At 72.1% G+C, this 55221-nt stretch carries 53 protein-coding genes and 5 tRNA genes (2 of these 58 only partly in view); 22 read left to right on the forward strand and 36 right to left on the reverse strand.

The genetic code is table 11. The features are described from left to right. Nucleotides 1–89, reverse strand: partial view of a DAK2 domain-containing protein gene (locus tag ACFYU9_RS32490; RefSeq protein ID WP_389347201.1) — the 5' portion only. It extends 1498 nt beyond the left edge of the window; 89 of the gene's 1587 nt are visible here — the first part of the coding sequence; it begins with the start codon at nt 87–89; the stop codon falls past the left edge of the window. Between the two features lie 235 nt (nt 90–324). Here ACFYU9_RS32490 and rpmB point away from each other — a divergent pair, with 235 nt between their 5' ends. Beyond that, complete coding sequence (rpmB, locus tag ACFYU9_RS32495; protein ID WP_003957616.1) at nt 325–510, forward strand: 50S ribosomal protein L28; 186 nt, start codon at nt 325–327, stop codon at nt 508–510. A 124-nt stretch (nt 511–634) separates the two neighbouring features. Here the strand turns inward: rpmB and thiD are convergent, their stop codons facing one another. Both thiD and ACFYU9_RS32505 read right to left on the reverse strand, forming a co-directional pair. Then, the gene (thiD, locus tag ACFYU9_RS32500) at nt 635–1444 is read right to left on the reverse strand and encodes a bifunctional hydroxymethylpyrimidine kinase/phosphomethylpyrimidine kinase (protein WP_389347203.1); all 810 of its coding nucleotides are present in this window, start codon (nt 1442–1444) and stop codon (nt 635–637) included. Continuing rightward, on the reverse strand, nt 1441–2403 hold the full coding sequence (locus ACFYU9_RS32505) for a thiamine-phosphate kinase (protein WP_389208922.1): 963 nt from the start codon (nt 2401–2403) through the stop codon (nt 1441–1443). Before ACFYU9_RS32505 ends, thiD begins: the two co-directional genes overlap by 4 nt. Nucleotides 2404–2668: 265 nt before the next feature. Between ACFYU9_RS32505 and ACFYU9_RS32510 the strand changes: the two genes are divergently transcribed. After that, complete coding sequence (locus tag ACFYU9_RS32510; RefSeq protein ID WP_389208920.1) at nt 2669–2902, forward strand: Lrp/AsnC ligand binding domain-containing protein; 234 nt, start codon at nt 2669–2671, stop codon at nt 2900–2902. Between the two features lie 23 nt (nt 2903–2925). Continuing rightward, nucleotides 2926–3408, forward strand: coding sequence for a DUF3515 domain-containing protein (locus ACFYU9_RS32515; RefSeq protein ID WP_389209228.1), 483 nt, complete (start codon nt 2926–2928; stop codon nt 3406–3408). Between the two features lie 41 nt (nt 3409–3449). On the opposite strand, the gene ACFYU9_RS32520 is transcribed toward ACFYU9_RS32515, so the two are convergent. The 3 genes from ACFYU9_RS32520 to ACFYU9_RS32530 all read right to left on the reverse strand — a co-directional run bounded on the left by ACFYU9_RS32520 (nt 3450) and on the right by ACFYU9_RS32530 (nt 6407). Beyond that, entirely contained in the window at nt 3450–4589 is a 1140-nt protein-coding gene (locus ACFYU9_RS32520; protein WP_389208918.1) for a D-alanine--D-alanine ligase family protein, read from the reverse strand. A 67-nt stretch (nt 4590–4656) separates the two neighbouring features. Next, nucleotides 4657–5658 carry an NAD(P)H-dependent glycerol-3-phosphate dehydrogenase gene (locus ACFYU9_RS32525; protein ID WP_389208917.1) on the reverse strand — a complete coding sequence of 334 codons (1002 nt, stop codon included), beginning with the start codon at nt 5656–5658 and terminating at the stop codon, nt 4657–4659. Continuing rightward, on the reverse strand, nt 5655–6407 hold the full coding sequence (locus ACFYU9_RS32530) for a lysophospholipid acyltransferase family protein (RefSeq protein WP_389208915.1): 753 nt from the start codon (nt 6405–6407) through the stop codon (nt 5655–5657). Before ACFYU9_RS32530 ends, ACFYU9_RS32525 begins: the two co-directional genes overlap by 4 nt. Before the next feature lie 172 nt (nt 6408–6579). Here ACFYU9_RS32530 and cofC point away from each other — a divergent pair, with 172 nt between their 5' ends. Both cofC and ACFYU9_RS32540 read left to right on the forward strand, forming a co-directional pair. Then, the gene (cofC, locus tag ACFYU9_RS32535) at nt 6580–7236 is read left to right on the forward strand and encodes a 2-phospho-L-lactate guanylyltransferase (RefSeq protein ID WP_389347205.1); all 657 of its coding nucleotides are present in this window, start codon (nt 6580–6582) and stop codon (nt 7234–7236) included. Between the two features lie 10 nt (nt 7237–7246). After that, nucleotides 7247–7450: a hypothetical protein gene (locus ACFYU9_RS32540; protein WP_389208911.1), complete on the forward strand. Its 204-nt coding sequence runs from the start codon at nt 7247–7249 to the stop codon at nt 7448–7450. A gap of 165 nt (nt 7451–7615) precedes the next feature. On the opposite strand, the gene ACFYU9_RS32545 is transcribed toward ACFYU9_RS32540, so the two are convergent. The 4 genes from ACFYU9_RS32545 to leuC all read right to left on the reverse strand — a co-directional run bounded on the left by ACFYU9_RS32545 (nt 7616) and on the right by leuC (nt 10819). After that, a complete protein-coding gene (locus ACFYU9_RS32545; protein WP_389208909.1) occupies nt 7616–8311 on the reverse strand; it encodes an HU family DNA-binding protein in 696 nt (231 codons plus the stop codon). A gap of 143 nt (nt 8312–8454) precedes the next feature. After that, nucleotides 8455–8691 (reverse strand): hypothetical protein, encoded by a 237-nt coding sequence (locus ACFYU9_RS32550; RefSeq protein ID WP_389208908.1) that lies wholly within the window; start codon nt 8689–8691, stop codon nt 8455–8457. Between the two features lie 104 nt (nt 8692–8795). Beyond that, nucleotides 8796–9389: a 3-isopropylmalate dehydratase small subunit gene (gene leuD, locus ACFYU9_RS32555; RefSeq protein WP_389208906.1), complete on the reverse strand. Its 594-nt coding sequence runs from the start codon at nt 9387–9389 to the stop codon at nt 8796–8798. A 5-nt stretch (nt 9390–9394) separates the two neighbouring features. Continuing rightward, the gene (gene leuC / locus ACFYU9_RS32560; protein WP_389208904.1) at nt 9395–10819 is read right to left on the reverse strand and encodes a 3-isopropylmalate dehydratase large subunit; all 1425 of its coding nucleotides are present in this window, start codon (nt 10817–10819) and stop codon (nt 9395–9397) included. Nucleotides 10820–10958: 139 nt separating this feature from the next. Here leuC and ndgR point away from each other — a divergent pair, with 139 nt between their 5' ends. Then, on the forward strand, nt 10959–11675 hold the full coding sequence (ndgR, locus tag ACFYU9_RS32565; protein ID WP_128977462.1) for an IclR family transcriptional regulator NdgR: 717 nt from the start codon (nt 10959–10961) through the stop codon (nt 11673–11675). Nucleotides 11676–11823: 148 nt separating this feature from the next. Here ndgR and ACFYU9_RS32570 read toward each other — a convergent pair. From ACFYU9_RS32570 to ACFYU9_RS32610, 9 genes are all read right to left on the reverse strand, one after another. After that, nucleotides 11824–11896: transfer RNA gene (locus tag ACFYU9_RS32570), tRNA-Glu, on the reverse strand. A 43-nt stretch (nt 11897–11939) separates the two neighbouring features. Next, nucleotides 11940–12011 (reverse strand) — tRNA-Gln (locus ACFYU9_RS32575). A 20-nt stretch (nt 12012–12031) separates the two neighbouring features. Continuing rightward, a tRNA-Glu gene (locus tag ACFYU9_RS32580) sits at nt 12032–12104 on the reverse strand. A 61-nt stretch (nt 12105–12165) separates the two neighbouring features. Further along, nucleotides 12166–12238 (reverse strand) — tRNA-Glu (locus ACFYU9_RS32585). Between the two features lie 40 nt (nt 12239–12278). Further along, nucleotides 12279–12350 (reverse strand) — tRNA-Gln (locus tag ACFYU9_RS32590). A 95-nt stretch (nt 12351–12445) separates the two neighbouring features. Then, nucleotides 12446–13168, reverse strand: coding sequence for an HAD family hydrolase (locus ACFYU9_RS32595; protein WP_389208902.1), 723 nt, complete (start codon nt 13166–13168; stop codon nt 12446–12448). A 72-nt stretch (nt 13169–13240) separates the two neighbouring features. Then, the gene (gene gltX / locus ACFYU9_RS32600; protein ID WP_389208901.1) at nt 13241–14716 is read right to left on the reverse strand and encodes a glutamate--tRNA ligase; all 1476 of its coding nucleotides are present in this window, start codon (nt 14714–14716) and stop codon (nt 13241–13243) included. Continuing rightward, the gene (locus tag ACFYU9_RS32605) at nt 14709–15503 is read right to left on the reverse strand and encodes a fumarylacetoacetate hydrolase family protein (protein ID WP_389208899.1); all 795 of its coding nucleotides are present in this window, start codon (nt 15501–15503) and stop codon (nt 14709–14711) included. Before ACFYU9_RS32605 ends, gltX begins: the two co-directional genes overlap by 8 nt. 81 nt (nt 15504–15584) lie before the next feature. Continuing rightward, nucleotides 15585–15788 carry a hypothetical protein gene (locus tag ACFYU9_RS32610; protein ID WP_389208897.1) on the reverse strand — a complete coding sequence of 68 codons (204 nt, stop codon included), beginning with the start codon at nt 15786–15788 and terminating at the stop codon, nt 15585–15587. A gap of 587 nt (nt 15789–16375) precedes the next feature. Between ACFYU9_RS32610 and ACFYU9_RS32615 the strand changes: the two genes are divergently transcribed. From ACFYU9_RS32615 to ACFYU9_RS32650, 8 genes are all read left to right on the forward strand, one after another. Continuing rightward, nucleotides 16376–20218 carry a nitrate- and nitrite sensing domain-containing protein gene (locus tag ACFYU9_RS32615; protein WP_389347207.1) on the forward strand — a complete coding sequence of 1281 codons (3843 nt, stop codon included), beginning with the start codon at nt 16376–16378 and terminating at the stop codon, nt 20216–20218. A 9-nt stretch (nt 20219–20227) separates the two neighbouring features. Next, on the forward strand, nt 20228–20641 hold the full coding sequence (locus ACFYU9_RS32620) for a roadblock/LC7 domain-containing protein (RefSeq protein WP_265864815.1): 414 nt from the start codon (nt 20228–20230) through the stop codon (nt 20639–20641). A gap of 161 nt (nt 20642–20802) precedes the next feature. After that, nucleotides 20803–21210, forward strand: coding sequence for a DUF742 domain-containing protein (locus ACFYU9_RS32625; protein ID WP_389208893.1), 408 nt, complete (start codon nt 20803–20805; stop codon nt 21208–21210). Then, nucleotides 21191–21781 (forward strand): ATP/GTP-binding protein, encoded by a 591-nt coding sequence (locus ACFYU9_RS32630; RefSeq protein WP_389208891.1) that lies wholly within the window; start codon nt 21191–21193, stop codon nt 21779–21781. Before ACFYU9_RS32625 ends, ACFYU9_RS32630 begins: the two co-directional genes overlap by 20 nt. Before the next feature lie 352 nt (nt 21782–22133). Beyond that, on the forward strand, nt 22134–25436 hold the full coding sequence (locus tag ACFYU9_RS32635) for a nitrate- and nitrite sensing domain-containing protein (RefSeq protein ID WP_389347209.1): 3303 nt from the start codon (nt 22134–22136) through the stop codon (nt 25434–25436). 10 nt (nt 25437–25446) lie between these two features. Beyond that, nucleotides 25447–25860, forward strand: a complete 414-nt coding sequence (locus ACFYU9_RS32640; protein WP_362534025.1) for a roadblock/LC7 domain-containing protein — start codon at nt 25447–25449, stop codon at nt 25858–25860. 93 nt (nt 25861–25953) lie between these two features. Beyond that, the gene (locus tag ACFYU9_RS32645) at nt 25954–26529 is read left to right on the forward strand and encodes a DUF742 domain-containing protein (protein ID WP_389208887.1); all 576 of its coding nucleotides are present in this window, start codon (nt 25954–25956) and stop codon (nt 26527–26529) included. Further along, on the forward strand, nt 26510–27091 hold the full coding sequence (locus ACFYU9_RS32650; protein WP_050791473.1) for an ATP/GTP-binding protein: 582 nt from the start codon (nt 26510–26512) through the stop codon (nt 27089–27091). Before ACFYU9_RS32645 ends, ACFYU9_RS32650 begins: the two co-directional genes overlap by 20 nt. Before the next feature lie 95 nt (nt 27092–27186). Here the strand turns inward: ACFYU9_RS32650 and ACFYU9_RS32655 are convergent, their stop codons facing one another. Then, on the reverse strand, nt 27187–27750 hold the full coding sequence (locus tag ACFYU9_RS32655) for a helix-turn-helix domain-containing protein (RefSeq protein WP_389208885.1): 564 nt from the start codon (nt 27748–27750) through the stop codon (nt 27187–27189). 165 nt (nt 27751–27915) lie between these two features. On the opposite strand from ACFYU9_RS32655, the gene ACFYU9_RS32660 reads away from it, so the two are divergent. Together ACFYU9_RS32660 and ACFYU9_RS32665 are read left to right on the forward strand one after the other, a co-directional pair. Then, the gene (locus tag ACFYU9_RS32660) at nt 27916–29040 is read left to right on the forward strand and encodes an aryl-sulfate sulfotransferase (RefSeq protein WP_389347211.1); all 1125 of its coding nucleotides are present in this window, start codon (nt 27916–27918) and stop codon (nt 29038–29040) included. Next, nucleotides 29037–30398, forward strand: coding sequence for a uracil-xanthine permease family protein (locus tag ACFYU9_RS32665; RefSeq protein ID WP_389347213.1), 1362 nt, complete (start codon nt 29037–29039; stop codon nt 30396–30398). The genes ACFYU9_RS32660 and ACFYU9_RS32665 overlap by 4 nt, the downstream gene beginning before the upstream one ends. Nucleotides 30399–30435: 37 nt before the next feature. Here the strand turns inward: ACFYU9_RS32665 and ACFYU9_RS32670 are convergent, their stop codons facing one another. The 3 genes from ACFYU9_RS32670 to ACFYU9_RS32680 all read right to left on the reverse strand — a co-directional run bounded on the left by ACFYU9_RS32670 (nt 30436) and on the right by ACFYU9_RS32680 (nt 32974). Beyond that, nucleotides 30436–30642, reverse strand: a complete 207-nt coding sequence (locus ACFYU9_RS32670) for an acyl-CoA carboxylase subunit epsilon (protein WP_389208879.1) — start codon at nt 30640–30642, stop codon at nt 30436–30438. Nucleotides 30643–30667: 25 nt separating this feature from the next. Then, nucleotides 30668–32251, reverse strand: coding sequence for an acyl-CoA carboxylase subunit beta (locus ACFYU9_RS32675; RefSeq protein ID WP_389208876.1), 1584 nt, complete (start codon nt 32249–32251; stop codon nt 30668–30670). A 210-nt stretch (nt 32252–32461) separates the two neighbouring features. Further along, nucleotides 32462–32974 carry a hypothetical protein gene (locus ACFYU9_RS32680; protein ID WP_389208874.1) on the reverse strand — a complete coding sequence of 171 codons (513 nt, stop codon included), beginning with the start codon at nt 32972–32974 and terminating at the stop codon, nt 32462–32464. A 251-nt stretch (nt 32975–33225) separates the two neighbouring features. On the opposite strand from ACFYU9_RS32680, the gene ACFYU9_RS32685 reads away from it, so the two are divergent. Then, the gene (locus tag ACFYU9_RS32685) at nt 33226–33840 is read left to right on the forward strand and encodes a YceI family protein (RefSeq protein ID WP_389208872.1); all 615 of its coding nucleotides are present in this window, start codon (nt 33226–33228) and stop codon (nt 33838–33840) included. Between the two features lie 78 nt (nt 33841–33918). Here the strand turns inward: ACFYU9_RS32685 and ACFYU9_RS32690 are convergent, their stop codons facing one another. After that, nucleotides 33919–35082 carry a serine hydrolase domain-containing protein gene (locus tag ACFYU9_RS32690; protein ID WP_389208870.1) on the reverse strand — a complete coding sequence of 388 codons (1164 nt, stop codon included), beginning with the start codon at nt 35080–35082 and terminating at the stop codon, nt 33919–33921. Between the two features lie 138 nt (nt 35083–35220). On the opposite strand from ACFYU9_RS32690, the gene dnaN reads away from it, so the two are divergent. Beyond that, nucleotides 35221–36330, forward strand: a complete 1110-nt coding sequence (dnaN, locus tag ACFYU9_RS32695; RefSeq protein WP_389208868.1) for a DNA polymerase III subunit beta — start codon at nt 35221–35223, stop codon at nt 36328–36330. An 18-nt stretch (nt 36331–36348) separates the two neighbouring features. Here the strand turns inward: dnaN and ACFYU9_RS32700 are convergent, their stop codons facing one another. The 8 genes from ACFYU9_RS32700 to ureA all read right to left on the reverse strand — a co-directional run bounded on the left by ACFYU9_RS32700 (nt 36349) and on the right by ureA (nt 47640). After that, the gene (locus tag ACFYU9_RS32700; protein WP_389347215.1) at nt 36349–37713 is read right to left on the reverse strand and encodes a hypothetical protein; all 1365 of its coding nucleotides are present in this window, start codon (nt 37711–37713) and stop codon (nt 36349–36351) included. A 58-nt stretch (nt 37714–37771) separates the two neighbouring features. Next, a complete protein-coding gene (locus tag ACFYU9_RS32705) occupies nt 37772–40099 on the reverse strand; it encodes a glycoside hydrolase family 3 protein (RefSeq protein ID WP_389347217.1) in 2328 nt (775 codons plus the stop codon). A 50-nt stretch (nt 40100–40149) separates the two neighbouring features. After that, nucleotides 40150–41766 carry a citramalate synthase gene (cimA, locus tag ACFYU9_RS32710; RefSeq protein ID WP_389347219.1) on the reverse strand — a complete coding sequence of 539 codons (1617 nt, stop codon included), beginning with the start codon at nt 41764–41766 and terminating at the stop codon, nt 40150–40152. A 285-nt stretch (nt 41767–42051) separates the two neighbouring features. Then, a complete protein-coding gene (locus ACFYU9_RS32715) occupies nt 42052–43398 on the reverse strand; it encodes an MFS transporter (RefSeq protein WP_389347221.1) in 1347 nt (448 codons plus the stop codon). Between the two features lie 81 nt (nt 43399–43479). Continuing rightward, a complete protein-coding gene (locus ACFYU9_RS32720) occupies nt 43480–44019 on the reverse strand; it encodes a TetR/AcrR family transcriptional regulator (protein WP_389209226.1) in 540 nt (179 codons plus the stop codon). 176 nt (nt 44020–44195) lie between these two features. After that, entirely contained in the window at nt 44196–45215 is a 1020-nt protein-coding gene (locus ACFYU9_RS32725) for an agmatine/peptidylarginine deiminase (protein ID WP_389208859.1), read from the reverse strand. Nucleotides 45216–45235: 20 nt separating this feature from the next. Then, entirely contained in the window at nt 45236–46918 is a 1683-nt protein-coding gene (locus ACFYU9_RS32730; protein WP_389347223.1) for an urease subunit alpha, read from the reverse strand. After that, entirely contained in the window at nt 46918–47640 is a 723-nt protein-coding gene (gene ureA, locus ACFYU9_RS32735; RefSeq protein ID WP_389347225.1) for an urease subunit gamma, read from the reverse strand. Before ureA ends, ACFYU9_RS32730 begins: the two co-directional genes overlap by 1 nt. Before the next feature lie 162 nt (nt 47641–47802). Between ureA and ACFYU9_RS32740 the strand changes: the two genes are divergently transcribed. Then, complete coding sequence (locus ACFYU9_RS32740; protein WP_389208853.1) at nt 47803–49248, forward strand: cytosine permease; 1446 nt, start codon at nt 47803–47805, stop codon at nt 49246–49248. 9 nt (nt 49249–49257) lie between these two features. On the opposite strand, the gene ACFYU9_RS32745 is transcribed toward ACFYU9_RS32740, so the two are convergent. The 4 genes from ACFYU9_RS32745 to ACFYU9_RS32760 form a co-directional block, all read right to left on the reverse strand. Beyond that, complete coding sequence (locus ACFYU9_RS32745; RefSeq protein ID WP_389347227.1) at nt 49258–50355, reverse strand: branched-chain amino acid aminotransferase; 1098 nt, start codon at nt 50353–50355, stop codon at nt 49258–49260. 276 nt (nt 50356–50631) lie between these two features. Further along, complete coding sequence (locus tag ACFYU9_RS32750) at nt 50632–51672, reverse strand: 3-isopropylmalate dehydrogenase (protein ID WP_389208849.1); 1041 nt, start codon at nt 51670–51672, stop codon at nt 50632–50634. A 115-nt stretch (nt 51673–51787) separates the two neighbouring features. Further along, a complete protein-coding gene (locus ACFYU9_RS32755; RefSeq protein WP_361396577.1) occupies nt 51788–51919 on the reverse strand; it encodes a hypothetical protein in 132 nt (43 codons plus the stop codon). A gap of 203 nt (nt 51920–52122) precedes the next feature. Further along, entirely contained in the window at nt 52123–53073 is a 951-nt protein-coding gene (locus ACFYU9_RS32760; protein ID WP_389347229.1) for a LysR family transcriptional regulator, read from the reverse strand. Between the two features lie 101 nt (nt 53074–53174). On the opposite strand from ACFYU9_RS32760, the gene ACFYU9_RS32765 reads away from it, so the two are divergent. The 3 genes in view from ACFYU9_RS32765 to ACFYU9_RS32775 are tightly spaced (at most 40 nt apart) and all read left to right on the forward strand, a layout consistent with a single transcriptional unit that may run on beyond the window. Then, nucleotides 53175–54194, forward strand: coding sequence for a zinc-binding dehydrogenase (locus ACFYU9_RS32765; RefSeq protein ID WP_389208845.1), 1020 nt, complete (start codon nt 53175–53177; stop codon nt 54192–54194). Nucleotides 54195–54234: 40 nt separating this feature from the next. Then, nucleotides 54235–54573, forward strand: a complete 339-nt coding sequence (locus ACFYU9_RS32770) for a PadR family transcriptional regulator (RefSeq protein WP_389347231.1) — start codon at nt 54235–54237, stop codon at nt 54571–54573. Beyond that, on the forward strand, nt 54570–55221 hold the 5' portion of the coding sequence (locus ACFYU9_RS32775) for a hypothetical protein (RefSeq protein ID WP_389347233.1). 86 nt of this gene lie beyond the right edge of the window; 652 of the gene's 738 nt are visible here — the first part of the coding sequence; the start codon lies at nt 54570–54572; its stop codon lies off the right edge, out of view. The genes ACFYU9_RS32770 and ACFYU9_RS32775 overlap by 4 nt, the downstream gene beginning before the upstream one ends.

Below are 55221 nucleotides of genomic sequence, written 5' to 3' on the forward strand. Positions count from 1 at the left end.
AGGGCCGCCAGCGCCCCCGCGCACCAGGATCGGACGGCTTCGGCGTCGAGGTTCTGCGGGTGCGGGGCTCGCGGCGACGGGTGGGGCAACGCGTGGTCCTCCTGAGCTCTGCGCTGGGTTCACCGCAGCGTAGACCCGGTCCCACCAGGGCTCCGGGGCGGGGGCCGGGCGGAACATGGTAGTTTCGTTCCACCGAAGCGGTCGTTGTATGCTGCTTCGGTTGCCCGGCACTGTCGGGCCATTCCTCCGGCAAGCCACTTCAGATCCTAGATCCGATTCCGGTGCGCCGGATTCACCGTAAATCTGAAGTCTTTGGAGTGACCCGTGGCTGCCAACTGCGACGTCTGCGGCAAGGGGCCGGGCTTCGGCAACAACATTTCGCACTCGCACCGCCGTACGTCTCGTCGCTGGAACCCGAACATCCAGCGTGTGCGTGCCGTGGTCGGTCGGACGCCGAAGCGGCTCAACGTCTGCACCTCGTGCATCAAGGCCGGCAAGGTCTCGCGCTAATTGGTGCTCCCCCGCGTCAAGCGGGGAAAGCCCCGCCGACGTCACGTCGTAGCGCAGCCCCTGCGGTTGCCTTGAAAGGCCGGTTCACCTCGGTGAACCGGCCTTTTGCCATGCCCGGAAACGGTCAGCGCCAGCGCCACGCGTGGTCGACCGGGCCGATGCCCCCGCCCAGCGCGAAGCCGCGCGCGATCGCGCCCGTCACATAGGCCTTCGCCTCGGCCACCGCCGCCGGCACGGCGAGGCCCTTCGCGAGGCCCGATGCCACCGCCGAGGCGAGCGTGCAGCCCGTGCCGTGGGTGTGCCGGTTGTCGTGGCGCGGGGCCCGGAACCAGTGCTCCTCGGTGCCGTCCGTCAGGAAGTCGACGGCCTCCCCGCCCGGGGCTCCGCGGGTGTCGAGGTGCCCGCCCTTGATCAGCGCCCAGCGCGGCCCGTACGCGAGGACCGCGTCGGCCGCCCGCCGCATCCCGTCCTCGTCCTCGACCACGACGCCGGTGAGCTGTGTCACCTCGTCCAGGTTGGGCGTGGCCACGGTGGCGGCCGGCAGCAGCGCGGTACGGACGGAGCCGAGCGCGGAGGCGGCCAGCAGCGGGTCGCCGTGCTTGGAGACGCCGACCGGGTCGACGACCACCGGGGCCGCCACGGAGGCGAGCAGTCCGGCCACCGTCTCGACCAGGGCGGCGGACGCCAGCATGCCGGTCTTGACCGCCTGGACGCCGATGTCGTCGGCGACGGCCCGGAACTGGGCCCGTACGGCCTCCTCGGGCAGCTCCCAGGCGCCCTGGACGCCCCGCGAGTTCTGCGCGGTCACGGCGGTGATCACGCTCATGCCGTGGACGCCGAGCGCCAGCATCGTCTTGAGGTCGGCCTGGATGCCGGCGCCGCCGCCGGAGTCGGATCCGGCGACGGTGAGGACCAGCGGGGGCCGGGAGGTCACTCCGTGCCGCCGAAGTGGTCCCAGCCGCCCTTGCTGTGCCAGGGCGCCCCGTCCACCGTCACCTGCGGCAGCGCGGACGGGTTGAGGACCTCGCCGATGACCTTCCAGCGGGCCGGCAGCTTCACGTCCGGCGGGAAGGTGGCGACGATCGCGTGGTCCTCTCCCCCGGTGAGCACCCACTGGAGCGGGTCGACGCCGACGGCCTGGCCGATGTCGTGCATCTGGGTGGGGATGTCGATGAGGCCGGAGCGCAGGTCGATGCGGACCTTGCTGGCCTCGGCGATGTGCCCGAGGTCGGCGATCAGGCCGTCGCTGACGTCGCACATGGCGGTGGCGCCGAGTCCGGCGGCGGCCGGGCCCGCGTGGTACGGCGGCTCGGGGCGGCGGTGGGCCTCGACGAAGGCGCGCGGGGAGCGGAAGCCGCGGGAGAGCACCGCGTAGCCGGCGGCGGACCAGCCGAGCCAGCCGGTGTAGGCGACGACGTCACCGGGCTGCGCGCCGCCGCGGGTGACCGGGTCGTGGTTGCGCAGATCGCCGAGCGCGGTGATGGAGACCATGATCGTGTCGCCGCGGACGACGTCGCCGCCGACCACCGCGGCGCCCGCGACCTGACATTCGTCGCGCAGTCCGTCCATGAGTTCCGTGGGCCAGGTGACCGGGAGTTCGGCGGGGACGACGAGCCCGAGCAGCAGCGCGGTGGGGACGGCGCCCATGGCGGCGATGTCGGCGAGGTTCTGCGCCGCGGCCTTGCGGCCGACGTCGTACGCCGTCGACCAGTCGCGGCGGAAGTGGCGTCCTTCGAGCAGGATGTCCGTGCTGGCCACCACCCGCCGGTCGGGGGCGGAGACCACGGCGGCGTCGTCGCCGGGCCCGATCCGCACCGCGGGGGTGGAGGTGAGCCGGGAGGTGAGCTCCCTGATGAGCCCGAACTCGCCCAGCTCTCCGACTGTGCCCTTCACCGCGTGTCACCTCGTGTCGTCGTGCCGGCCGCCGCGCCGCTCCGCCGCTCCTCGCCGTGCGGGTCGCGGGCCGTCACCGTGCCGGATACCGTCAAGTTAACCGTCCGAGCGGACGGTCGACTTCTCATCTGACCGTCAACTTCTCATCTGCCTGCGCCACACCACGGGCGCCTCCGGGCGCGGAGGTCTCCCCGCGGCCCGCGGCGACGCGGTACCGTGGCGTCTCTTTCTCCCACAAGATCCTCGTGGCCGCCCTGGAGGTTCCGTGGTACAGGCGTACATCCTTATTCAGACCGAGGTGGGCAAGGCGTCGACCGTCGCCGAGACCATCGCCAAGATCACTGGAGTCATCCAGGCCGAGGACGTGACGGGTCCCTATGACGTGATCGTGCGCGCCGAGGCCGACACCGTGGACGCGCTCGGCCGCATGGTGGTCGCCAAGGTCCAGCAAGTGGAAGGCATCACCCGCACCCTCACCTGCCCGGTCGTGCATATCTAGCCCCCGTCTACCCTTGGCCGGTGATGTCTTCCCACCGGCCCTTCGGCCTGTCCGCCTCCGCCGCCGCGGTCGGCGTCCTGCTGCTCGCCGTCGCGGGCTGTTCCTCCGCGGACGCGAAGCCGTCGGTGGCCGTTCCCGGTCCTCCGGCGGCCGAGGCCGCCTTCTGCCGTGCGCTCGCGAAGGAGTTGCCCGACACCGTGGCCGGTCTGGAGCGGACCGGCACCGAGCCGGAGTCCGAGCTGACCGCCGCGTGGGGGGATGCGGCGATCGTACTGCGCTGCGGGGTCCCCCGGCCCGAAAAGATGAACGATCCGCAGGCACAGGGGATCGACGCGAACGGCGTCAACTGGCTGTTCGAGCCGCGCGAGGGCGACGGACCCCGCTTCACCACGACGTACCGCAAGACCTACGTCGAGGTGACGCTGGACAAGCGGTACGCGCACGACGTCGGCCCGCTCGTGGATCTCGCCGGCCCGGTGAAGAAGGCCGTCCCGCCCAGTCTCTGAGCGGGACGGTGTCGCCCAGGGCCTGTCCGGCGGATCAGGCCCTAGCGCAGGCCGGTGGAACGGTTGAGCGCGGCCTGGATGAGCCGGTCGACCAGCTCCGGGTAGCCGACGCCGCTCTCCTGCCACATGCGCGGGTACATGGAGATGGGCGTGAAGCCGGGCATGGTGTTGATCTCGTTGATGACGAACCCGCCGTCCTCGGTGAGGAAGAAGTCGGCGCGCACCAGGCCCTCGCAGGACACCGACTCGTAGGCGAGCACGGCGAGGCGCTGGACCTCGGCGGTGGCCTCGTCGCCGATCGGCGCGGGCACCAGGCCGGAGGCCGAGTCGATGTACTTGGCCTCGAAGTCGTAGAAGTCGTGGTCGGTGACCGGCGGGATCTCGGCCGGCACGCTGGCGCGCGGGCCGTCCTCGAACTCCAGGACGCCGCACTCGATCTCACGGCCGCGGACCAGCGCCTCGACGATGATCTTCGGGTCGAAGCGGCGGGCCTCCTCGACGGCCTCGTCCAGGCCGGAGAGGTCGTCGACCTTGGTGATGCCGACGGAGGAGCCGCCACGGGCCGGCTTCACGAAGAGCGGCCAGCCGTGGTCGGCGGCGAACTCCACGATCTTCTTGCGGGCGGCGGCCGGGTTCTGCTCCCACTCGCGCGGCCGGATGACCTCGTACGGGCCGACGGGCAGACCGAAGGAGACGAAGACGCGCTTCATGTACTCCTTGTCCTGGCCGACGGCGGAGGCGAGGACGCCCGCGCCGACGTACGGGATGCCGGAGAGCTCCAGGAGGCCCTGGAGGGTGCCGTCCTCGCCGTACGGGCCGTGCAGCATCGGGAAGACCACGTCGACCTCGCCGAGGGCCTGCGGCAGCGCGCCGGGCTCGCTCAGGACGACCTCGCGGCTGGCCGGGTCGACGGGCAGGACCACGCCGCCGGTCTCGGACTCGGCGAGCTGGGCGACGTCCGGCAGGGCACGGTCGGCGATCGCCATCCGCTCGGGGGCGTCGGCGGTCAGCGCCCAGCGCCCCTCCCGGGTGATGCCGATGGGCAGCACGTCGTACTTGTCCCGGTCGATGGCGCTGAGGACGGCGCCGGCGGTGACGACGGAGATGGCGTGCTCGGAGCTGCGTCCGCCGAAGACGACGGCCACGCGCGGCTTGCGGGGGCTCTGGGTGTTCTCGCTCATATCGCGATGAGCGTACCTTGCGGCGTCCGAACTCCTGAGCGCCCCGCTTCCGCTTGGCGCGTCCGGCTCAGCGGCGCTCCGCCTTGGCGCTGCGCGACATCAGCTCCTTGAGCGCGACGACCGGCGGCTTGCCCTCGTGGACGATCGACACGACCGTCTCGGTGATGGGCATGTCGACGCCGTGCCGGCGGGCCAGATCGAGCACGGACTCGCAGGACTTGACGCCCTCGGCGGTCTGCTTGGTGGCCGCGATGGTCTCCTGGAGGGTCATCCCGCGGCCCAGGTTGGTGCCGAAGGTGTTGTTCCGGGAGAGCGGCGAGGAGCAGGTGGCGACGAGGTCGCCGAGGCCCGCGAGGCCGGAGAAGGTGAGCGGGTCGGCGCCCATGGCGAGGCCGAGCCGGGTGGTCTCGGCCAGGCCGCGGGTGATGAGCGTGGCCTTGGAGTTGTCGCCGAGGCCCATGCCGTTCGCGATGCCGACGGCGAGGCCGATGACGTTCTTGACGGCTCCGCCGAGCTCGCAGCCGACGACGTCGGTGTTGGTGTACGGGCGGAAGTACGGGGTCATGCAGGCGGCCTGGAACCGCTGGGCGACGGTCTCGTCGACGCAGGCGACGACGGCGGCGGCGGGCTGCCGGGCCGCGATCTCCAGGGCCAGGTTGGGGCCGGTGAGGACGGCCACGCGCTCGGCGGGCACCTCCGCGACCTCCATGACGACCTCGCTCATCCGCTCGGCGGTGCCGAGTTCGACGCCCTTCATCAGGGAGACGAGGACGGTGTCCGGGGCGAGCAGCGGCTTCCAGGCGGCGAGGTTCTCGCGCAGCGTCTGGGAGGGCACGACGAGGACGGTGAAGTCGGCGTCGCGGGCGGCCTCGGCGGCGTCGGCGGTGGCCGTGATGCCCTTGGGGAGTTCGACCCCGGGCAGGTAGTCGGGGTTGGTCCCGGTGGTGTTGATCGTCTCCGCGAGGGCGGCGCGCCGGCCCCAGAGGCTGACCTCGCAGCCCGCGTCGGCGAGCACCATGGCGAAGGCGGTGCCCCAGGATCCGTTGCCGAAGACGGCTGCCTTGGTCACTTCTTGCCTTCCCCCGCGGCCTTGCGGCGCTGCTCCAGGCGCGCCTTCCTGTGGTCGTACGGCTCGGCCGGGGCCCGCTCTCCGCGGACCTCCTCGAGGATCCGCGTGATGGCCGCCATGATCTCCTCGGTGGCCTCGCGCAGCACCTCGGGCGTGGGCTCGAGGTCGTAGAAGCGGGAGAGGTCGACGGGCGGACCGGCCTGCACGATCAGGGTCTTGCGCGGCCACAGCCGCAGCTTGTTCTCCTTGGCGTACGGCGGCATCGCGAGGTTGGCGCCCCACTGGGCGACCGGGATCACGGGCACCTTGGTGAGCAGCGCGACCCGGGCGGCGCCGGTCTTGCCGGCCATGGGCCACATCTCGGGGTCGCGGGTGAGGGTGCCCTCGGGATAGAAGGCGACGCACTCGCCGTGCTCGATGGCGTCGACGGCGGCCCGGAAGGCGTCCAGGGCGTTGGTGGTCTCGCGGTAGACCGGGATCTGGCCGGTGTTGCGCAGCATCATGCCGACGAACGAGCTCTTGAAGAGGCCGGCCTTCGCCAGGAAGCGGGGCACGCGGCCGGTGTTGTACTGGTAGTGCGCGTAGGACAGCGGGTCCAGGTACGAGTTGTGGTTCACCGCGGTGATGAAGCCGCCGTCGGCCGGGATGTGCTCCGTTCCGCGCCAGTCCCGCTTGAACAGCACCACCAGCGGGGGTTTGGCGATGACCGCCGCCAGGCGGTACCAGAAGCCGATTCTGCGGCGGGACACTCGGACACCTTTCTCCGGACGGGTGCGCAAGGGGTCAATGGTCCCCCCCTGCTCCTGGGCTGTCGAGGACACCGTACGCCCCGGGGCCCGGCCGGTTCGCGCGGACGGGAGGGAACTCCGGGGGCGCGGGCGGGGGGAAGAAGGCCGGGGCGGGCGGGAAGAATGGCGTCCGATGAAGAGCTACGCCGACGAGACCGCGTACGACGACTGGTCGCTGGTCGTGCCCCTGAAGCCGCTGGCGCGGGCCAAGAGCCGCCTCGCCCCGGCGGTGGGCGGTTCGCTGCGGCGTCTGCTGGCGCTCGCGTTCGCCGAGGACACGGTGGCGGCGGTCCTCGCCTGCCCCGCGGTCCGGGATGTGGCGGTCGTCACGGACGATCCGGCCGCGGCGGGGGCGCTGGCGGCGCTCGGGGCGCGGATCGTGCCGGACGCGCCGGCCGCGGGACTCAACGGGGCGCTGGCGCACGGGGCCCGCGCGGTGCGGGCGGGGCGGCCCAGGGCGCGGGTGGCGGCCCTGAACGCGGACCTTCCGGCGCTGCGTCCGGCCGAGCTGGCCCGGGTGCTGTCGGTGGCCGGGCAATTCCCGCGGGCATTTCTCGCGGATGCCGCCGAAATAGGTACGACATTCCTCTCGGCCGGTCCGGGCGCGGAATTGGAACCGGCATTCGGAGGGGCTTCGCGACGCCGGCATTTGTCGTCGGGCGCGGTGGAAATCCGGCTGGCCGGGGTGGATTCCGTACGCCGGGACGTGGACACCGGGGAGGACCTGGCGGCCGCCCTGGCGCTCGGCGTGGGGCCGCGGACGGCGGCCCGCTGGGTGCGGGCCGGATAGGCTGCGGTCCATGCAGGCGACCGCGTACACGTACGACCCCGAGACCCACAGCGGCAGTGTGCTGCTCGACGACGGCACCCCGGTGGAGTTCGGGGCCGAGGCCTTCACCGCGGGCGGGCTGCTGCTGCTGCGGCCGGGGCAGCGGGTGCGGATCGAGACGGAGGGCGAGGGCGCGGCCCGCCGGATCACGCTGGTGACGCTGCAGACGTTCTAGAGCTGCTGACGCCGCAGACGTTCCAGAACCGCGCGTACGGCCGGGTGCACGGCCGCTCGTACAGCGTTTCGCACGGCCTCTCATTCGGCCGGAAATCCCCTTGTGCGCGCCGCGGGCCGGGCTCCCCGACAGGGAGCCCGGCCCGGCGTATGAGCACGCGCCGCCTTACTTCTTCGCGGCGGTGGTCTTCTTCGCGGTGGTCTTGCGCGCCGTCGTCTTCTTGGCGGGCGCCTTCTTCGCGGTGGCCTTCTTCGCCGGCGCGGTCTTCTTGGCGACGGTCTTCTTCGCGGCGGCCGTGGTCTTCTTGGCGGCCGCCGTGGTCTTCTTCGCCGCGGCGGTGGTGGTCTTCTTGGCGGCGGCCGTGGTCTTCTTCGTCGCCGTCGTGGCCTTCTTCGCCGCGGCGGCGGTGGTCTTCTTGGCGGCGGCCGTGGTCTTCTTCGCCGGAGTCGCCTTCTTCGCGGCGGCCTTCTTGGCGGTGGTGGCCTTCTTGGCCGCGGCCTTCTTCACGGTGGCGGAGGCGGCTCCACCCATGAGGCTGCCCTTCGGCGCCTTCTTGACGGAGACCTCGCCGCCCTTGGGGAGCTTCTTCGAGCCGCTGACCAGGTCCTTGAAGCCCTGACCCGCACGGAAGCGCGGAACGGAGGTCTTCTTGACCCGCACGCGCTCGCCCGTCTGCGGGTTACGGGCGTAGCGAGCGGGGCGGTCGACCTTCTCGAACGACCCGAAGCCGGTGACCGAGACCCGGTCGCCGGAGACCACGGCGCGCACGATGGCGTCGAGCACGTGGTCGACGGCTTCGGCGGCCTGCTGGCGGCCGCCCAACTTGTCGGCAATCGCTTCTACGAGCTGCGCCTTGTTCACGTCTTCCCCTTCGGAGACTTTGCCAGAACGAAAGTGTTCAAGCTTTTTCGCACGTTAGGCATGTATATACCGCAAATCAAACACGAAACGGGCTAATCACCCTAGTGCCGCAACGCGAAAGAGCCGTTACGGAGTTCCAGGTGTCAGTCGTCTTCAGGGAATCGACCCTCGTCGAGGTCCTTCAGGTCCTTCATCAACCGGTCCAGACGCGTTGCCACGTCCGTGATGTCGTGCTTCGCCGCGGCCGTGAGGACCAGCAGCTTCCGGGACAGCGCCATCCTTACGCCCTCCGGGACTTGCAGTTCGCGCACCCTTCTGTGCGCTTCCTTCAATCGGGCGGCGACGGCCTCGTAGAGCTCGAGTTGGCTGTCGCGTTCCATGCACCGATTGTGCCATCTAGGGCGAGTTGTCGCCCGACCGGGCCTCAACAAGCGACTGCGCCCCCCACCGGGCGGTGGGGGGCGCAGTACTGGAAACGCGCTGCTCAGACCGTAATTGTACGGGGCTTGAAGGACGGCCGAGCGGCCTCGTAGGCGGCGATGTCCGCTTCGTTCTGAAGGGTGAGGCTGATGTCGTCCAGACCGTTCAGCAGTCGCCAGCGGGCGTTCTCGTCGAGCTCGAAGTCGGCGTCGATCCCGGCCGCGAGGACCTTGCGGGCCTGCAGGTCGACGGTGACCTCGGCGGTCGGGTCGGCCTCGGTGAGCTCCCAGAGGGCGTCCACGGTGGCCTGCGGCAGGACGACGGTGAGCAGGCCGTTCTTCAGCGAGTTGCCGCGGAAGATGTCGGCGAAGCGGCTGGAGATCACGGTCTTGAAGCCGTAGTTCTGCAGCGCCCAGACGGCGTGCTCGCGGGAGGAGCCGGTGCCGAAGTCGGGGCCGGCGACCAGGACCGAGGCGCCCTGGCGCTCGGGGCGGTTGAGGACGAACTCCTCGTCCTTGCGCCAGGCCTCGAAGAGGCCGTCCTCGAAGCCGTCGCGGGTGACCTTCTTCAGCCAGTGCGCCGGGATGATCTGGTCGGTGTCGACGTTGCTGCGGCGCAGCGGAACGGCGCGGCCGGTGTGCGTGGTGAAGGCTTCCATGATTCTCAGACCCCCGCGGTGGTGGCGACGTCGGACAGATCGGCCGGGGAGGCCAGGTGGCCGAGGACGGCGGTGGCGGCGGCGACCTGGGGGGAGACCAGGTGGGTGCGGCCGCCCTTGCCCTGCCGGCCCTCGAAGTTGCGGTTGGAGGTGGACGCGGAACGCTCGCCGGGGGCCAGTTGGTCGGGGTTCATCCCCAGGCACATGGAGCAGCCCGCGTGCCGCCACTCGGCGCCGGCCTCCTTGAAGACCTTGTCCAGGCCCTCCTCGACGGCCTGCAGGGCGACCCGGACGGAGCCGGGGACGACCAGCATGCGGACACCGTCGGCGACCTTGCGGCCGTCCAGCAGGGAGGCGACGCCCCGCAGGTCCTCGATGCGGCCGTTGGTGCAGGAGCCTACGAAGACGGTGTCGACCTTGATGTCGCGCAGCGGCTGGCCGGCGGTCAACCCCATGTACTCCAGGGCCTTTTCGGCGGCGAGGCGCTCCGAAGCGTCTTCGTACGAAGCCGGGTCGGGGACGTTCGCCGAAAGCGGGGCGCCCTGGCCCGGGTTGGTGCCCCAGGTGACGAACGGCGCGAGCGCGGTGGCGTCGATGACGACCTCGGCGTCGAAGACGGCGTCCTCGTCGGTCCTCAGGGTCTTCCAGTACGCGACGGCGGCGTCCCAGTCCTCGCCCTCGGGGGCGTGGGCGCGGCCCTTCAGATAGGCGAAGGTGGTCTCGTCGGGGGCGATCATGCCCGCGCGGGCGCCGGCCTCGATGGACATGTTGCAGATGGTCATCCGGGCCTCCATCGAGAGCTTCTCGATGGCGGAGCCGCGGTACTCCAGGACGTAGCCCTGGCCGCCGCCGGTGCCGATCCGCGCGATGATCGCCAGGATCAGGTCCTTGGCGGTGACGTCCTCGGGCAGCTCGCCGTCGACGGTGATCGCCATGGTCTTCGGGCGGGCCATCGGCAGCGTCTGGGTGGCGAGCACGTGCTCGACCTGGCTGGTGCCGATGCCGAACGCCAGCGCGCCGAAGGCGCCGTGCGTGGAGGTGTGGGAGTCACCGCAGACCACCGTGGTGCCCGGCTGGGTCAGTCCCAGCTGCGGTCCCACCACGTGGACGACGCCCTGCTCGACGTCGCCCAGCGGGTGCAGCCGGACGCCGAACTCGGCGCAGTTCTTGCGCAGGGTCTCCAACTGGGCGCGGGAGACCGGGTCGGCGATCGGCTTGTCGATGTCCAGGGTGGGGGTGTTGTGGTCCTCGGTGGCGATGGTGAGGTCGAGGCGCCGCACCTGCCGGCCGTTCTGACGCAGCCCGTCGAACGCCTGCGGGCTGGTCACCTCGTGCAGCAGGTGCAGATCGATGAAGAGGAGGTCGGGCTCGCCCTCGGCGCGCCGGACGACATGGTCGTCCCAGACCTTCTCCGCGAGTGTCCTACCCATCGCTTTCCCTCCGGCCGGCGGCGTGCGCCGGCACCACTAGAGATCGTTTCGCGGCCGTCGTGCGGCCGCATCACCAGAGTGACGGGTTCCTCGGAAAATTGAACTTGCGTTTCACAGAGTGAGACGCGAATATCGTTGCATGGACAACTCTAGCGGCGTAGGCGTTCTCGACAAGGCAGCCCTTGTCCTGAGCGCCCTGGAGTCCGGTCCGGCCACCCTCGCAGGTCTGGTCGCGGCGACGGGACTCGCACGACCCACGGCACACCGACTGGCCGTGGCACTGGAACACCACCGGATGGTGGCCCGGGACATGCAGGGCCGGTTCATCCTCGGACCGCGGCTGGCGGAGCTCGCCGCCGCGGCCGGCGAGGACCGGCTGCTCGCGACGGCCGGACCGGTGCTGACGCACCTGCGCGACGTGACGGGCGAGAGCGCCCAGCTCTACCGGCGCCAGGGCGACATGCGCATCTGCGTGGCGGCGGCGGAGCGGCTCTCGGGTCTGCGGGACACCGTGCCGGTCGGCTCGACGCTGACCATGAAGGCCGGCTCGTCGGCGCAGATCCTGATGGCCTGGGAGGAGCCCGAGCGGCTGCACCGCGGCCTCCAGGGCGCCCGCTTCACGGCGACGGCCCTGTCGGGCGTACGGCGCCGCGGCTGGGCCCAGTCGATCGGCGAGCGCGAGCCGGGCGTGGCATCCGTCTCGGCGCCCGTGCGCGGGCCGTCGAACCGGGTGGTGGCCGCCGTGTCGGTCTCGGGCCCGATCGAGCGCCTGACCCGCCACCCGGGCCGTATGCACGCCCAGGCGGTCATCGACGCCGCCGCCCGTCTGACCGAGGCCCTGCGCCGCAACGGCTGACCCTGCCGCCGCTTCCTCTCTTCATCTGTTCGTGTCCGGCCCACCGCTCCAACGCCGCAGCGGTGGGCCGGAGTTGTGTCTCATGACACAACCGCCGCGACACATGACGAAGAAGCCCTCCCCCGAAGGGAAGGGCTTCATCCGTGCGTACCCCCGACCGGATTCGAACCGGCGCTACCGCCTTGAGAGGGCGGCGTGCTAGGCCGCTACACAACGGGGGCTCGGATCCTGCGAGCGTTGAATGAACACCGCCGCAGATCCTAGCTGGTCTACCTGGACTCGAACCAAGACTAACTGAACCAGAATCAGTCGTGCTGCCAATTACACCATAGACCAAAGTGGTTTAGACCAACTCGTACCCCCGACCGGATTCGAACCGGCGCTACCGCCTTGAGAGGGCGGCGTGCTAGGCCGCTACACAACGGGGGCCCTAGCGATCCTGCATCAGAGTCACCGGGAGCTACCCAGGTGATCCTGCGGGAAGGATCTGTACCCCCGACCGGATTCGAACCGGCGCTACCGCCTTGAGAGGGCGGCGTGCTAGGCCGCTACACAACGGGGGCTTGTGGATGCCATCCACGGTTTGCAGATGAGCTCTGCGAGCTGGCCTACCTGGACTCGAACCAAGACTAACTGAACCAGAATCAGTCGTGCTGCCAATTACACCATAGGCCACCGGAACTTGATCTCTTCGAGAAGGGATCCTGCTCGGCTTGCGCTTTCGGGGCTTTCCGGCCTTTCGGCCCGTTCCCCTCGGCGCAGGAAGAACATTACCCGAAGGTGGACGGTGCTCCAAAACGCGTATCCCCGAGCAGCACCCCGGGCAGCTGGTGGAGGTCCGTGATGCGGGTCAGCTCGGGCCTCCCGCCGGTGTCCGCGCGGTCCAGCCAGACCCCGAGCAGGCCCGCCTCCACGGCGCCGCGCGCGTCCGTGTCCGGCTGGTCCCCGACGTACGCCACCTGCTCCGGTGGCAACCCGAGGGCCGTGCAGGCCGCGTGGAACGCCTCCGGGGCCGGCTTGGACACCCCGAGCTCGGCGGCGCACAGGACGGCCTCGAAGCGCTCCCGTACGCCCAGCGCGCGGAGCTTGGGGTCCTGGGCGTGGATGCTGGAGTTCGAGAGCACGCCGTGGCGGTAGTCACGGGCCAGCAGGTCGAGCACCGGCACGGCGTCGGGAAAGAGCTCCCAGGCGGCCTCGTAGTGGGCCGCGTAGCGGTCGAACCAGCCGTCGGCCTCGTCCTCGGTCATCCCCGGCCGCTCCAGGAAGTCCCGCACCCGCCACCGCCGCTGTTCCTGCCAGTCGCCGAGCCCGGCCTGGTAGCGCCGCCAGTGGAGCTCCGTGAGCTCCTTCCAGCGCCCGAGGGCCAGGTCGACGGAGCCGAACCCGCCGGCGAGCCCCTCGGCGGCCAGGTGGGCCCGCATGCCGGCGCGGTCGGCGCCCGCGTAGTCGAAGATCGTGTCGTCCACGTCCCAGAGGACCGCGCGGATGGTCATGAAAACGACCGTACCCCCGTCCCGGGACGGGACGGGGGTACTTCGGGCATGTGCCCGGGGCCGGGCCGGGGCTCAGCCGGCGAGCTTCGCCAGGGCCGCGTCGACGCGGGCCAGGGTCTTGTCCTTGCCCAGGATCTGGAGGGACTCGAAGAGCGGCAGGCCGACCGTGCGGCCGGTGACGGCGACGCGGACCGGGGCCTGGGCCTTGCCGAGCTTGAGGCCGTGGGCCTCGCCGGCGGCCAGGACGGCGTTCTTCAGCGACTCCGGGTCGCTCCAGTCGGCGTCCACGAGCTTCTCGCGGGCGGTGGTGAGCAGGGCGGCGGGCTCGCCCTTCATCGCCTTGTCCCAGGACGGCTGGTCGAGGACCGGCTCGGGCAGGAACAGGAAGTCGACGTTGGCCGTGATCTCCGACAGGACGGTCAGCCGGGTCTGGGCGTAGGGCGCGATGGCCTCCCAGGCGGTCCGGTCGAAGTCCTCGGGGGCCCAGTTCGCGTGCGGGGCGTTCAGCCAGGGCTCGCAGGCCGCGGTGAAGTCCTTCACGTCCAGCATGCGGATGTGGTCCGCGTTGATGGACTCGGCCTTCTTGAGGTCGAAGCGGGCCGGGTTGGCGTTGACGTCCGCGATGTCGAACTTCTCGACCATCTCGGGGATGGTGAAGAGGTCCTGGTCGGCGGAGAAGGACCAGCCGAGGAGCGACAGGTAGTTGAGCAGGCCCTCGGGGAGGAAGCCGCGCTCCCGGTAGAGGTTGAGGGACGCCTGCGGGTCGCGCTTGGAGAGCTTCTTGTTGCCCTCGCCCATGACGTACGGCAGGTGGCCGAAGGCGGGGATCTCCTTGGCGACGCCCAGCTCGATCAGCGCCTTGTAGAGCGCGATCTGCCGCGGGGTGGAGGAGAGCAGGTCCTCGCCGCGCAGGACGTGGGTGATCTCCATCAGGGCGTCGTCGACCGGGTTGACCAGGGTGTACAGCGGGGCGCCGTTGGCGCGCACGATGCCGTAGTCCGGGACGTTCTCCGGGGTGAAGGTGAGCTCGCCGCGGACCAGGTCGGTGAAGGTGATCGTCTCGTCCGGCATCCGGAAGCGGACGATGGCCTCGCGGCCCTCGGCCTTGTAGACCTCGACCTGCTCGGCGCTCAGCTCGCGGCAGTGGCCGTCGTAGCCGGACGGCCGGCCGGCGGCGCGGGCGGCCTCGCGGCGCTCGTCCAGCTCGGTCTGGGTGCAGTAGCAGTGGTACGCGTAGCCGCCGGCGAGGAGCTTCCCGGCGACGTCCTTGTAGATGTCCATCCGCTGCGACTGGCGGTACGGCTCGTGCGGGCCGCCGACCTCGGGGCCCTCGTCCCAGTCGAGCCCGAGCCACTTCAGCGAGTCGAGCAGCTGGTTGTACGACTCCTCGGAGTCGCGGGCCGCGTCGGTGTCCTCGATGCGGAAGACCATGGTGCCCTGGTTGTGCCGCGCGAAGGCCCAGTTGAAGAGGGCGGTGCGGACCAGGCCCACATGGGGGTTGCCGGTCGGGGACGGACAGAAACGGACGCGGATGTTCGCGTTAGCCACGCTTGATCACCCTGTTGGTGAGAGTGCCGATGCCTTCGATGGTGACGGCGACCTCGTCGCCGACGGTGAGGGGGCCGACCCCGGCGGGGGTGCCGGTGAGGATGACGTCGCCCGGGAGCAGCGTCATGGCCTCGGTGATGTGGACGACCAGGTCCTCGATGGAGCGGATCATGTCGCTCGTACGGCCGAGCTGTCGCTGTTCGCCGTTGACCGTCGCCTGGATGGTCAGGTCGCTCGCGTCGGCGATGCTCAGGCCGGTCTCGACCCAGGGGCCCAGCGGGCAGGAGGTGTCGAAGCCCTTGGCGCGGGCCCACTGGGACTCGCGCTGCTGGACGTCGCGGGCGGTGACGTCGTTGGCACAGGTGTAGCCGAAGACGACGTCCTTGACGCGCTCGCGCGGAACCTCACGGCACATGCGGCCGATGACCACGGCCAGTTCGGCCTCGTGGTGCAGCTGGCTGGAGAAGGAGGGGTACTCGATGGCGTCGCCGGGGCCGATCACGGAGGTGGTGGGCTTGAAGAAGGCCACCGGTACCTCGGGGACCTCGTTGCCGAGTTCCTTCGCGTGCTCCGCGTAGTTGCGGCCGATGGCCACCACCTTGTTGGGGAGCACGGGCGGCAGGAGCCGGACCTTGCTCAGCGGGACCTTGGTGCCGCTGAGCTCGAAGTCGGTGTACGGGATGCCCTTGATGATGTCGAGGACCAGGCCGCCGGACTCGACGGTTCCCTCGCCCTCGACCGCGCCGAAGGCGACGTTGCCGTCGATGGAGAATCTGGCGATGCGCACGAGTGCTGTCGCCCCTCACTTGCTACTGGCTGGGAGTCTGACCCCGTCAGGCTATCTCGGCCGGTAGCCGCAGCCGCGTGATTACTCCGCGGAGAGGTACGCCGGGACGTACGGCGCGGGCGGGACCATCAGGACCGTGCGGCGCGGGTTGGCGGTCGTCCCGGGGAGGGCGGCGGCGTACTCGGGCTGGAGGGGGCGGCCCAGCTGGGCGGCGTCCTCGAGGTGGGCGAGGGTCGAACGGCGGGGGTTGGCCGTGGTGCGGAGTACGGGCGTCGTCGTCTTCATCGCGGTGTCGGACCCTTTTGTCTGCGGCGGGGCGCGCCCACGCGGGCGCGGGGGACGGGTTTCCCATTCTGCAAAGCGTCAGGCTAAACATGCAATTCCCTGCGATTGCATGGCGGACCCAACGAACTACGTGTGAGTTTGCTCACCAATCGAGGCACAAAGCGGGCATTACGCTCCGCCATCCGAGGTAACCGAAACGGACATTCCTCCACTGAATGCGCCATTCCGCTCCTGATCATGGCGACTGGGACACCCCTCCCCCCTTGCCTCTTCGGGGGGATACGCCCGTTTCCTCCGTGATCATCTTCTACGTGGGGTGACACGTCGTTCACTCGTTGTCATCCCCTTCGCGCCACGCCCCACGGCCCTTGTTGGAGATCCGGCACTGTGCTGGAATTCCACGCACCGCCGCGGGCTTTGAGTGCCGGCGCGCAGGGGGCGCAACGCAGCGCCGGCCGAGTGGCGGGACTAGGGGGATCTGCGCCGGTCACCGACGACCACCACGGGGACGCGCCTGCGTCCCACGACGCCGACACCGTCTTCTCCGCTCACCCGGAGGGACGCCTGGTCCAGAGGTTGCGACGCTAGTGCAGGGACGTTTCAAGAGGGATGGCACGGGCTCTTCCCAGGCCCGCAAGGGCCGAGGGGAAGCTCCGGCGGAGCAGGAGCCGCGTGCCGGGACCCAGCACGGTTCCCCGGCCCCGCAGCCGCAGCACGCCTCCGGCGGCACCGGTAACTCCGGCGGCGACCGGGGCAACAAGACGGGCAAGGCCGGCAAGAGCGGCAAGAGCGGCGGCGGCGCGGGCGACACGGCCGCGGACGCCGCGGCCGAGCACGCCCCGCTGCCCAAGCTCAACTCCGAGGCCCAGGTCGGGCCGCGAATAGCCCTGCGCAACTGGCGCATCTCCACCCGCCTGGTCGCCCTGCTGACCCTCCCCGTGGTCGCGGCGACCAGCCTCGGTGGCATCCGCATCAACGAGTCCCTGTCCAACATGGACCAGCTGGACCAGATGCAGCTGCTCACCAAGCTGACCAAGGAAGCCACCAACTTCGCCGAGCAGCTCCAGCAGGAGCGCGACCTCTCGGCCGGTCCGCTGGCCAACGGCAAGGACCCGAGCGACTACCAGGTCGCCAACCCGCGCAAGAACACCGACCGCGCCTACAACGCGTTCCTCCAGGCCACCAAGGACATCCCGGCCACCGAGAACGACGAGTCGCTGCGCAGCATCCGGCAGAACGTCAACCAGATCGCCTCGCAGGTCAGCCAGCTGCAGAACATCCGCCTCGACGCGTACAAGCAGAACGGCACCGCCCACTCGGTGACGGTCGAGGCGTACAGCCGGCTGATCCGCTCGCTGCTCAGCCTGTCCCAGGACATGGCGCAGGCGACCAGCAACCCGGAGATGATCAAGCGGACCCGCGCGCTCGCCGCGTTCTCGTCCGCCAAGGAGTACGCCTCCATCCAGCAGGCGATCATCGCCTCGGCGCTGCCCCCGAACGACAGCAAGCCGGCCGACCTCCAGCTCGGTGACCGCCTCTACGGCGAGGCCGCGCTCACCAGTGAGGGCGTCGAGTTCAAGACGTTCCAGTCGATCTACGAGTCGACCGGCGGCGACGCCACGGAGCTGACCGCCTCGCTGACCAACGGCAACCCGTCGATCGAGGCGGCCGACAACTACGCCCAGCGGCTGCTCAAGTCCAGCCGCGGCCTGCCGGACGTCAAGCGCGGTCACCTGAACTTCACCGACGAGTACGGCACCAAGATGCGTGCCATGAAGACCATCGAGGCGACGCTGCTCGGCGAGATGGAGACCAAGGCGCGCGAGCTGCGCCAGGAGTCGCAGCGCGACGCCATCATCAACGGTGCGCTGATCCTCCTCGTCCTCGGCGTCTCGCTCGTCGGCGCCTTCGTCGTGGCCCGGTCCATGATCCGCTCGCTGCGCCGGCTCCAGGACACCGCGACCAAGGTCGCCCAGGAACGCCTGCCCGAGCTCGTCAAGCAGCTCTCCGAGGCCGACCCGCAGGACGTCGACACCTCCGTCGAGTCCGTCGGTGTGCACTCCCGCGACGAGATCGGCCAGGTGGCCGCGGCCTTCGACGACGTGCACCGCGAGGCGGTCCGCCTCGCCGCCGAGCAGGCCCTCCTCCGGGGCAACGTCAACGCGATGTTCACCAACCTCTCGCGCCGTTCGCAGGGCCTCATCCAGCGTCAGCTCTCGCTCATCTCCGAGCTGGAGTCCCGCGAGGCCGACCCGGACCAGCTGTCCTCGCTGTTCAAGCTCGACCACCTCGCGACGCGCATGCGCCGTAACGGTGAGAACCTCCTCGTCCTCGCCGGTGAGGAGCCGGGCCGACGCTGGACCCGCCCGGTCCCGCTGGTCGACGTGCTGCGCGCCGCCGCCTCCGAGGTGGAGCAGTACGAGCGCATCGAGCTGGCCTCGGTCCCCGCGACCGAGGTCGCCGGCCGCGTCGTCAACGACCTCGTGCACCTCCTCGCCGAGCTGCTCGAGAACGCCACCTCCTTCTCCTCGCCGCAGACCAAGGTCCGGGTCACCGGTCACGCGCTGCCCGACGGCCGGGTGCTCGTCGAGATCCACGACACCGGCATCGGCCTCTCCCCCGAGGACCTGGCCGCGATCAACGAGCGGCTCGCCTCGCCGCCCACCGTGGACGTCTCGGTCTCCCGCCGCATGGGTCTGTTCGTGGTCGGCCGCCTGTCCCTGCGACACGGCATCCGCATCCAGCTGCGCCCGTCCGACTCGGGCGGCACCACCGCGCTCGTCATGCTGCCGGTCGACGTCGCCCACGGCGGCAAGAAGCCCGCGCCGAAGGCCGGTCAGGCCGGCCAGGGCGCCGTCCCGCAGGGCCAGGGCGCCCCGGGCGGCCGGCTCACCGGCGGTCCCGGCGCGGCCGGCGGCCTCGGCGGCGGACGTCCGGGCGGTGCCCCGTCGGCGCCCGGCGGCCGGCTCGCCGCGGGCCCGGCCCGCGGTGCGCTGCCCGGCCAGGGCGGCCAGCGGCCGAACGGCCAGGCCCCGCAGCAGCCGCAGGGCCCGAACCTCTTCCAGGAGCGCTCGCAGGCTCCGGCCCCGTCCCTGTCCCAGGGTCCGGAGACCGCGCAGCTGCCGCCCGTTCCGTCGGACCCGCAGCAGCCGGGTCCCGGCGCCGGCGCGCCGGGCGGTTTCGTCGGCGGCGCGCAGAGCGCGATCCCGTCCCGTACGGACATCTGGGGCGGCCAGGGCCAGCAGCCGCAGGGCCAGCAGGCCCAGCAGGCCCAGCAGCCGATGGATCCGCAGGGCCAGAACGGCTTCCCGCGGGCCGAGCTGCCCGGCGGCAACCCGCAGCAGCAGCGTCCGCAGGCCACCAGCTGGGGCAACGACCAGGCCCAGCCGGTCCGCCGGCCGCAGCAGGACATGACCCCGCTGGACGCGCCGCGCGGCCACGAGGACCCGGAGACCACCGGCGGCTACCCGCAGCCGGTCCCCGGCTACCCCGAGGGCCCCGGTTCCACGGGCCAGTTCGCCCGCCCGGACTACGGGATGCCGCAGGCCCAGCAGCAGCCGCAGGGCTACCAGGACCCGTCGTCCACCGGCCAGTTCGCGCGGCAGGACTACGGGATGCCGCAGGCCCAGCAGCCGCAGCAGGCCCCGCAGCAGCAGGCGTTCGGCCACCAGCCGTACGTGCCGCAGGCCCAGGCCCCGCAGCAGCACGCCCCGGCCCCCGCGCCGCAGCAGCGTCCGGCGAACCTGCCGGGTCACCACGGTCAGCAGGGCCCGCAGGGCCAGCCGCAGCAGCCCCGGCAGCCGCAGCTCCAGCAGCCGCGTCAGCCCGAGGCGCTGCCGCCGGCGGCGCCCTCCGGTGACGGCCGCACCCCGCTGTTCGACACGCTGGAGACCAACTGGTACCACCAGGACCAGGCGGCCCAGCAGGGTCAGGCTCCGCAGGGTCAGGCCCCGCAGGGTCAGGCTCCGCAGGACCGGCCGCCGGTCGGCCGTCCGCAGGCCCCGGCGCCGCACCAGGCCGCCCCGGCCCCGCGGACGCCGGACGTCGAGCGGACCATGCAGACCCCGGTCGTCCCGCAGCGGCCCGCCCCGGCGGCCCCGCAGCAGCCGGAGGCCGGCCGGCAGAACGGCGCGGCCGCCTGGCGGACCTCGCCCAACGACGAGCTGGTGCGCCAGGCGGAGCGGGCGCGCAAGCCCGCGGCCGGCGGCGTCACCACCTCCGGGCTTCCGCGGCGCGTGCCGCGGGCCAACCTCGTGCCCGGGACCGCCCAGGAGCAGGCCACCGCGGCCGGCCCCCAGGTGTCCCGCGCACCCGACGACGTCCGCGGCCGGCTCACCAATCTGCGCCGCGGTATCCAGCAGGGCCGTCAGGCGGGCAACTCCACCACGGGTTCCTTCCATGTCGGTCCGACCCAGCAGCAGGAGCGTTAGTTGAGCGCGATGAGCCAGGCGGCGCAGAATCTGAACTGGTTGATCACCAACTTCGTGGACAACACCCCAGGGGTGTCGCACACGGTGGTGGTCTCCGCCGACGGACTGCTCCTTGCCATGTCCGAAGGATTCCCCCGCGACCGTGCCGACCAGCTGGCGGCGGTCGCGTCCGGACTGACCTCGCTGACCGCGGGCGCGTCCCGGATCTTCGAGGGCGGTCCCGTGGCCCAGACCGTGGTGGAGATGGAGCGCGGCTTCCTCTTCATCATGTCCGTCTCCGACGGCTCCTCGATGGCCGTGCTCGCACACCCGGAGTGCGACATCGGCCTCGTGGGCTACGAGATGGCGCTGCTCGTCGACCGGGCGGGCAGCGTGCTCACCCCGGACCTGCGGGCCGAGCTCCAGGGCAGCCTGCTCCGCTAGCCCCGCCCCGTACCCGTATCCGAACCCGAACCCGAACCGACGTGCCCGGGCGGTGCGCCCCTCCGTACCGCCCCGGACCGTTCACCGTCCGGCCGCCCCACCCGGCCCCCCACCGGCCCCATCAGACGGCAGAAGGTTCTGCTGTCACGCCCGGAGGATTCATGACCCCGCCCCCCGCCTCTCACGATCCGTACGGCGTCTCGATAGACGATCCGTACGGACCGGAAGGCGACCAGCCGCTGGTCCGTCCGTACGCGATGACCGGCGGCCGGACCCGGCCGCGCTACCAGCTCGCCATCGAGGCACTGGTCAGCACCACGGCCGACCCGGCGCACCTGGCCACCCTGCTCCCCGAGCACCAGCGGATCTGCCACCTGTGCCGTGAGGTGAAGTCGGTGGCCGAGGTCTCGGCGCTGCTGTCGATGCCGCTCGGTGTGGCCCGCATCCTCGTGGCCGACCTGGCCGAGGCCGGCATGGTGGCCATCCACCAGCCGGGCAACGGAGAGGCCGGCGGTACGCCGGACGTGACACTGCTCGAAAGGGTGCTCAGTGGACTTCGCAAGCTCTAACGCCGGTTCCGCCTCGGCGGGCCGGTCGACCACCAGCGCGAAGATCGTGGTGGCCGGCGGCTTCGGCGTGGGCAAGACCACGTTCGTCGGCGCCGTCTCCGAGATCAACCCGCTGCGGACCGAGGCCGTGATGACCTCCGCCTCGGCGGGCATCGACGACCTGACGCACACCGGCGGGAAGACCACCACGACGGTGGCGATGGACTTCGGCCGCATCACCCTGGACCAGGACCTCATCCTGTACCTGTTCGGTACGCCGGGTCAGGACCGCTTCTGGTTCATGTGGGACGACCTGGTCCGCGGTGCCATCGGTGCCGTCGTCCTGGTCGACACCCGGCGTCTCGCCGACTGCTTCCCGGCCGTGGACTACTTCGAGAACTCGGGCCTCCCCTTCGTCATCGCCCTCAACGGTTTCGACGGGCAGCAGCCGTACACGCCGGACGAGGTCCGCGAGGCGCTGCAGATCGGGCCCGACGCTCCGATCATCACGACCGACGCCCGGCACCGGGCGGACGCCAAGAGCGCGCTCATCACCCTCGTCGAGCACGCGCTCATGGCCCGCTTGAAGTAGTACACATCAAGTAGAAGTCGATATACGGCAGTTGTCGTAGAGGTTTTGGGGGTGGTCTGTGTCCTTCGACACGACCACCCCCACGTTGATAACAATCCGACAGAGAATTGGGGCGGGTCGGACACCCGACGCATCCAAGCGGTACCGCTGCGCTCACATGAGCCCCGCCTTTTGGCGGGGCTCGTTCTTTATGCCCGTTTTATCGGTGGTGTGAGCGCCAAAAACCGGCTGCTTCGCACTGTTTGGAGGCGGCCCCCCTCACGTGCTGCAATTCATGAACTCCCGAGTAGTACGGCCCTGAACGAAACACCCGGCACAACGTAGGTGCCGACGCCGAGAGGTTGTTGGTCGAGTGAGGCGAAGCAAGGAAAGCTCCGCGGAACCGCAGGCGCGGGGCAATTTCACGCCGCCGTCCCACGCGGTGCTCGCGCCCGCGGACGAGCCCCCACCCCAGGCCACCGGCCGCAAGGGCAGCTCCAGCAAGCTGGCCCCGCGCAACTGGCGCGTGCCCACGCGTCTGAACGCGATCCTCCTCATACCCGCGCTCGTGGGCCTGGTCATGGGCGGCTTCCAGGTGAAGACGTCCATCGACACCTGGCAGGAGGCGCAGGACGCCGAGAAGACCGCCCTCATCGTGCGCGCCGCCTCGGACTACGGCCAGGCGCTGCTCAACGAGCGCGACCTCACCGCCGCTCCGCTGCTCAAGGCCAAGAGCGCCGAGGACCGCCAGGCCGACGAGGTCGCCCAGGCGTACGAGGCCACCGACGCCGCCAAGGCCAAGTTCGACCAGGCCGTGCAGAACATGCCGGGCGGTCAGGGCCTGGAGCGCCGGCTCGGCCTGTTCCGCAAGGCCGAACCCAAGCTGCAGGAGCTGCGCAAGGTCGCCTACACGCGCGCGCTCGACCCGGTGAACACCCAGCTCGGCTACACCGAGGTCCAGCACTACCTGATGGAGTTCTCCAACGAGCTCGGTCTGGGCACCGGAAACATCACCAGCTACGGCCGTACGGTCTACGCGATCCAGCTCGCGAAGGCCGCCGAGTCGCTCCAGCGCTCGATCGGCACCCAGCTGCTCGTCCGTCCCTCCAAGAAGGAGGACGTGTTCGCGCAGCAGACGGTTGCGTTCAACTCGTACAACTACCTGGAGCAGATCGCCCTCGGCGAGTACAACTCCGGCGGTACGCAGGAGGACGTGGACCGGCTCAAGGAGGTCATGGCGGGCAAGGCCGCCGAGGGCTCCAAGAAGATGGCCGCGCTCGGCATCGAGCTGCCCAAGGGCGGCGGCCAGGACCCGTCCGTCTACGCCGGCGTGGCGCAGGCGATCGGCCGTTCCAAGGACGCCGACGCCATCGCCTCGCTGAAGCAGGACGGCATCACCGCCGACACCTGGATGGCCGTCTCCACGGCCAAGTTCGACGGCTACACCGAGGTCGAGAAGGAGCTCGTCGACAAGGCCGTGAACGAGGCCGCCGACATCTCCGACAGCGCCCAGACCGACGCCTGGGTCAACGGTGGCATCGTCGTCGTCGCCCTGCTGGCCGCCTTCGTCATCGCCGGTCTCATGGCCCGCCAGATGGGCCGCTCGATGCGCGAGCTGCGCTCCGCCGCCTTCGGCATCGCCGAGCAGCGCCTGCCGATGCTCGTCGACCAGCTCTCGCGCACCGAGCCGGGCCGGGTCGACACCCGCGTCCAGCCCATCCCGATCGACACCACCGACGAGATCGGCGAGGTCGCCCGCGCCTTCGACCAGGTGCACCGCGAGGCCGTCCGGCTCGCCGCCGAGCAGGCCCTGCTCCGCGGCAACATCAACGCGATCTTCACCAACCTCTCGCAGCGCAACCAGTCGCTGATCGAGGGCCAGCTGACCCTCATCACCGACCTGGAGAACAACGAGGCCGACCCGGACCAGCTGGAGAACCTCTTCCGCCTGGACCACCTGGCCACCCGTATGCGCCGCAACGGCGAGAACCTCCTGGTCCTCGCCGGCCAGGAGCCGGGCCGCCGCTGGGACCAGCCGGTCCCGCTGGTCGACGTCATGCGCGCCGCCGCCTCCGAGGTGGAGCAGTACGAGCGCATCGACATCGAGGGCGTGCCGGAGGCCGACATCCACGGCCAGGCCGTGACCGACCTCGTGCACCTGCTCGCCGAGCTCCTGGAGAACGCCACCACGTTCTCCTCCCCGCAGACCAAGGTCCGGGTCACCGCGACCCGGCTGCCCGACGGCCGCGTCATGGTCGAGATCCACGACAAGGGCATCGGCCTCACCGCCGAGGACTTCGCGGACATCAACCACAAGCTGGCCAACCCGCCGACCGTGGACGCCGCGATCTCGCAGCGCATGGGTCTGTTCGTGGTCGGCCGGCTCGCCGACCGGCACAACGTCCGCGTCCAGCTGCGCCCCTCGGGCGAGCAGGCCGGCACGACGTCGCTGGTCATGCTGCCGGACGCGATCACCCACGGTGGCGGTGGCGACCAGCCGCTGCAGGACGGCTTCACCGTCTCGCAGATGATGCCGCAGCAGGAGCAGCCGGCCTTCGACCCGCAGGTGCAGCCGATGCGCACCGCGGCCGAGCTCGGCTTCGACGACTCGCGTTACGAGGAGCCGTCCGACGAGCGCCAGCTCGACCCGGTCAACCGCTCGCTGATGCGCGAGGAGCGCCGGGCGGCCCTGGAGGCCCAGGTCCAGCACGACGACGCCCCGCTGTTCCGGGACGAGGTCGCCCCCGGCGCCGCGCAGCAGGGTTACGTACCGCAGGAGCGTGAGCAGGAGTACGCCGCGGAGTACCCCGGCGACTACGCGCAGGCCCAGGACGCCTACGCCCAGCCGCAGGACGCGTACGGCTTCCCGCAGCAGGGCTACGACGCCTCTCAGGCGTACCCGGCGCAGCAGGGTTACGAGGGGTACGAGCAGCAGGTCGACGGCTACCCGGAGCAGGCGTATGCGGAAGCCGCGTACGAGGCCCCGGCGGACGGCGGGCAGGGTTACGCCGGAGGCTACGAACCCCAGGCCCACCAGGACGACTGGCCGCGCCAGAACGGCTACGCCGACGGCTACGCGCAGCAGTTCGGGACGGAATCGGAATCTGTCCGGGTCGCTCCCGAACCGGACCGTGACCGCGTAGGCTTCGACCGTCCGGGTGCCACGCCGAACCCCACCCCGGACGCCGGCCACGCGATGACCGACGCCGGTCTGCCGCGCCGCGGCAGCGTCGCCCCCCAGGCGCCGCTGACCCCGCGGGCCGCGCAGCCCGCGCCGCCGGCCCAGCCCGTGCGACCGGCCGGCGACGTCCACCACGGCGGCAACGCCGGCAATGACGGCAACGGCGGCGGGGTCGGCGACGACACCGCGGCCGGCGGCCCCGACGACTGGCGCTCGGCCAACGACGAGCGCTGGAAGCGGGCCGAGAAGCTCCGCGACCCGAAGGCGGGCGGGGTCACCTCGTCCGGACTTCCGCGACGGGTCCCCAAGGCCAATCTGGTCGAGGGTCAGGCGGAGCACACCCCGCAGGGCGGCCCCCAGGTCTCCCGCGCGCCTGAGGACGTCCGGGGCAGGTTGAGCAACCTGCGCCGCGGCATCCAGCAGGGTCGCAGTGCGGGTACGGACACGAACGGATCGGGCCTCGGCCCGGGCAACACCTACCACCAGGAGCGTTAGTGTGAGCGCGATGAGCCAGGCAGCGCAGAATCTGAACTGGTTGATCACCAACTTCGTGGACAACACCCCCGGGGTGTCCCACACCGTGGTGGTCTCCGCCGACGGCCTCCTGCTGGCGATGTCCGACGGGTTCCCCCGCGACCGTGCCGACCAGCTTGCGGCGGTCGCGTCCGGTCTGACCTCGCTGACCGCGGGCGCGTCCCGGATCTTCGAGGGCGGCGCGGTCAACCAGACCGTGGTGGAGATGGAGCGCGGCTTCCTCTTCATCATGTCCATCTCCGACGGCTCCTCGCTGGCGGTGCTCTCCCACCCCGAGTCCGACATCGGTCTGGTGGGCTACGAGATGGCACTGCTCGTCGACCGCGCGGGCAGCGTGCTCACGCCCGACCTGCGCGCGGAACTTCAGGGAAGTCTTCTCAACTAACAGACGGACAGTGCATATCTCGCCACCGCACCGTAGGGTGCGGTGGCGCGGTTCCAAGGGACATGGGGCCGCGAGGCAGTCGGAGGAGGAGACGTGGGCACACCCCCGGGCGCGAGCCCTTACAACGGTTACGACGCGCATCAGGCGCCGCTGGGCGACACCGCGCAGAACCGCTACAACTTCCCTTCCACGCCGAGCAGACAGGGCATGTCGCAGCCCTACCAGCAGCCCCAGGCCCCGCAGCACGTCCAGCCCGGTCCCGCCGGTTCCCCGAGCGCGCCCGCCGCGCACGGCCGGCGGCCCGGTGCGCAGGGCGGTTCGGGCGGGCACAACCCGCTCGTGCGTCCGTACGCGATGACCGGTGGCCGGACCCGGCCCCGTTACCAGCTCGCCATCGAGGCGCTGGTCAGTACGACGGCCGATCCGTCCCGGCTGCAGGGGCAGTTGCCCGAGCACCAGCGGATCTGCCGGCTGTGCTTCGAGATCAAGTCGGTCGCCGAGATCTCGGCACTTCTCTCCATCCCCCTCGGCGTTGCCCGGATTCTCGTCGCCGACCTGGCCGAGGCCGGACTTGTCGCCATCCACCAGCCCGGCGGCGACGAAGCCGCCGGCGGTCAGCCAGACGTGACACTGCTCGAAAGGGTGCTCAGTGGACTTCGCAAGCTCTAGCGGCGGTGCGGCTCGTTCTACCACCAGCGCGAAGATCGTGGTGGCGGGCGGCTTCGGCGTGGGCAAGACCACATTCGTCGGCGCCGTCTCCGAGATCAACCCGCTGCGAACCGAGGCCGTGATGACCTCCGCGTCCGCGGGCATCGACGACCTCACCCACACCGGCGACAAGACGACGACGACCGTCGCCATGGACTTCGGCCGCATCACCCTGGACCAGGACCTGATCCTGTACCTGTTCGGTACGCCGGGTCAGGACCGCTTCTGGTTCATGTGGGACGACCTGGTCCGCGGTGCCATCGGTGCCGTCGTCCTGGTCGACACCCGGCGTCTCGCCGACTGCTTCCCGGCGGTCGACTACTTCGAGAACTCGGGTCTCCCCTTCGTCATCGCCCTGAACGGGTTCGACGGCCACCAGCCGTACAACCCGGAGGAGGTCCGCGAGGCCCTCCAGATCGGCCCCGACACCCCGATCATCACGACCGACGCCCGCCACCGCGCGGACGCCAAGAGCGCGCTCATCACCCTGGTGGAGCACGCGCTCATGGCGCGCCTGCGGTAAGTCCCGGCGGGCCGAGGACGACACGAGTCGACGCGAGAGGCCCCGTACACCGGATCCGGTCCGGTGTGCGGGGCCTCTGGCGTGTCCGGCCGCCGTCAGGAGCCCAGGACCTCGACGTGGTCGCCGACGGCCACGACGAGGACCCGCGCGCCGGGGCCGGTGGTGCGCCAGCGGTGCCGGACCCCGCCGGAGAGCAGGATCGTGTCGCCGCGCCCGAGCCGGTGGAGGCGGCCGTCGGCCTCGACCTCCACGGCACCGTCCGCGACGTACAGCAGCTCGTCGTTGCGGTGCCGGAACTCGCGGTCGGCCTCGTGCCCGCCGGTGAACTCCAGGGCGTGCAGCTGGTGCCGGCCGCGCACCACGGGCCGTACCCGGGCGTCCGGGGAGTCCGGGCTCAGGGCGCTGTCGGCGGCGGCGCGCACGACGTCGACGGTGCGCGTCTCGTCCGAGGCGGCGAGCAGCTGCACGGCCGTGGTGTCGAGGGCGTCGGCGATCCGCTGGAGCGAGCGCATGCTGGGCCGGGCCCGGTCGTTCTCGATCTGGCTCAGGAAGGGCGAGGAGAGCCCGCTGCGGGTGGCCACCTCGGCCAGGGTGAGCTCCAGGGCCCGGCGCCGGCGGCGCACGGCGGCCCCCACGCGGGGCGTGTTCGTCGCCTCCATCTGTTCCGTCCCCTCCCGTCGGCGCCTGTTCCCGAACCCTACGCGGCCCGGCCGGTGGCCCCGGCCACGGTTTCGTACGGCTGACACACGCCCGTCACACGACGCCCCTACCGTCAAAGTCAGTTGCTCTCATCAAAGAAACTTTGACAGGAAGGGAGTTCCGTCATGCCCGTCGTCGACCAGAACTCACGCCGCCGCCGTCCCATCGGCCTCCTCGCCCTCGACGAGGAGGCCGCCTCCCCCGGCTACACGCTCTTCGCCCCGCTCACCGGCTCCGGCGAGGTCCACCTCGTCGACCTGCGCGGCCGGCCCGTCCACCAGTGGACGCTGCCCTACCGGCCCGGCCGGCACGCCCGGCTGCTGCCCGGCGGCACCCTCGCCTACAACGGCGTACTGCCCGGCGAACCGGCGCTGTTCCCCATGTGGCACAAGTACCGCGGCGGCGTGATGCTGCGGGCCGCGCCCGACGGCACCGTGCTCGGCGAGCACCGCGACCCGCTCCAGCACCACGACGCCCACCACCTCGACGACGGCCGCATCCTCTACACCGCGCTCGAACCCCTGCGCGGCGCCGAGGCCGCCTCCGTACGCGGCGGGGTGCCCGGCTCCGAGGCGCGGGGCGGCACCGTATGGGCCGACACCATCCGCGAAGTCGCCCCCGACGGCACCCTGCTGTGGTCCTGGCGGGCCGCCGACCACCTCGACCGCGACGGATTCCCGCTGCACCCCGCGTACGCCCGGGAGCACTGGCCGCTGATCAACAGCGTGACCCCGCTCGCCGACGGCAACATCCTGGCCAGCCTGCGCAGCGTCTCCGCGGTCGTCGTGATCAGCCGGGCCACCGGAGAGGTCCTGTGGCGCACCGAGCCCGGCACCGTCTCCCAGCAGCACGCGCCGAGCGAACTCGACGACGGCCGGATCCTCGTCTTCGACAACGGCGTCTTCCGGCCGCACTGCGACGTCCCCTACTCCCGGGTCGTCGAGATCGACCGGGACAGCGGCGCGGTGGTGTGGGAGTACCACGACCCGGCCCGCGAGTTCTTCTTCGCCCCGTTCATGGGCTCCGCGCAGCGGCTGCCGAACGGCAACACCCTGGTCACCGACTCCCCTTCCGGCCGGCTCTTCGAGGTGACCCGGGAGGGCTACCTGTGCTGGGAGTACGTCGTCCCGCACTTCGCCCCGTACCGCGAGCGGGAGGTGCGCGGCCTGTTCCCCGCCGAGCCCAACGCGGTCTTCCGCGCCTACCGCTACCAGGCCGCCGACCTCCCGTGGCTGGGGGACGGCTCATGACCCCGCCGGTTCCGGCCCCGCGGCCGACGTCCCCACCCGCCTCGTCCCCGGCGGCCGGGCGCCTCCCCCTGACCCGCCTCGCCCCGCTCGCCGCCCAGCACGTCCTGGCGGTGCTCGCCGCCCCGGTCTCCACCGTCTTCCTGACCGCCGGCACCCTGCGCCTGTCGCCCGGCGCCACCGCGTCACTGCTCAGTGCCGTGCTCGTGCTGTGCGGGGCGGGCTCGCTGCTCCAGTCGCTCGGCCGGTGGCGGATCGGCGCCCGGCTGCCGTTCGTGATGCTCCCCGGCGGGGCGGCGACGGCGCTGTTCCTGCAGATCGCCCAGGAGCACGGCGCGGCGACCGCCACCGGGTCCGTGCTGCTCGCGGCGGCGCTGCTGCTCGCCGTGCTGCCGCTGTACGCGCGGATCGTCCGGCTCTTCCCGCCGCTGGTCATGGGCGTCACCGTGCTGCTCATCGGCATCGCGATGATCCGGGTCGCCGCCCGGCTCGTCACCGGCCCCGACGGCAGCGGCGAACCGGGCGCGGTGCTGCTCGCCGGCCTGACCGTCGCCGCGACGGTCGCCGCCGCCGTGCTGCTGCGCGGGGTGTGGCGGCAGACGGCGGTCCTCATCGGCATGGCGGTGGGCACGCTGCTGGCCGTCGTCACCGGCCTCGGCGCGTTCACGCCCGCCGCGGGCAGTGGCTTCTCGCTGCCGGCCCCGCTCCCCTACGGCGTGCCCCGGTTCGATCCGCTCGCCGCACTCCCGCTGCTCGTCTTCGCGCTCACCACGCTGGCCGAGATCACCGGTCAGACCGTGCTGAACAGCGAGACCGTCGGCCGCACCCCCGACCCGGGCCGGGACGTGCCCCGGGTGGCCCGTGCCGACGCGCTGGTGTCGCTGGCCGGCGGCCTGTTCGGTACGTCGCTGATGGTGACCAGCGCGGAGAACATCGGCATCGTCCGGCTCACCGGCGTCCGCAGCCGCTGGGTCACCGCGGGCGCGGGGGTGCTCCTCGTGGCGCTGGGCCTGGCCACCCCGGTCTCCCGGGCCGTGGCGGGCCTGCCGCCGGCCGTGGTCGGCGGCTCCTCGCTCGTCGTGTACGCGGTGATCGCCGTGATGGGCGTGGAGATGCTGCGCCGGGCCGAGCTGTCCGGCACCGGCGGCGGTGCGATGGCGGCGGCCCTCGCGCTCACGGCCGGGCTGCTGCCGCTGCTGGTCCCGGGCCTGTACGACGGCTTCCCTGCGACGGTCCGCACGGTCCTGGGCAGCGGGGTGGTCGCGGGCACCCTGACGGCGGTGCTGCTGACGCCGCTGCTGACCAGGGCGCGGCCGGTGGCCGCTACGACCGCCGGCACGCCGAAGCCCCCGGCTCGCTGAGGAACCGGGGGCTTCGCGGGCGTGTCCCGCGCGGGGCTCAGCCCTGCCAGGAGTGCGACGGGCGGAAGCCCGACTGGCGCTCCAGGCGGCGCCAGCCCGCCGTGGTGTGGCGGGGGTGGGCGGGCTCGGCCGGGCGGGAGGCGGCGCGGGCGAGGAGCACCGCGGTGATGGCGGCGAGCTCCTCGGGCTCGGCGTGGCCCTTCTCGACCCGGAGCAGGTTGGTGTCTGTGGCAGGCGTGGTCACTTCGGTGAGCTCCTCTTGCTGAGGCCTACTGCGGCGGGTTGCCGTGCTTGCGGGACGGCAGGTCGGCGTGCTTGGTGCGGAGCATGGCGAGGGACTTCACGAGCACCTCGCGGGTCTCGGCCGGGTCGATGACGTCGTCGACCAGGCCGCGCTCCGCGGCGTAGTACGGGTGCATGAGCTCGGCCTTGTACTCCTTGACCATGCGCGCGCGCATCGCCTCGGGGTCCTCGGCCTCCGCGATCTGCTTGCGGAAGATGACGTTGGCGGCGCCTTCGGCACCCATCACCGCGATTTCGTTGGTGGGCCAGGCGTAGGTCAGGTCGGCGCCGATGGACTGGGAGTCCATGACGATGTACGCGCCGCCGTACGCCTTGCGCAGGATCAGCGAGATCCGGGGCACGGTCGCGTTGCAGTACGCGTACAGCAGCTTCGCGCCGTGCCGGATGATTCCACCGTGCTCCTGGTCGACGCCGGGCAGGAAGCCGGGTACGTCCAGAAGAGTGATGATCGGGATGTTGAAGGCGTCGCACATCTGCACGAAGCGGGCGGCCTTCTCGGACGCCTCGATGTCGAGCACGCCGGCCAGCGTCTGCGGCTGGTTGGCGACGATGCCGACGACCTGGCCGTCGAGCCGGGCCAGGGCGCAGATGATGTTGCGGGCCCAGCGCTCGTGGATCTCCAGGTAGTCGCCGTCGTCGACGAGCTCCTCGATGACCTTGTGCATGTCGTACGGGCGGTTGCCGTCGGCGGGCACGAGGTCGAGCAGCACGTCGGAGCGGCGGTCGGCCGGGTCCTCGGAGGCGACGACCGGCGGGTTCTCGCGGTTGTTCTGCGGGAGCATCGACAGGAGGTAGCGCACCTCGGCGATGCAGGTCTCCTCGTCGTCGTACGCGAAGTGCGCGACGCCGCTCGTCTCGGCGTGCACGTCGGCGCCGCCGAGGCCGTTCTGGGTGATCTCCTCGCCGGTGACCGCCTTGACGACGTCCGGGCCGGTGATGAACATCTGCGAGGTCTCGCGGACCATGAAGACGAAGTCGGTCAGCGCGGGGCTGTAGGCGGCGCCGCCGGCGCACGGGCCGAGCATCACGCTGATCTGCGGGATGACGCCGGACGCCTTGGTGTTGCGCTGGAAGATGCCGCCGTAGCCGGCGAGGGCGGAGACGCCCTCCTGGATGCGGGCGCCGGCGCCGTCGTTCAGGGAGACCAGCGGGGCACCGGCCGCGATGGCCATGTCCATGATCTTGTGGATCTTGGTGGCGTGGGCCTCGCCCAGCGCGCCGCCGAAGATCCGGAAGTCGTGCGCGTAGACGAAGACCGTGCGGCCCTCGACCGTGCCCCAGCCGGTGACGACACCGTCGGTGTACGGCTTCTTGGCCTCCAGGCCGAAGCCCTGCGCGCGGTGCCGGCGCAGCTGCTCGACCTCGTTGAAGGAACCAGGGTCGAGCAGCAGCTCGATGCGCTCGCGAGCGGTCAGCTTGCCCTTGGCGTGCTGGGCCTCGGTCGCTCGGTCACTCGGGCCACGCCGAGCCTGCTCGCGCAGCTCGTGCAGCTCGGCCACACGGCCACGGGCGTCAGCGGGCTCGCTCGGGATCTGGTCCACAACGGTCATGTACCGACCCTACGAAGTCGGCCCTGAAAACCCCGCCGTCCACTCCGTACAGTCTCGCGTGTCGAATCCTGGTGGGGCCTGACAGAACGTTCGCCCCACCAGAGCGAGTCAACAGCCAGACACCCCAGGTGATTGTAGGTTTTCTACATAAGCGGCGCGCGACGGTGGGTAGCGCCCGCTCCACCCGGGGTGAGGCCGTGGTGCGAAGGCTCAGCAGCCGCCGCAGTTGTAGTAGGTCACGTCCCAGTGGCTGCCCTCGTCGGCGTAGACGTTGCCGGACCCGGACTGCCACTGTGGAGCGCCGTCGCCGCGCAGACCGATGTAGGCGAAGGTGTTCTTGATGTAGTTCGTGACGCAGGTGTTCTTGCCGTAGTCGAGCTTGTAGCCGTTCCAGTGCGAGTACGTGCCGCTCGCGTGGCCGGTCTCGGTGCCGCCCGTGATGTTGAGGGCGCAGCCGGTGGCGCGCTTGAGGGTCTGGGCGCCCTGGGCGGTGGCCAGGTTGAGCTGGTCGAAGGACGTGCAGGTGGGGTTGTTGCGGTCCGAGCAGTTGCCGGACGAGGACCAGGTGATCCCGACCTCGCGGAACATCGAGGTCGCGGTGGCGTGACTGATCTTGGTGACGGCGGCGTGGGCCTCGCCGGCGCCGGCGAGGACGCCGAATCCGGGGGCGAAGAGGGCGCCCAGGACCAGGGCGACGGCGGTGAGGACGGAGCGGAGCTTCACGGATGCCTCCTGCGGATGACCGTGACGGTTGGGGACGGCTGTGCAGGTGGTGCTCGTCGGGCATGGTGCCGCAGTTCTACGCGCGTTCGCCAGAGGGCGTCGGGGGTCGGCTCGGTGACGCCGCTGGGCCGTCCGGGTGAAACATCCTCCCAAGATGTTGAAAGTTGAACGGAATAGGTCTACAGTCGTTCTCGTTGAAGGTTCAACAAAGCGCACTCTCCCCCCTGCGCACCGTCCCCAAGGAGCACGTCATGGGTCTGTTCAGCCGCAAGAACAACACCGAGTCCACCACCGCCGTCGCCACCCTCCCCGTGGACCCGGCCCTTGCCGCCCTGACCGGCGACTACACGATCGACCCGGCCCACAGCAGCATCGGCTTCACCGTCCGGCACGCGATGGTCACCAACGTCCGCGGCACCTTCGCCGAGCACGAGGGCTCGCTGAAGCTGAACGGCGCCGAGCCGGCCGCCTCCAGCGCCACCATCGACGTGAAGATCGCCTCGATCGACACCGGCATCGCCGACCGTGACGGCCACCTGCGCAGCGGCGACTTCTTCGACGCCGACACCTTCCCGCTGATGAGCTTCCGCTCCACCGAGGCGGCGCACCTGGGCGGCGACAAGTACCGGGTCAAGGGCGACCTGACCATCAAGGACGTCACCAAGCCGCTCGCCATCGACCTGGAGTTCAACGGCACCGCCACGGACGTCTACGGCAACGAGCGCGTCGGCTTCGAGGGCTCGGCCGAGATCCTGCGCTCCGACTGGGGCCTGACCTGGAACGCGGCCCTGGAGACCGGCGGCGTCATGGTCAGCGACAAGGTCAAGCTGAACTTCGACATCTCCGCCATCAAGAACGCCGCCTGACCGAGGGCCCCGAGGGGCCCGTCGAGAACACGAGCGCGCCCGCCTCTCCGCTTCCGCGGAAGGCGGGCGCTCGGCGTCTCAGGACCCGGTGCGATCGGCGGCGTCGGCGGCGGCCGTCACCGCGCGGACCAGCCGGGCGTTCTCGGACGCGCCGGGGCCGCCGAGGAAGGCGAAGCGGCGGCGGGCGTAGCTGTAGGAGAGAGCGCGCGAGGGGTCGGCGAAGGACTGGGAGCCGGGGGCGCCGCTGTGGCCGATCGCGGTCGGGCCGAGCTCGGGGTGACGGGTGGCGAGCGGCACGAAGCCGAGGCCGAAGGCGTTGAACTCGCCGGTGACCAGGTCCCGGCCCGAGGAGTGGATCCGGGACACCTCGGCCAGCACGTCGGCCTTCAGCAGCGGCGGCCGGCCGTCCAGCTCGTCCGCGACCGCCGCGTACATCCGGGCCAGGCCGCGGGCGCTGCCGACGCCGCCGCCGGAGAGCGGGGCGGCGGCGTGGACGGCGCGGGAGTTGCCGAAGGCGACCAGATCGGCCGGCTGCTCGCCGTGCAGCCCGAAGGAGACGGCGAGGAGGCCGGCCGGGTCGACCGGGTTCGCCGCCAGGAAGGCCCGCTGGAGCGGGGTGGGCAGCTCCGGCAGGGCCGGGCGGAAGCGGGCTTCGAGCTCCTCGGGGAGGCCGAGGTGGTAGTCGATGCCGTAGGGGGCGCGGATCCGCTCCTCGTAGAGCTCGTGGACGGTGCGGCCGGTGGCGCGCACGACGACCTCGCCGACCAGGGCGCCGAAGGCGAGGGCGTGGTAGCCGTGGCCGGTGTCCGGCTCCCAGTACGGGCGGTGGGCGGCGAGCCGGGCGGCGACCAGCCGGTCGTCGACGAGCTCGTCGAGGGTGAAGCCGCCGTCGACGCCGATGGCCCCCGACCGGTGCGCGAGCAGCCCGCGCAGGGTGAGGCGGCCCTTGCCCTCGGCGGCGAACTCGGGCCACCAGGAGGCCACTTCGCGGTCCGGGTCGAGCGTGCCGTCCTGCACGAGGAGGGCGACGACCAGCGCGGTGGCGCCCTTGGCCGAGGAGTACAGGGCGAGCAGCGAGTCCCCGTCGACCCCGTCGCCGCCCCACAGGTCGACCACCTGCCGGCCGCGGTGGTAGACCGCGAGCTGGGCGCCGCCGTCGCGCGCCTCGGCGGCGGCCACGGTGGCGAACTCCTCGCGCACGGACTCGAATCCGGGCGCCACGGTGCCGTGGACGTCAGTCACGTCCGCCCTCCCCCTTCGTCTGCGGATGCTCCGCTGCGGATGCCCCTCGGACTGGCGAACGATCAAGGGTCCGCGCTGATTCCCGGTCAGGAGGCGCGGGACGGCCCGTTGTCAGTGGCGGCCGCTAGCGTCGGCGGCATGGAAATCCGTATCGACAGCGCCGTGTTGACCGAGGCCGTGGCCTGGGCCGCCCGGGTGCTGCCCGCCCGCTCCCCCGTGCCCGTGCTCGGCGGTCTGCTCCTTGAGGCGGCGGACGGCCGGCTGCGCGTCTGTGGTCTGGACTACGAGGCGTCCGCCCGGATCGAGGTCGCCGCTGACGTCCTGGGCGAGGGCCGGGCACTGGTGCTCGGGCGGCGGCTGCTCGACATCTGCAAGGTGCTGCCGCACGGCCCGGTCGACTGCGCGGCCGACGGCGCCCGGCTCGCCGTCACCGGCGGCGACGCCCGCTTCGGACTCTCGCTGCTGCCGCTGGAGGACTATCCGGCCCAGCCGGGACTGCCCGCCCGCTGCGGCACGGTGGACGCGGACGCGTTCGCGGCGGCCGTGGGGCACGTGGCGGTGGCGGCCGGGCGGGACGACTCGCTGCCGGTGCTCACGGGCATACGGCTCGGCCTGGACGGCCCGACGATGACGCTGGCCGCGACCGACCGCTACCGCTATGCGGTGCGCACCCTGGAGTGGCGGCCGCAGGCCCCGGCCGGCGCCCCGGTCGACGTCGTGCTGCCCGCCCGGCGCCTGGCCGAGACCGCCCGTTCGCTCGCCGGCACGGGACCGGTCTCACTGTTCCTGGACGGCGGCACCGCCGGCTTCGAGAGCGGCGGCATGCGCACCACCACCCGGCTCATCGACGGCCGTCTCCCCCGCCACGACAAGCTCTTCGCGCTCGGCGAGCACGCCGTGGCGGTCACCGAGCGGGCCCCGCTGGTCGAGGCCGTGAAGCGGGTGGCGGTCGTGGCGGAGGGCGACAGCCCCGTACAGCTCTCGTTCGACGGCACGACGGTCCATCTCCAGGCCGGGTACGAGGACGACGTGGCCTCGCAGCGGCTGCCGGCCGCGCTCACCGGCGCGGAGGCGGTGACGGTCGCCTTCAACCCGGGCTATCTCCTCGACGCGCTCGGCTCCTTCGACGCGCCCGAACTCGGCCTGCACCTGCTCGGCCCGGGGCAGCGCGCGCTGATCACCGCGGGCGGAGAGGGCGGGACCGGCACCCACCGCCATCTGCTGATGTCGGTGAAGCCCCTGGTGTAGCCGGTTCCCGGAGCGGCCCTAGAAGCCGCCGCCTCCGCCGTCGAAGCCACCGCCCCCGCCGTCGAAGCCGCCGCCACCGCCGAAGTCACCGCCGCCGAAGTCGTTCGACCCGAAGTCGTCGGGGTTGAAGTCGGCGCCGGAGAAGTCGCCGCCCTGGAAGTGCTGGAAGTCCCCGCCGCCGTACTCGGCGGCGTAGGCCGGGGTGGCGAGCATCGAGCCGAGCGCGGTGCCGACCAGGAGGCCGGGCAGCATGCCGCCGCCGAAGTAGCCGCCCGCCCAGGGGCCGTACGCCGGTCCCGCCTCCCAGTAGGGGCGGCGGCCGCCGTCGGTCTCGACCGTGCGGGCCCGCGGGTCGAGCCCGTCGTCGAGGCGGGCGGCGTCGGCGGCGCACACCGGGACCTCGCGGGCCGTGCCGGCCGCCGGGGTCCACTCGCGGTCGGCGACGGACGGGCCGTGGCGCGGGTCGAAGAAGCAGGGCGGGCGCCGCTCGGGCAGCGGCCGGCCCTCCCGGCGGGCGGCGAGCACGGCGAGCGAGAAGCGGCCGTCCTCCAGGGACTGGGTGACCCCGCGCACCTCGTGCGGCCGGCTCACGGCGCCCATCCGGGACTTCGCCTGGTCGTAGGAGTCGAGGGCGCGCTCGTAGTCGCCGCGCATGGCGTCCGTGGCGCCCGCCTCGGCCGGGTGGAAGTCGAGCCGCTCCAGCTCCTCGCCGAAGGCGGTGATGTCCTCGTCGACGACGACCCGCAGCCGGTCCAGGGCCGCGCGCTCCTCGGCCTCCCTGCGGAGCCGCTTGCGCCGCGACACCGCGTACAGGCCGGCGCCGCCGGCGACCACGATCGCGCCCACGGTCACCAGGCCGGCCACCGGTACGCCGGAGCTCTTGCCGCCGGCGCCCCAGGAGGCGGGCGCGGAGCCGCGCATGCTCGGCAGGGCCTGGTCGACGAAGTTGTTCAGCTCGGTCTTCGCGTCGACGCCGGGCTGCCGTACGGAGGTGACGAGGTTGCTCACGGCGTCCCGTGAGATCACCGAGCGGTCGGCGGCGGCGTTGAAGCCGTTGCCGAGGCGCACGGCGTAGAGGCCGGTGATCCCGGTCTGGGTGCGCAGGTTGCGCAGCAGGTTCTGGGGCGGGAACTGGGCGTTGGCCGGCAGCACCGCCACGAACAGCGGCTTGTCCGCGTCCTTGATCTTCTTCGCCAGGGCGTCGGCGTCGCCCTTCGACAGCTGCCCGGCGGCCCCGGGGTCCACGTACACCGGGCCCTGCTTCAGGGCGGCGGCCGCGTCGGAGATCCCCGTGGCCCTGGCGCCCGCGAGGGGTGCCAGGGCCAGGAGCGCGAGCAGCAGCAGTCCGGCGATGGCCGAAAGGAGCGGGATCCTCGTCCTCATACCACCGTGATTACCCCCAAAGGGGAGCATTCAGACCTCGCCTCGCACAGTCGTGCGATCAGCGCCGGGCGGCCGGTGCGCCGGCCCGGGTCGTCAGGCCCCAGCCGAACGGAAACTGCGGGCTCCCCGCGCCGCCGGCCGCCTTCACCGGCAGCTGCGCGGCCGACTTCGGCCAGGTCAGCGGCAGCCGGCCGGTGAAGCCCCGGCGCCCGTAGAGCACGTCGGCGACCCCGTCGCCCTCGCTGCCGGGCAGCCAGGAGGCGACCAGCGCGTCGATCTCGCCGAGCCGGTCGCCGAGGAGCTGCGGGCGCCCGGAGACGACGAGGACCACGCACCGCATCCGGGTGCAGACCCGGTCGACGGCCTTCTTGTCCGCCGCGGACAGCTCCAGGTCGTGGCCGCCGACGCCGACGTCGCCCACGCCTTCCGCGTACGGGTCCTCGCCGACGACGACCACGCCCACGTCGTGCCCGGCCGTGGGCGCCGAGGCGTCCTCGGAGTAGGTGACGCGGGCCTTCGGATCCGCGGCGCGCAGCGCCTGCAGGATCGTGCGGCCGCCGGTCGCTCGGCCGGCGGCGCCCTGCCAGCCGATGGTCCAGCCGCCCGACTGCGCGCTCAGGTCGTCGGCGTTCGAGCCGGCGACGTACAGCCGCCCGCCCTTGCGCAGCGGCAGCACCTTCGCGGCGTTCTTCAGCAGCACCTGCGACTTCGCCACGGCCTCGCGGGCCGCCGCCCGGTGCGGGGCGGAGCCGATCCCGGCGAGGTGGGCGGTGTCGGCGTACGGCCTCTCGAAGAGGCCGAGGAGGAACTTCTTCTCCAGGACGCGGCTGACGGCGTCGTCGATCCGGGCGAGCGGGATCCGACCCGCCGCGACCTCGCCGGCGACGATCCGGCCGAAGTCCTTGTAGGTCAGCGGGGCATTGGTGATGTCGATCCCGGCGTTGACCGCGTCGCGCACGTTCTCGACCGCCCCGCCCGGCATCTGGTCGACGGCCTCCCAGTCGCTGCCGACGATGCCCTTGAAGCCGAGCTCGCCCTTCAGGACACCGGTGATCATCTTCCGGTGGGCGTGCATCTTCACCGGTCCGCCCGGCTCGCCGGTGATCTCGAGCGAGGAGAACGACGCCATCACCGAGCCCGCCCCGAGGGCGATCGCCCGCCGGAACGGGGCGAGGTGCACCGTGTCGAGGCCGCTCCGGTCGATCCGGGTGACGCCCTGGTCGATGACGTAGGGCGCCCGGCCGGAGCCGTAGGCGGTGCCGCCGTCGCCGACGAAGTGCTTGGCGGTGGCCAGCACCTTGTCGTTGCGGGCGAGGTCGCTCCCGTCGGCGGCGCCCTGGAGGCCCCGGACGGCGACCGCCATCGAGGAGACGAGGTCCGGGTCCTCGCCGAAGGACTCGTAGGTCCGCCCCCAGCGCACGTCGCGCACGACGCAGACGCAGGGCGAGAAGTCCCAGGCGATCCCGGTCGCCCGCGTCTCCTCGGCGGTGATCGCGGCGAGCCGCTCGACGAGCGCGGGGTCGCGGGTGGCGCCGAGTCCGATGTTGTGCGGCATGACCGTGGCGCCCGGCACCAGGGCGTGGCCGTGCACGGCGTCGGCGGCGAGCAGCAGCGGGATCTGGAGGCGGGTGGCCCGGGCGCGCCCCTGGTAGGTGTCGAGGGTCTGCCGCCACTGTTCGGCGGTGCGGGCGGGCGCGGAGTCGGGCGCGGCGTCGTGGACGACCGAGCCGAGGGCGTAGGTGGTGATGTCCTTCTCGGCGGCGAGGTCGTCGCGTCCGGCCTGGGTCATCTGGCCGGCCTTCTCCGCGAGGGTCATCCGCCCGAGCAGGTCGGCGACCCGGTCTCGTACGGGCCGGGTGGCGTCCAGGTACGGCAGGCCGTTGGCGTCGACCACGACCAGCGGGGCCTGTTCGGGCGCGGCGGCGCCGGTGACGTCGAGGGTGACGGGCACGGCCTCGGCGGTCTCGGGCGTCGCGTCGCGCAGCGTGGGCACCTCGACGGTGCGGGCGGCGCCGGGCAGGGTGCCGGCCGGGAAGGTGACGGTGCCGGAGGAGGCCCGGTAGTCGCGGGCGGGTTCGGCGGGCCGGGCCGCGGGCGCCGGCGGCAGACCCGCCCGTCCGGCGGCCGTGGCCCAGCGGACGGTCACGGGGCGCAGCAGCGGGCGGGTGGCGTCGAGGCCGAGCCGGATCCGGGCCGTGCCGCCCTCGGCCACCGTCGTGACCGGTGGGGCGACGAGCCGCACCGGATCGGGGCCGCGCCCGGCCCGGGGCGCGGCCGCCGCCGCGGTGAGTTCTGTGGCGAGCAGGGCGGCCGCGGTGACGGCCGCCGCCATCGCACCCGGCCGCACCGCGCGGAGGGTACGACCACGGAATGTACGACGAGTCATACCGGACATGGTTGGGCGTGAGCCGCCCGGAACTCCGGTACGACGCGCGGTCACTCCGCCGGGTCGATGCCCGCGCGCAGCATCCCGTAGGTGTAGGCGTCCTCCAGGGCCTGCCAGGAGGCGGCGATGACGTTGGTGCCGACGCCGACCGTGGACCACTCGGCGTTGCCGTCGCTCGTGGTGACGAGGACCCGGGTGGTGGACTCGGTGCCGTGCCGGCCTTCGAGGATGCGGACCTTGTAGTCGGTCAGCTCGAACTTGGCGAGCTGCGGGTAGATCCGCTCCAGGGCGACCCGCATGGCCCGGTCGAGGGCGTTGACGGGGCCGTTGCCCTCGGCGGTGGCGACGATCCGCTCGCCCTTGGCCCACAGCTTCACGGTGGCCTCGTTGGCGTGCGTGCCGTCGGGGCGGTCCTCGACGATCGCGCGCCAGGACTCGGTGCGGAAGTAGCGGCGCGGCCGGCCCTCGGCCTCCTCGCGCAGCAGCAGTTCGAAGGAGGCGTCGGCGGCCTCGTACGTGTAGCCCTTGAGTTCGCGCTCCTTGACCCGCTCGACGACCCGGGCGACCAGCGCGCGGTCGCCGCCGAGGTCGACGCCGAGTTCCTTGCCCTTGAGCTCGATGGAGGCGCGGCCGGCCATGTCGGAGACGAGCATCCGCATGGTGTTGCCGACCAGCTCGGGGTCGATGTGCTGGTAGAGGTCCGGGTCCACCTTGATCGCGGAGGCGTGCAGGCCCGCCTTGTGCGCGAACGCGGAGACGCCCACGTACGGCTGGTGGGTGGACGGGGTGAGGTTGACGACCTCGGCGATGGCGTGCGAGATGCGGGTCGTCTCGGCGAGCGCGCCCGCGGGCAGCACCGTCTTGCCGTACTTGAGCTCCAGGGCCGCGACCACGGGGAAGAGGTTGGCGTTGCCGACCCGCTCGCCGTAGCCGTTGGCGGTGCACTGGACGTGGGTGGCGCCGGCGTCGACGGCGGCGAGGGTGTTGGCGACGGCGCAGCCGGTGTCGTCCTGGGCGTGGATGCCGAGGCGGGCGCCGGTGTCGGCGAGGACGGTGGCGACGACGGCCTGGATCTGGGCGGGCAGCATGCCGCCGTTGGTGTCGCACAGGACGACGACGTCGGCGCCGGACTCGTGCGCGGCGCGGACGACGGCCTTGGCGTAGTCCGGGTTGGCCTTGTAGCCGTCGAAGAAGTGCTCGCAGTCGACGAAGACGCGGCGGCCCTGGGCGCACAGGTGGGAGACGGTGTCGCGGACCATCTCCAGGTTCTCGTCGAGGGTGGTGCGCAGGGCCAGTTCGACGTGCCGGTCGTGCGACTTGGCGACGAGGGTGATGACCGGGGCGCCGGAGTCGAGGAGCGCCTTGACCTGCGGGTCGTCGGCGGCCTTCGCGCCGGGCCGGCGGGTCGCGCCGAAGGCGACGAGCTGCGCGCTGCGGAAGCTGATCTCCTCCTTGGCGCGGGCGAAGAACTCGGTGTCGCGCGGGTTGGCGCCGGGCCAGCCGCCCTCGATGAAGCCGACACCGAAGTCGTCGAGGTGCCGCGCGATGGTCAGCTTGTCGGCGACGGTGAGGTTGATGCCTTCACGCTGGGCGCCGTCGCGCAGCGTGGTGTCGAAGACGTGGAAGCTGTCGTCGGGGCGCGGGCTCTCGCCGTTCTCCGTGGTCATGACGTTGATGGCTCCTGTCGGATGTGGCTCCGGAAGGTCTGGATCCACTTGCCCCCATTCTCACGCGCGGTCCGTTTCCGGCGGTGGTGGGGCCGGAAAACGAAAAAACCCCTCGCGGGTGCGAGAGGTCTGCGCGCGGGTCTGGGGCACGGTGTCCGCTGCCGTGGGGGTTGACGTCCCACGGTTCAGCGGTCACTGCGGACCGGCGCGCTGCTGCCGATAATCATCGTGGTAGCAGGCACGTCGGCAGTCTGCCACACCCGCGCGCGGCGGCGGACGGGGATCTCACGATGCGGAATCGGCCACCGTGCTGCGCTCCCGGGACGACGGCGGTACGGAGCCGGGCCCGGCGGCGCCCACCCGGCCGAGGTCGATGTCGCGGGTCTCGCGCATCGTCACGTAGACGATCAGGGAGACGGCCGCGCAGCCGGCGACGTACCAGTAGTAGCCGGACTCGTGCCCGGCGTCCTTGAACCACAGCGCCACGTACTCGGCGGTGCCGCCGAAGAGCGCGTTGGCGAGGGCGTACGGCAGGGCGACGCCGAGGGCGCGGACGCCGGTCGGGAACAGCTCGGCCTTCACGCAGGCGTTGATGGAGGTGTAGCCGGTGACGACGAGCAGCGCGAGCAGGGAGAGGCCGAGGGCCGGCCAGAAGGAGCCCGCGTGCCGCAGCATCGTCATGATCGGCACGGTCAGGAGGGTGGAGCCGACGGCGAAGGTGATGAGCAGCGGGCGGCGGCCGACGCGGTCGGAGAGGCGGCCGGCGAGCGGCTGGAGGCAGGCGAAGACGATGAGCGCGCAGAAGGAGACCAGGGTCGCGGTCTGCTTGGGCAGTCCGGCGGAGTTGGAGAGGTACTTGGTGAGGTAGGTGGTGTACGTGTAGTAGGCCACCGTGCCGCCCATGGTGAGCGCCATGACGAGCAGGGCCTCGCGCTTGTGCGCCCACAGCGCCCTGAGGGTGCCCTTGTCGCGGGGCGCGAGACCGGAGCCGGCCGCGTCCTGCGCGTAGACCTCGGTCTCCAGCATGCTGCGCCGCAGGTAGAAGACGACGGCCGCGCCGAGCGCGCCGACGACGAAGGGGATGCGCCAGCCCCAGCTGTGCAGGGCGTCCGCGGACATGGTCCGCTGGAGGACGATCTGCAGGCCGAGGCCGACGATCTGACCGGCGGTCATCGACACGTACTGGAAGCTGGAGGCGAAGCCGCGGTGTTCGGGGGCGGACGCCTCGGTGAGGTACGTGGCGCTGGCCGCGTACTCGCCGCCGACGGACAGGCCCTGGAGCAGGCGGGCGACCAGCAGCACCGCGGCGCCGCCGTAGCCGGCGACGGCGTACGTGGGCGCGACGGCGATGAGCACCGCCGAGGCGGACATCAGGCTGACGGTCAGGGTGAGGGCGGCCTTGCGGCCCCTGCGGTCACCGACCCGGCCGAGCAGCCAGCCGCCGACCGGGCGCATGAAGAAGCCGACGGCGAAGATGCCGGCGGTGTTCATGAGCTTGGCGGTGTCGTCGCCCTCGGGGAAGAACGCCGCGGCGAAGTAGGTCGCGAAGCTCGCGTAGACGAACCAGTCGAACCACTCGACCATGTTGCCGGCCGACCCGACCCAGATCTTCTTCCAGTGCTCTCGTCCCATGGGCCAGAACCGTGCCGGAGGCGGCCCGCGGTCAACAAGGGCGCACGGGGCAACGATCGGGAGTACTTGCGTGCCTAACGGTCACGGAAGCAGTGTTTCGGCGACGAACTCCCTTACGTGGGCGAGGACTTGCTCACGGCCGGTGCCGGGGATGCCGACGGCGACGTGCACGCTGAAACCGTCGAGCAGCGCCCGCATCCGGTGCGCGAAGCGGTCCGGGTCGACGGGCCGGAACTCGCCGCGCGAGACGCCCTCGGCGAGGATCGCGACCAGGTCCCGGTGCCAGGCCCCCTCGATGGCGGCCTGCCGGGCGCGGGCGTCCGCGTCGGCGTTCTGCGAGCGGTTCCACACCTCCAGCCACAGCGTCCAGTGCGGATCGCGCGGCCCGTCCGGCACGTACACGTCGACGTACCCGTCGAGCCGCTCCCGCGCCGTGCCGGGCCTGGCGAGCAGCGCGCCGCGCTCGGCGCCGAGCCGCCCCTCGCTCCACTCCAGCGTCTGCAGCAGCAGCTCGTCCTTGGTGCGGAAGTAGTAGAGCAGGTGCCCGCTGCTCATCCCCACCTGCCGGCCGAGCCCGGCCATGGTCAGCCCGTCGAGCCCGCGCTCGGCGATCGTGTCCATGGCCGCGGCCAGCACGTCCTCCCGCGGCGGCGCGGCCTGGTTGCGCCGGCGCGGATGCGGGGCGGGATCGGGCCGGGGCGCGGGCTCGGGGTGGTGCGGATCGCTGCTCTGACTCACCCGTATGTTCTACCTCACCCCTCTGCCCGCGTTCCGCCGCCGCCGTTTCGCCGCCGCGCTCAGACCGCGGGCTGCTGCTGGGTGATGCAGTGGATGCCGCCGCCGCCCGCGAAGATCGGGCGCGCGTCGACGAGCACGACCTCGCGCTCGGGGAAGAGGCGGCGGAAGATCTCGGCGGCCAGCTCGTCGTGCGGGTCGTCGAAGGCGCACAGGACCACGCCGCCGTTGCACAGGTAGTGGTTGATGTAGGAGTAGTCGACCCAGTCGCCCTCCTCGTCCTTGAGGACGGTGGGGGCCGGGACCTCGATGACCTCCAGGGGGCGGCCCTGGGCGTCGGTCTGGCCGCGCAGCAGGCTGACGTAGAGGCGGGAGCGCTCGTAGTCGGGGTGCTGGGGGTTCTGCTGGCTGTGGACCAGGACGGTGCCGGGGCGGGCGAAGGCGGCGACGATGTCGACGTGGCCCTGGGTGCCGTAGAGGCCGTAGTCGCCGGCCAGTCCGTGCGGGAGCCAGATCGCCTTGGTGGTGCCGAGCTTCGCGTGGATCTCGGCCTCGACCTCCTGGCGGTTCCACTCGGGGTTGCGGCCCGCGCCCAGCTGGACGGTGTCGGTGAGCAGTACGGTGCCCTCGCCGTCGACGTGGATGGCGCCGCCCTCGTTGACGAGGGGGCTGCTCAGGACCGGCACGCCCGCCGCGTCCGCGACATGGCGGGCGATCTTGGAGTCGTGCTCCCAGCGGGCCCAGTCCTGCGCGCCCCAGCCGTTGAACACCCAGTCCACGGCGGCCAGCCGGCCCTGCTCGTCCTTGACGAAGGTGGGGCCGATGTCCCGCATCCAGGCGTCGTCGAGATCGCGCTCAAGGAGCTCGGCGTCGTCGCCGAGCAGCGCGCGGGCACAGTCGCCGTCGCCGGGCGCGACGACCACGGTCACCGGCTCGAAGCGGCGCACGGCTCGGGCCACGGTCGCCCAGGCGGCGCGGGCCTCGGCCAGCTCCTGGTCGTTGGTGAAGGTCGGGTTGGGGCTGGGCCAGGCCATCCAGGTGCGCTCGTGCGGCGTCCACTCGGCGGGCATGCGGTAGTTCATGGGAGCGGGTCCTAAGCGGTTCAGAGGAAGTAGAGGCGGTTGAGCGAGACGGACTCGGCCGCCTCCGAGCGGATCGGCGCGCCGTCCAGGGAGACGAGGCCGGTGCGGCCGTCGACCTGGACGTCGCCGGTGCGCGAGTTGAGCCGCAGGTCGGCGGGGCCGATGCCGCGGGTGCCGCGCACGGCGACGCGGCGCCGGCGGGTGGGCAGCTTGTCGGCGCCGAGGTCGACGGCGGCCTGGGCGACGAACGCGACGGAGAGCTCGGCGGGCGCGGCGCCGTGGGCGCCGAACAGCGGGCCGAGGACGAGGGGTTGGCAGGTGTCGGTGGCGGCGTTCGGATCGCCGGTGACCCCCCACGCGGGGAAGCCGTTCTTGATGACCATCTGGGGCTTGGCGCCGAAGAACTCCGGCCGCCACAGCACGATGTCGGCCATCTTGCCGACCTCGACGGAGCCGATCTCGTGGGCGAGGCCGTGGGCGATCGCCGGGTTGATGGTGAGCTTGGCGATGTAGCGCAGCACGCGCGCGTTGTCGTCGTGCGGGCCGTCGCCTTCGAGGGGCCCGAGCTCGGCCTTCATCTTCCCGGCCATCGCGAAGGTCCGGCGCACGGTCTCGCCGGCCCGGCCCATGCCCTGGGCGTCGGAGGAGGTGATGCCGATCGCGCCGAGGTCGTGCAGGACGTCCTCCGCGCCCATCGTCCCGGCCCGGATCCGGTCGCGCGCCATGGCCGCGTCACCGGGCAGGTCCGTCTTCAGGTCGTGGACGGAGACGATCATGCCGTAGTGCTCGGCGACCGCGTCGCGGCCGAAGGGCAGGGTGGGGTTGGTGGAGGAGCCGATGACGTTCGGCACGCCCGCCATCTTCAGCACGTTCGGCACGTGTCCGCCGCCGCAGCCCTCGATGTGGAAGGCATGGATCGTCCGGCCCTCCAGGACCGCCAGAGTGTCCTCCACGGACAGGCACTCGTTGAGGCCGTCGCTGTGCAGGGCGACCTGGACGTCGTGCTCCTCGGCGACGCGCAGCGCGGTGTCCAGCGCCCGGGTGTGGGCGCCCATGTCCTCGTGCACCTTGAAGCCGGACGCGCCGCCCTCCGCGAGCGCCTCGACCAGCGGCGCCGGGTCCGAGGAGGAGCCGCGGCCCAGGAAGCCGATGTTGACCGGCCAGGCGTCGAAGGCGCTGAAGGCGTGGCGCAGGGCCCACGGCGAATTGACGCCGACGCCCCAGACGGGGCCGAACTCCTGGCCGATGATCGTGGTGACGCCACTCGCGAGCGACGCCTCCATGATCCGCGGCGAGAGCAGGTGGACGTGGGTGTCGACGGCGCCGGCGGTGGCGATCAGGCCCTCGCCGGAGACGATCGAGGTGCCGGTGCCGACGACGACGTCGACGCCGTCGAGGGTGTCGGGGTTGCCGGCCCGCCCGATGGCGTGGATGCGGCCCTCGCGGATGCCGATGGACACCTTGCGGATGCCCTGCACGGCGTCGATGAGCAGCACGTTGCTGATCACGACGTCGCAGGTCTCGCGGACGGCCGCGGCCTTCAGGTGCAGGCCGTCCCGGGCGGTCTTGCCGAAGCCGGCGAGGAACTCGTCGCCGGGCTTCTGGGAGTCGGACTCGACGCGTACGACGAGGCCGGAGTCGCCGAGGACGACGCGGTCACCGGCGCGCGGGCCGTGCACGGAGGCGTACTCGTAGGGGTCCATCACTCACCCTCCTTCGGGGCGTCGGCGCCGAGGTATCCGCAGGCGGCGGCCCTGCGCAGGGCCTCCTCCTTCGCCCCGGGGGCGTCCAGCGGGCCGTCGACGAGGCCGGCGAAGCCGATGGCGACGCGGGCGCCGCCGATCGGCAGGAGGCCGACCTCGGCCTCGCCGCCCGGGTCGAAGCGGAAGGAGGCGCCGGCCGGGACGGCGAGCCGCATCCCGTAGGCGGCGGCGCGGTCGAAGTCGAGGCGCGGGTTGGCCTCGAAGAAGTGGAAGTGCGAGGTGACGCTGACCGGCACCGCGGCCGTGTTGCGCACGGTGAGCCGGAGGGCCGGCCCGGCCTCCTCGTACCCGGGTCCCGGGAGCAGTGCGCCGGGCGCGGCGGCGCCGGGCGAGCCCCCCGCCGTCTCGCGGGCCGATCCCCAGCCGATGGGGTCGGAGACCACGGCGAGCCGGGAGCCGTCGTCGAAGACGGCCTCGACGTGGACCTCGGTGACCACGTCGGCGACGCCGGGCAGCACGTCCTCGGGGCCGAGGACGGAGCGGGCCGCCTCGATGGCCTCGGCGAGCCGCCTGCCGTCGCGGGCGGCCTCGCAGACGGTGTCCGCGATGAGCGCCGTGGCCTCGGGCACATTGAGCCGGAGACCGCGGGCCCGGCGGGCGCGGGCGAGCTCGGCGGCGCCGAAGAGCAGCAGCCGGTCGCGTTCCGTGGGGGTCAGTCGCACGTCCGTACACCTCCTGTTTGAGTGACACTCTAAATGTTCGCGAGCCATCTTCCAAGCATTGACGTGACCGTCCGCGATGAGTCACATTGGCTGACATTGAGCGTCGCTCTAAACCCCCCACGCCCCCGCCCGCCCCCACCCCCGGCCCCCAGGGAGCCCCCCATGGCGATAGAACAGCGCGGAGTCGACACCATCCCCGAGGCGGAACGCACCAGCGGACCCCGTGACCTCGTCTCGATCCTGCTCGGCTCCAACCTCTGCCTCGGCGTGATCGTGTTCGGCTGGCTGCCGGTCTCCTTCGGACTCGGCTGGTGGGCCTCGGTCACCTCGGTCGTCACCGGCACCCTCGTCGGCGTGGCCGTCACCGCCCCGCTCGCGCTGGTCTCGCTGCGCACCGCCACCAACCTCTCCACCTCCTCCGGTGCCTTCTTCGGCGTCCGCGGCCGGCTCGTCGGCTCGGTGGTCGGCCTGCTGCTCTCGCTCGGCTACACCGCGCTGACCCTGTGGATCGGCGGCGACGTGATGGTCGGCACCCTGGAACGCCTGGTCGGCCTGCCGACCGGCGGCGCCGCGCACGCCCTCGTGTACGCGCTGCTCGCCGGCCTCACCGTCGTCGGCGCCGTCTACGGCTACCGGCTGCTGCTCCGGCTCAGCCAGGCCCTCGCGATCGGCATGACCGTGCTGCTCGCCGTCGGACTCGTCGCGTACGCCGGGGACTTCACCACCGCGGCCGTGCCGCACACCCCGTACCTGCTCGGCTCCTTCCGGCCGACCTGGCTGCTCGCCGCGGTCGCCGCCGGGCTCAGCGGCCCGGTCGCCTTCATCACGCTGCTCGGCGACTACACCCGCTACATCTCGCCCGCGAAGCACAGCCCGCGAAAGGTCTGGCGCGCCACCTGTCTGGGCCTGGTCGTCGGCCTGCTCGTACCGCAGCTCTTCGGCACGTTCACGGCGCTCGCGGCCCGCGCCGGCACCGAGTACGCCGGACCGCTCGTCGCGGCCTCGCCCGTCTGGTACCTGGTCCCGCTGCTGCTCGCCGCGACCGCCGGCTCGGTCGGCAACGCCGGCCTGATGCTCTACTCCATGGGCCTGGACCTCGACGCGATCCTGCCGAAGGCCACCCGCGCCCGCGCCACCCTGGTCGTCGCCGCCGTCGCCACCGCCTTCGTCTTCCTCGGCCACTTCGCCTCGGACGCGCAGACCGCGATGACGTCCTTCGTGCTGCTGCTCACCGCCATCGGCACGCCGTGGGCGGTCATCACCCTGATCGGGCACCGGCGCTGCCGCGGCACGTACGACGCCGAGGCGCTCCAGGTCTACAACCGGCGCTCGCGCGGCGGCGTCTACTGGTACCGGGCGGGCTGGCACCCGCGCGCCACGGTCGCCTGGGCGCTCGGCGCGGCGGTCGGCCTGGCCGCGGTGTCGACGCCGCTCTACGAGGGCCCGCTGCTCTCGTTGACCGGCGGGGTCGACTGCAGCTTCGTGTTCTCGGGGATCGTGGGCGGAGTGCTGTACGTGGTGCTGACGCCGGGCCGGCGCGCCCAGCGGGGCACGGAGCACACGGAAGCGCCCGGGACGGAGACCGTCCCGGGCGCCCTGGTGGACTGACCTACCCGGTCACTTGCCCAGCTCGTGCATCCAGCCGTGGACGTCCTCGGACTTCCCGGTCTGGATGGCGAGCAGCGCGTCGCGCAGCTTCATCGTGACCTCGCCGGGCTCGCCGCCCGACTGCTGCCAGTCGCCACGGGCGGACTTGACCGTGCCGACCGGGGTGATGACGGCGGCGGTGCCGCAGGCGAAGACCTCGGTGAGGGTGCCGTTCGCGGTGTCCTGCTGCCACTGGTCGATGGAGACGCGGGCCTCCACGGACTCGTAGCCGAGGTCGCTCGCGACCTGGAGGAGCGAGTCGCGGGTGATGCCCTCCAGGATGGAGCCGGAGAGGGACGGGGTGACGATCTTGTTCTCGGCCCCGTACACGAAGTACAGGTTCATGCCGCCGAGCTCCTCGACCCACTTGTGCTCGACCGCGTCGAGGTAGCAGACCTGGTCGCAGCCCTTGGCCGCCGCCTCGGCCTGCGCGAGCAGGGAGGCCGCGTAGTTGCCGCCGGTCTTGGCGTCGCCCATGCCGCCGGGGACGGCGCGGACGCGGTCCTCGGAGGCCCAGATGGAGACGGGCTTGACGCCACCGGGGAAGTACGGGCCGGCCGGGGAGGCGATGACCACGAACAGGTACTCGTTGGCCGGGCGGACGCCCAGGCCCACCTCGGTCGCGATCATGAACGGGCGCAGGTAGAGGGACGCCTCGCCGCCGTGCGCCGGGACCCACGCCTTGTCCTGCTGGACCAGCACGTCGCACGCCTCGACGAAGGTCTCGACCGGCAGCTCCGGCATGGCGAGCCGGCGCGCGGACGCCTGGAAGCGCCGGGCATTGGCGTCGGGGCGGAAGGACGCGACGGAACCGTCGGGGCGGCGGTAGGCCTTCAGGCCCTCGAAGATCTCCTGCGCGTAGTGCAGGACGTTGGTCGCGGGGTCGAGGGAGAGCGGGCCGTACGGCACGAGCTGGCCGTCGTGCCAGCCGCGGCCCTCGGTCCAGCGGATGGTGACCATGTGGTCGGTGAAGTGGCGGCCGAATCCCGGGTTGGCCAGGATCGCCTCGCGCTCCGCGTCGGACAGCGGGCTGGAGGAGGGCTTGAGCTCGATGGTGGGCGTCGTCATGGGTGCTTGTCCTTCACCGGTTGTGTGTGTCGGACCGCGCTCACGCCGCTCCGCAGTCACGCAAACAACTGCTGGGACGTCCGAGCTTTCCCGCATGCCGCGGCCCCACGTCCGATTATCGCGCGTGGGGCCACGGCACGAAACGGGTGGGTACGCGTAGACGCGTGGAGACGCGTGCGCGGTCCAAGGGTTCGATGGTGGCACCCGGCGACCGCACAGGTACAGCCGCCGGGTCCTGGTTTGCGACCCGGCGGCTGGGTGGAGTTCAGCGGCGGGTCAGCTCGCTACGCGTACCGCGAGCGCGTCGCCGATCTCGTCCGTCGTCCGGACGCTGTCCCCGCGCTCGGTGAGGTCGGCCGCGACGGCCTCCTCGATCCGGGCGGCCTCGGTCTCGTGGCCGAGGTGGCGCAGCAGCAGGGCGACCGAGAGCACGGTGGCCGTCGGGTCGGCCTTGCCCTGGCCCGCGATGTCCGGCGCGGAGCCGTGGACCGGCTCGAACATGGACGGGAAGGCGCCGCTCGGGTTGATGTTGCCCGAGGCGGCGACGCCGATGCCGCCGGAGACGGCCGCGGCGAGGTCCGTGATGATGTCGCCGAAGAGGTTGTCGGTGACGATGACGTCGAACCGGGCCGGGTCGGTGACGAGGAAGATCGTCGCGGCGTCGACGTGCAGGTAGTCGGTGGTGACCTCGGGGAACTCGGCCGCGACCTTGTTGAAGATGTCCGTCCACAGGTGACCCGCGAAGGTCAGCACGTTGTTCTTGTGGACCAGCGTCAGCTTCTTGCGGGGGCGGGCCTGGGCGCGGGCGAAGGCGTCCCGGACCACGCGCTCGACACCGAAGGCGGTGTTGACCGAGACCTCGGTGGCGACCTCGTGCTCGGTGCCCTTGCGGATGGTGCCGCCGTTGCCGGTGTACGGGCCCTCGGTGCCCTCGCGGACGACGACGAAGTCGATCTCGGGCTGGCCGGCGAGCGGGGTGGCCACGCCGGGGAGCAGCTTCGAGGGGCGCAGGTTGACGTGGTGGTCGAAGGCGAAGCGCAGCTTCAGGAGGAAGCCGCGCTCCAGGACGCCGGACGGGACGGAGGGGTCGCCGATCGCGCCGAGCAGGATCGCGTCGTGCTGCTTGAGGGCGTCGAGGTCGGCGTCGGTGAGGGTCTCACCGGTGGCGTGGTAGCGCTTGGCGCCGAAGTCGTACTCCTTCGTCTCCAGCTTCACATCCTGGGGAAGGACGGCCGCGAGGACCTTGAGGCCCTGGGCCACGACCTCCTGGCCGATGCCGTCGCCGGGGATGACTGCGAGATCGATGCTGTGAGACATGTCGGCACCCTACTCCTCGTCCCATTGTCTGACACGTTCCGTCCATCATGTGGACGAACGAACAGGCGGCGGACGGACTTCCGGCGATCGGCGACCTGGATCGGCGACCGGTGGGTCAGTGGCCGGTGGAGCCGCCGTTGTCACGGCGGTCGAGGGCGCGCTGGAGGGCGGCGGCGGCGTTCTGGCGGGCCTCGTCGGAGGGACGGGCGGCGGAGTGGCGGACGCGGCGGGCGGTCTGAGCGGCCATGAGGGATCGACTCCTTGAGATCGGTGCGATCGATGCGATCGGTACTCCGGACGTGCGGGTACGGAGGGGCGTGGTGATCGAAGGCGCCGGAAGGGGCGGGGAGCGACGCCGCAGGGGTTGCCTGCTCGGGGCGTGGCACTCTCGACCGCCCTGCGCTCGATGGAGCGGGACGTTCGGCTTCTACAAAGCTAGGTCAGCCGGACTCATCTGTCTCCACAATTACTCGGACTTCCTACTATCTGAGACGGCGACCGGCCCGCCCTGCTCGCCGCCTGGGCCCGCAGCTCCCGGATCAGTGCCCGCACGGCGAGGGATCCGCCCAGCTCAGGAGTGGTGACATAGCCGACGGAGCGGGTCGGGCGGGCCGTTCCGAGATCGGTGATCTCGACCGAGGGCGGTGCTCCGATCAGCGACAGTTCCGGCATCACGGCCATGCCGAAACCACTGCTCACCATCGAGAGCACCGCTCCGTCGTCCTCCGCCTCCACGGTGGCCGGCGGCAGCCACTCCTGGGCTGCCCACCACTGCCGGGTGTACGAGGTGCAGTTCTCCACCCAGTCGACCAGCGGCAGCGAGCGCGGCGCCGGATGCCCGGCCGGATGCACCAGGGCGTAGCCCTCCTCCAGGAGCACGCCGCCGATCAGTTCCGGCGGTACGGGCGAGGTGGTGCCGATCGTCGCGATGCCGAGGTCCGCCCGCCCGTCGAGGACCTCGCCGGCGGTGCCGCGTCCGACCTCCCGGACGATCCGCACCTCGGGCGCGATCTCCGGATGCCGGGCCGTGAGCCGCTCCAGGGCCGGCGGCAGCAGATGGAGGGCGGCGCTGCGGAAGGCGGCGATCCGCAGCGGCCCCGCGGGCACCGGCCCCGCGCCGCCCGTTCCGGCGCCGCGCACCTCGGCGCCCATCACCTCCAGCAGCCGCAGCACCCGCCGGGCGTGACCGAGCGCCACCTCTCCCGCCGCCGTGGGCGCCGCGCCCGTCCGGCCCCGCTCGAAGAGCACGGCCCCGAGCTTGCGCTCGCTCACGCGCACGGAGTGGGAGACCGCCGACTGGGTCATGCCGAGCGCCGCCGCCGCGGCCGAGAAGCCGCCCGCGCGCGCCACGGCGAGCATGATCCGCAGTTCGCCCACCGCGGGCAGGGATTCGGTCGCCATCGGGGCTCTCACCTCGTCGTATGAGCAGGATTCATGGATCGGCAGCGGCCATCGACGCTACCTCCTGCCCGGCCGCCGGATTCCTTCCTACCGTCTCCCGCATGACGAACGAGACCATGATCACCGTCCATCAGACCGCCCGTCCCGACGGCTTCCCGACGCCCGGGCTCTTCACCTTCGCCGAGTCCCCGGTCCCGGCCCCCGAGCCGGGCACCGCCCTGGTCGAGAACCTGCTCTGGTCCGTGGACCCGTACCACCGCGAGGCGATGGACGGCGACGTCCTGTGGACGCTGGGCTCACCCATGGAGGGCCGGACGCTCGGCCGGGTGCTCGACTCCCGCGACCCGGCGCTGCGCCCCGGCGACCTGGTCCTGCACCGCAAGGGCTGGCGCACCCACTCCCTGGTCGGCCGCGCCGAGGTCCGCCCGGTCCCGGACTTCGGCCCCGGAGTGCCGCTCGCCGCACACCTCAGCATCCTCGGCGGCACCGGGCTCTCCGCGTACGTGGGCCTGACCCGGATCGCCCGGCTCCAGGCGGGCGAGGACCTGTTCGTGTCGGCGGCGGCGGGCGGGGTCGGCACGGCGGCCGGCCGCTTCGCCCGGCTGCTCGGCGCCGGCCGGATCGTCGGCAGCGCGGGCTCGGCGCCCAAGGTGGCGTACCTGACCGGGCGCATCGGCTTCGACGCGGCCTTCGACTACCACGACGGCCCGGTCGCCGAACTGCTCGCCGGGGCCGCCCCGGACGGCGTGGACACCGTCCTCGACGGCGTCGGCGGCGACCATCTGGAAGCCGCGATCGGCTCCCTGCGCGACCGCGGCCGGATCGCCTGGGTCGGCGCGGTCGCCCAGTACCACTCCCTCGCCACTCCCCCGCCCGCCCCGCGCAACCTCTTCGACCTGGTGGAGAAGAACGCCCGCCTGGAGGGCTTCCTGGTGCGCGACCACATGGACGCGCAGGAGGAGCTGTACGACTTCGCCGTGCCGCACCTGCGCAGCGGGCGGCTGGCGCCGGACGTCACGGTGACCGAGGGCTTCGAGCACATCGTGACGGCGTTCCTGGGGATGCTGCGCGGCGAGAACACCGGCAAGGCACTCGTCGCGGCGCATGGTCTGGAGAGCTAGCTAGATTGCATTCCTACCTAGGTAGTGATGGAATGCGGTCATGGCCGCAGACCGCAGATCCAGCTGGCTCAAGGGAGTCCTCGACCTGCTCGTCCTCTCCTGCCTGACCGACGGCGAGAGTTACGGGTACGAGATCGCCAAGTCGCTCGCCGAGGCGGGCTTGGGCGAGATCAAGGGCGGGACGCTGTATCCCGTGCTGAACCGCCTGGAGGAGGCGGGCCTGGTGGAGGCCGAGTTCCGGGCCGCCGAGCGCGGACCGGGGCGGCGCTACTACCGGCTCACCGAGCCGGGGCGCACCCATCTGGCGGCCGAGAGCGCGGCCTGGACGGAGTTCCACCGGGCCGTACGAGGCACGCTGCAAGCGGGGGGAAACGCATGAACACCGACGCCACCGAGGCCTACTTCACCGAGCTCGCCGGGGCGCTGCGCGCGTCCGGCGTGCCGGCGGACCAGCTGGCGCGCACCGTCGACGAACTGCGCGCCCATCTCGCGGAGTCGGGGACCGCGCCGGAGGAGGAGTTCGGCCCGGCCGCGCTCTTCGCGGCCTCGCTCGGCGGGCTCGCCCCCGAGCCCGGCGAGCCGGACCGCCGGGCGGAGCACTGGACGTGGACCGCGGACCTGTTCAACGACCGGCGGATGCTGGCGGTCCACGGCGACCAGGGCTGGGAGGTGGAGCACCTGGACTCGATCGGCCGCTTCGTGTGCCGCCGGGCGCCCGGCGTCGCGCTCGCCTGGGAGTACCGCCGCGAGGTGATCGCCGGCCGGCGCCGGGCCCGGGTGCTCGCCGAGCTGGACCCGGAGGGCTGGGAGCTGTGCGGCGAGTGGGTGGTCTACGGCTACTTCAAGCGCCCCAAGGCGGCGACCGCCGGCCCGGCCGGCAGCCTGGACGCGCCGCCGGCGGCGCCGGACCGGTCCTGGTTCCTGAGCCGCCGCGCCAAGGCGCTGCTCGCGCTGTGGGCGCTGGCGTCGGGCGCCGCGTACCTCTCCCTCGGCCTGCCGGGCTTCGCGATGCTGATCGCGCTGGGCA

It is taken from the genome of Streptomyces sp. NPDC004327 (assembly GCF_042873935.1).
Taxonomy (GTDB): Bacteria; Actinomycetota; Actinomycetes; order Streptomycetales; family Streptomycetaceae; genus Streptomyces.

Bases quoted from the DNA above. Each gene is read 5' to 3' on its own strand.
- ACFYU9_RS32515 (WP_389209228.1), top strand. From the start codon at position 2,926: ATGTCTTCCCACCGGCCCTTCGGCCTGTCCGCCTCCGCCGCCGCGGTC.
- ACFYU9_RS32520 (WP_389208918.1), bottom strand. From the start codon at position 4,589: ATGAGCGAGAACACCCAGAGCCCCCGCAAGCCGCGCGTGGCCGTCGTC.
- cofC (WP_389347205.1), top strand. From the start codon at position 6,580: ATGAAGAGCTACGCCGACGAGACCGCGTACGACGACTGGTCGCTGGTC.
- ACFYU9_RS32540 (WP_389208911.1), top strand. From the start codon at position 7,247: ATGCAGGCGACCGCGTACACGTACGACCCCGAGACCCACAGCGGCAGT.
- ACFYU9_RS32550 (WP_389208908.1), bottom strand. From the start codon at position 8,691: ATGGAACGCGACAGCCAACTCGAGCTCTACGAGGCCGTCGCCGCCCGA.
- leuD (WP_389208906.1), bottom strand. From the start codon at position 9,389: ATGGAAGCCTTCACCACGCACACCGGCCGCGCCGTTCCGCTGCGCCGC.
- leuC (WP_389208904.1), bottom strand. From the start codon at position 10,819: ATGGGTAGGACACTCGCGGAGAAGGTCTGGGACGACCATGTCGTCCGG.
- ndgR (WP_128977462.1), top strand. From the start codon at position 10,959: ATGGACAACTCTAGCGGCGTAGGCGTTCTCGACAAGGCAGCCCTTGTC.
- ACFYU9_RS32595 (WP_389208902.1), bottom strand. From the start codon at position 13,168: ATGACCATCCGCGCGGTCCTCTGGGACGTGGACGACACGATCTTCGAC.
- ACFYU9_RS32610 (WP_389208897.1), bottom strand. From the start codon at position 15,788: ATGAAGACGACGACGCCCGTACTCCGCACCACGGCCAACCCCCGCCGT.
- ACFYU9_RS32620 (WP_265864815.1), top strand. From the start codon at position 20,228: ATGAGCCAGGCGGCGCAGAATCTGAACTGGTTGATCACCAACTTCGTG.
- ACFYU9_RS32625 (WP_389208893.1), top strand. From the start codon at position 20,803: ATGACCCCGCCCCCCGCCTCTCACGATCCGTACGGCGTCTCGATAGAC.
- ACFYU9_RS32640 (WP_362534025.1), top strand. From the start codon at position 25,447: ATGAGCCAGGCAGCGCAGAATCTGAACTGGTTGATCACCAACTTCGTG.
- ACFYU9_RS32655 (WP_389208885.1), bottom strand. From the start codon at position 27,750: ATGGAGGCGACGAACACGCCCCGCGTGGGGGCCGCCGTGCGCCGCCGG.
- ACFYU9_RS32660 (WP_389347211.1), top strand. From the start codon at position 27,916: ATGCCCGTCGTCGACCAGAACTCACGCCGCCGCCGTCCCATCGGCCTC.
- ACFYU9_RS32665 (WP_389347213.1), top strand. From the start codon at position 29,037: ATGACCCCGCCGGTTCCGGCCCCGCGGCCGACGTCCCCACCCGCCTCG.
- ACFYU9_RS32675 (WP_389208876.1), bottom strand. From the start codon at position 32,251: ATGACCGTTGTGGACCAGATCCCGAGCGAGCCCGCTGACGCCCGTGGC.
- ACFYU9_RS32685 (WP_389208872.1), top strand. From the start codon at position 33,226: ATGGGTCTGTTCAGCCGCAAGAACAACACCGAGTCCACCACCGCCGTC.
- dnaN (WP_389208868.1), top strand. From the start codon at position 35,221: ATGGAAATCCGTATCGACAGCGCCGTGTTGACCGAGGCCGTGGCCTGG.
- ACFYU9_RS32700 (WP_389347215.1), bottom strand. From the start codon at position 37,713: ATGAGGACGAGGATCCCGCTCCTTTCGGCCATCGCCGGACTGCTGCTG.
- ACFYU9_RS32705 (WP_389347217.1), bottom strand. From the start codon at position 40,099: ATGACTCGTCGTACATTCCGTGGTCGTACCCTCCGCGCGGTGCGGCCG.
- cimA (WP_389347219.1), bottom strand. From the start codon at position 41,766: ATGACCACGGAGAACGGCGAGAGCCCGCGCCCCGACGACAGCTTCCAC.
- ACFYU9_RS32715 (WP_389347221.1), bottom strand. From the start codon at position 43,398: ATGGGACGAGAGCACTGGAAGAAGATCTGGGTCGGGTCGGCCGGCAAC.
- ACFYU9_RS32720 (WP_389209226.1), bottom strand. From the start codon at position 44,019: ATGGACACGATCGCCGAGCGCGGGCTCGACGGGCTGACCATGGCCGGG.
- ACFYU9_RS32725 (WP_389208859.1), bottom strand. From the start codon at position 45,215: ATGAACTACCGCATGCCCGCCGAGTGGACGCCGCACGAGCGCACCTGG.
- ACFYU9_RS32730 (WP_389347223.1), bottom strand. From the start codon at position 46,918: ATGGACCCCTACGAGTACGCCTCCGTGCACGGCCCGCGCGCCGGTGAC.
- ACFYU9_RS32740 (WP_389208853.1), top strand. From the start codon at position 47,803: ATGGCGATAGAACAGCGCGGAGTCGACACCATCCCCGAGGCGGAACGC.
- ACFYU9_RS32745 (WP_389347227.1), bottom strand. From the start codon at position 50,355: ATGACGACGCCCACCATCGAGCTCAAGCCCTCCTCCAGCCCGCTGTCC.
- ACFYU9_RS32750 (WP_389208849.1), bottom strand. From the start codon at position 51,672: ATGTCTCACAGCATCGATCTCGCAGTCATCCCCGGCGACGGCATCGGC.
- ACFYU9_RS32755 (WP_361396577.1), bottom strand. From the start codon at position 51,919: ATGGCCGCTCAGACCGCCCGCCGCGTCCGCCACTCCGCCGCCCGTCCC.
- ACFYU9_RS32760 (WP_389347229.1), bottom strand. From the start codon at position 53,073: ATGGCGACCGAATCCCTGCCCGCGGTGGGCGAACTGCGGATCATGCTC.
- ACFYU9_RS32765 (WP_389208845.1), top strand. From the start codon at position 53,175: ATGACGAACGAGACCATGATCACCGTCCATCAGACCGCCCGTCCCGAC.
- ACFYU9_RS32770 (WP_389347231.1), top strand. From the start codon at position 54,235: ATGGCCGCAGACCGCAGATCCAGCTGGCTCAAGGGAGTCCTCGACCTG.